Annotated in this window: 51 protein-coding genes, 1 rRNA gene and 1 pseudogene (1 of these 53 running past the window's edge); 16 read left to right on the top strand and 37 right to left on the bottom strand. The window is 56.8% G+C overall.

What is annotated here, in order from left to right:
- From FFS28_RS17490 to FFS28_RS17480, 3 genes are all read left to right on the top strand, one after another.
- A protein-coding gene (locus tag FFS28_RS17490; protein ID WP_137903562.1) for a sensor domain-containing diguanylate cyclase crosses the window boundary here: on the top strand, positions 1-63 show its 3' end. Its footprint begins 1386 nt before the window's first position; only the last 63 of its 1449 coding nucleotides appear in the window; the start codon falls outside the window, past its left edge; it ends in the stop codon at positions 61-63.
- A gap of 66 nt (positions 64-129) precedes the next feature.
- Positions 130-894: an EAL domain-containing protein gene (locus FFS28_RS17485; protein ID WP_137903561.1), complete on the top strand. Its 765-nt coding sequence runs from the start codon at positions 130-132 to the stop codon at positions 892-894.
- A gap of 11 nt (positions 895-905) precedes the next feature.
- Positions 906-2432 (top strand): EAL domain-containing protein, encoded by a 1527-nt coding sequence (locus tag FFS28_RS17480; protein WP_137903560.1) that lies wholly within the window; start codon positions 906-908, stop codon positions 2430-2432.
- A gap of 44 nt (positions 2433-2476) precedes the next feature.
- On the opposite strand, the gene ssb1 is transcribed toward FFS28_RS17480, so the two are convergent.
- Entirely contained in the window at positions 2477-3007 is a 531-nt protein-coding gene (gene ssb1 / locus FFS28_RS17475; protein ID WP_006177466.1) for a single-stranded DNA-binding protein SSB1, read from the bottom strand.
- 246 nt (positions 3008-3253) lie between these two features.
- Between ssb1 and uvrA the strand changes: the two genes are divergently transcribed.
- Entirely contained in the window at positions 3254-6079 is a 2826-nt protein-coding gene (gene uvrA, locus FFS28_RS17470; protein ID WP_006177467.1) for an excinuclease ABC subunit UvrA, read from the top strand.
- On the opposite strand, the gene FFS28_RS17465 is transcribed toward uvrA, so the two are convergent.
- The 6 genes from FFS28_RS17465 to dnaB all read right to left on the bottom strand — a co-directional run bounded on the left by FFS28_RS17465 (position 6080) and on the right by dnaB (position 12699).
- Positions 6080-6433: an MmcQ/YjbR family DNA-binding protein gene (locus tag FFS28_RS17465; protein WP_006177468.1), complete on the bottom strand. Its 354-nt coding sequence runs from the start codon at positions 6431-6433 to the stop codon at positions 6080-6082. It abuts the gene before it with no gap.
- A 2-nt stretch (positions 6434-6435) separates the two neighbouring features.
- Positions 6436-6852, bottom strand: a complete 417-nt coding sequence (locus tag FFS28_RS17460) for a secondary thiamine-phosphate synthase enzyme YjbQ (RefSeq protein WP_137903559.1) — start codon at positions 6850-6852, stop codon at positions 6436-6438.
- A 113-nt stretch (positions 6853-6965) separates the two neighbouring features.
- A complete protein-coding gene (aphA, locus tag FFS28_RS17455) occupies positions 6966-7679 on the bottom strand; it encodes an acid phosphatase AphA (protein WP_088209305.1) in 714 nt (237 codons plus the stop codon).
- A gap of 1206 nt (positions 7680-8885) precedes the next feature.
- A complete protein-coding gene (gene tyrB, locus FFS28_RS17450; protein ID WP_058610091.1) occupies positions 8886-10079 on the bottom strand; it encodes an aromatic amino acid transaminase in 1194 nt (397 codons plus the stop codon).
- A 118-nt stretch (positions 10080-10197) separates the two neighbouring features.
- On the bottom strand, positions 10198-11277 hold the full coding sequence (gene alr / locus FFS28_RS17445; protein WP_006177473.1) for an alanine racemase: 1080 nt from the start codon (positions 11275-11277) through the stop codon (positions 10198-10200).
- A 9-nt stretch (positions 11278-11286) separates the two neighbouring features.
- Positions 11287-12699, bottom strand: a complete 1413-nt coding sequence (gene dnaB, locus FFS28_RS17440) for a replicative DNA helicase (protein WP_006177474.1) — start codon at positions 12697-12699, stop codon at positions 11287-11289.
- A 66-nt stretch (positions 12700-12765) separates the two neighbouring features.
- Between dnaB and FFS28_RS17435 the strand changes: the two genes are divergently transcribed.
- Positions 12766-13749 (top strand): quinone oxidoreductase, encoded by a 984-nt coding sequence (locus FFS28_RS17435; RefSeq protein WP_137903558.1) that lies wholly within the window; start codon positions 12766-12768, stop codon positions 13747-13749.
- Positions 13750-13933: 184 nt separating this feature from the next.
- On the opposite strand, the gene pspG is transcribed toward FFS28_RS17435, so the two are convergent.
- A complete protein-coding gene (gene pspG / locus FFS28_RS17430) occupies positions 13934-14176 on the bottom strand; it encodes an envelope stress response protein PspG (RefSeq protein WP_042321165.1) in 243 nt (80 codons plus the stop codon).
- Between the two features lie 136 nt (positions 14177-14312).
- Positions 14313-15308 carry a tRNA dihydrouridine(20/20a) synthase DusA gene (gene dusA, locus FFS28_RS17425; RefSeq protein ID WP_137903557.1) on the bottom strand — a complete coding sequence of 332 codons (996 nt, stop codon included), beginning with the start codon at positions 15306-15308 and terminating at the stop codon, positions 14313-14315.
- A 145-nt stretch (positions 15309-15453) separates the two neighbouring features.
- Between dusA and FFS28_RS17420 the strand changes: the two genes are divergently transcribed.
- Positions 15454-15717 carry a type II toxin-antitoxin system HicA family toxin gene (locus FFS28_RS17420; protein WP_088209301.1) on the top strand — a complete coding sequence of 88 codons (264 nt, stop codon included), beginning with the start codon at positions 15454-15456 and terminating at the stop codon, positions 15715-15717.
- On the top strand, positions 15714-16049 hold the full coding sequence (locus FFS28_RS17415) for a type II toxin-antitoxin system HicB family antitoxin (RefSeq protein WP_199559832.1): 336 nt from the start codon (positions 15714-15716) through the stop codon (positions 16047-16049). The genes FFS28_RS17420 and FFS28_RS17415 overlap by 4 nt, the downstream gene beginning before the upstream one ends.
- 32 nt (positions 16050-16081) lie before the next feature.
- Here the strand turns inward: FFS28_RS17415 and FFS28_RS17410 are convergent, their stop codons facing one another.
- Together FFS28_RS17410 and FFS28_RS17405 are read right to left on the bottom strand one after the other, a co-directional pair.
- A complete protein-coding gene (locus FFS28_RS17410; protein ID WP_502704971.1) occupies positions 16082-17341 on the bottom strand; it encodes a conjugal transfer protein TraF in 1260 nt (419 codons plus the stop codon).
- Between the two features lie 225 nt (positions 17342-17566).
- Positions 17567-18055: a cupin domain-containing protein gene (locus FFS28_RS17405; RefSeq protein WP_006177479.1), complete on the bottom strand. Its 489-nt coding sequence runs from the start codon at positions 18053-18055 to the stop codon at positions 17567-17569.
- Positions 18056-18170: 115 nt separating this feature from the next.
- On the opposite strand from FFS28_RS17405, the gene zur reads away from it, so the two are divergent.
- On the top strand, positions 18171-18683 hold the full coding sequence (zur, locus tag FFS28_RS17400) for a zinc uptake transcriptional repressor Zur (RefSeq protein ID WP_058610089.1): 513 nt from the start codon (positions 18171-18173) through the stop codon (positions 18681-18683).
- Between the two features lie 68 nt (positions 18684-18751).
- Here zur and FFS28_RS17395 read toward each other — a convergent pair whose 3' ends face one another.
- The 5 genes and pseudogenes from FFS28_RS17395 to FFS28_RS17380 form a co-directional block, all read right to left on the bottom strand.
- Entirely contained in the window at positions 18752-18961 is a 210-nt protein-coding gene (locus tag FFS28_RS17395; protein WP_042321172.1) for a CsbD family protein, read from the bottom strand.
- Positions 18962-19009: 48 nt separating this feature from the next.
- Positions 19010-19084, bottom strand: a pseudogene (locus tag FFS28_RS21840) (hypothetical protein); the annotation flags it as partial.
- Positions 19081-20418 (bottom strand): MATE family efflux transporter DinF, encoded by a 1338-nt coding sequence (dinF, locus tag FFS28_RS17390; protein ID WP_137903555.1) that lies wholly within the window; start codon positions 20416-20418, stop codon positions 19081-19083. The pseudogene FFS28_RS21840 and the gene dinF, both read right to left, overlap by 4 nt.
- Before the next feature lie 65 nt (positions 20419-20483).
- Positions 20484-21092 carry a transcriptional repressor LexA gene (gene lexA, locus FFS28_RS17385; protein WP_006177483.1) on the bottom strand — a complete coding sequence of 203 codons (609 nt, stop codon included), beginning with the start codon at positions 21090-21092 and terminating at the stop codon, positions 20484-20486.
- 108 nt (positions 21093-21200) lie between these two features.
- Positions 21201-21569 (bottom strand): diacylglycerol kinase, encoded by a 369-nt coding sequence (locus FFS28_RS17380; protein WP_006177484.1) that lies wholly within the window; start codon positions 21567-21569, stop codon positions 21201-21203.
- A gap of 206 nt (positions 21570-21775) precedes the next feature.
- On the opposite strand from FFS28_RS17380, the gene plsB reads away from it, so the two are divergent.
- On the top strand, positions 21776-24196 hold the full coding sequence (plsB, locus tag FFS28_RS17375) for a glycerol-3-phosphate 1-O-acyltransferase PlsB (protein WP_042321176.1): 2421 nt from the start codon (positions 21776-21778) through the stop codon (positions 24194-24196).
- A gap of 89 nt (positions 24197-24285) precedes the next feature.
- Here plsB and ubiA read toward each other — a convergent pair whose 3' ends face one another.
- From ubiA to malK, 5 genes are all read right to left on the bottom strand, one after another.
- The gene (gene ubiA / locus FFS28_RS17370) at positions 24286-25155 is read right to left on the bottom strand and encodes a 4-hydroxybenzoate octaprenyltransferase (protein ID WP_006177486.1); all 870 of its coding nucleotides are present in this window, start codon (positions 25153-25155) and stop codon (positions 24286-24288) included.
- Between the two features lie 13 nt (positions 25156-25168).
- Positions 25169-25666 (bottom strand): chorismate lyase, encoded by a 498-nt coding sequence (ubiC, locus tag FFS28_RS17365; protein WP_088209296.1) that lies wholly within the window; start codon positions 25664-25666, stop codon positions 25169-25171.
- A 178-nt stretch (positions 25667-25844) separates the two neighbouring features.
- The gene (gene malM, locus FFS28_RS17360; protein ID WP_102891690.1) at positions 25845-26795 is read right to left on the bottom strand and encodes a maltose operon protein MalM; all 951 of its coding nucleotides are present in this window, start codon (positions 26793-26795) and stop codon (positions 25845-25847) included.
- 113 nt (positions 26796-26908) lie between these two features.
- Complete coding sequence (locus FFS28_RS17355; RefSeq protein ID WP_474204639.1) at positions 26909-28213, bottom strand: maltoporin; 1305 nt, start codon at positions 28211-28213, stop codon at positions 26909-26911.
- A 74-nt stretch (positions 28214-28287) separates the two neighbouring features.
- Positions 28288-29397 (bottom strand): maltose/maltodextrin ABC transporter ATP-binding protein MalK, encoded by a 1110-nt coding sequence (gene malK, locus FFS28_RS17350; protein WP_088209293.1) that lies wholly within the window; start codon positions 29395-29397, stop codon positions 28288-28290.
- A 371-nt stretch (positions 29398-29768) separates the two neighbouring features.
- Here malK and malE point away from each other — a divergent pair, with 371 nt between their 5' ends.
- The 3 genes from malE (at position 29769) to malG (ending at position 33534) form a co-directional block, all read left to right on the top strand.
- Positions 29769-30959 carry a maltose/maltodextrin ABC transporter substrate-binding protein MalE gene (malE, locus tag FFS28_RS17345; protein ID WP_042321183.1) on the top strand — a complete coding sequence of 397 codons (1191 nt, stop codon included), beginning with the start codon at positions 29769-29771 and terminating at the stop codon, positions 30957-30959.
- A gap of 125 nt (positions 30960-31084) precedes the next feature.
- Positions 31085-32629, top strand: coding sequence for a maltose ABC transporter permease MalF (malF, locus tag FFS28_RS17340; protein WP_137903554.1), 1545 nt, complete (start codon positions 31085-31087; stop codon positions 32627-32629).
- Between the two features lie 14 nt (positions 32630-32643).
- Entirely contained in the window at positions 32644-33534 is an 891-nt protein-coding gene (malG, locus tag FFS28_RS17335; protein ID WP_006177494.1) for a maltose ABC transporter permease MalG, read from the top strand.
- Between the two features lie 93 nt (positions 33535-33627).
- Here the strand turns inward: malG and psiE are convergent, their stop codons facing one another.
- The 6 genes from psiE to pgi all read right to left on the bottom strand — a co-directional run bounded on the left by psiE (position 33628) and on the right by pgi (position 40006).
- Complete coding sequence (psiE, locus tag FFS28_RS17330) at positions 33628-34038, bottom strand: phosphate-starvation-inducible protein PsiE (RefSeq protein ID WP_000202963.1); 411 nt, start codon at positions 34036-34038, stop codon at positions 33628-33630.
- Between the two features lie 177 nt (positions 34039-34215).
- Positions 34216-36312, bottom strand: coding sequence for a YjbH domain-containing protein (locus FFS28_RS17325; RefSeq protein WP_137903553.1), 2097 nt, complete (start codon positions 36310-36312; stop codon positions 34216-34218).
- Positions 36312-37052, bottom strand: coding sequence for a capsule biosynthesis GfcC family protein (locus tag FFS28_RS17320; RefSeq protein ID WP_137903552.1), 741 nt, complete (start codon positions 37050-37052; stop codon positions 36312-36314). The genes FFS28_RS17325 and FFS28_RS17320 overlap by 1 nt, the downstream gene beginning before the upstream one ends.
- On the bottom strand, positions 37049-37687 hold the full coding sequence (locus tag FFS28_RS17315) for a YjbF family lipoprotein (protein ID WP_058610084.1): 639 nt from the start codon (positions 37685-37687) through the stop codon (positions 37049-37051). The genes FFS28_RS17320 and FFS28_RS17315 overlap by 4 nt, the downstream gene beginning before the upstream one ends.
- A gap of 63 nt (positions 37688-37750) precedes the next feature.
- Positions 37751-37993 carry an exopolysaccharide production protein YjbE gene (gene yjbE / locus FFS28_RS17310; protein ID WP_006177501.1) on the bottom strand — a complete coding sequence of 81 codons (243 nt, stop codon included), beginning with the start codon at positions 37991-37993 and terminating at the stop codon, positions 37751-37753.
- 363 nt (positions 37994-38356) lie between these two features.
- Positions 38357-40006, bottom strand: coding sequence for a glucose-6-phosphate isomerase (gene pgi / locus FFS28_RS17305; RefSeq protein WP_088209289.1), 1650 nt, complete (start codon positions 40004-40006; stop codon positions 38357-38359).
- Between the two features lie 375 nt (positions 40007-40381).
- On the opposite strand from pgi, the gene lysC reads away from it, so the two are divergent.
- The 3 genes from lysC (at position 40382) to FFS28_RS17290 (ending at position 43092) form a co-directional block, all read left to right on the top strand.
- Complete coding sequence (gene lysC, locus FFS28_RS17300; protein ID WP_006177503.1) at positions 40382-41731, top strand: lysine-sensitive aspartokinase 3; 1350 nt, start codon at positions 40382-40384, stop codon at positions 41729-41731.
- A gap of 93 nt (positions 41732-41824) precedes the next feature.
- A complete protein-coding gene (gene panS / locus FFS28_RS17295) occupies positions 41825-42769 on the top strand; it encodes a ketopantoate/pantoate/pantothenate transporter PanS (RefSeq protein ID WP_058610082.1) in 945 nt (314 codons plus the stop codon).
- A gap of 50 nt (positions 42770-42819) precedes the next feature.
- Entirely contained in the window at positions 42820-43092 is a 273-nt protein-coding gene (locus FFS28_RS17290) for a YjbD family protein (RefSeq protein ID WP_006177505.1), read from the top strand.
- Here FFS28_RS17290 and rluF read toward each other — a convergent pair whose 3' ends face one another.
- From rluF to metH, 5 genes are all read right to left on the bottom strand, one after another.
- A complete protein-coding gene (gene rluF, locus FFS28_RS17285) occupies positions 43093-43965 on the bottom strand; it encodes a 23S rRNA pseudouridine(2604) synthase RluF (RefSeq protein WP_137903551.1) in 873 nt (290 codons plus the stop codon).
- A 52-nt stretch (positions 43966-44017) separates the two neighbouring features.
- Complete coding sequence (locus FFS28_RS17280) at positions 44018-44356, bottom strand: helix-turn-helix domain-containing protein (protein WP_088209287.1); 339 nt, start codon at positions 44354-44356, stop codon at positions 44018-44020.
- 2 nt (positions 44357-44358) lie between these two features.
- Positions 44359-44709: a type II toxin-antitoxin system RelE/ParE family toxin gene (locus FFS28_RS17275; RefSeq protein WP_137903550.1), complete on the bottom strand. Its 351-nt coding sequence runs from the start codon at positions 44707-44709 to the stop codon at positions 44359-44361.
- A gap of 145 nt (positions 44710-44854) precedes the next feature.
- A complete protein-coding gene (locus FFS28_RS17270; protein WP_006177529.1) occupies positions 44855-46486 on the bottom strand; it encodes a Na/Pi cotransporter family protein in 1632 nt (543 codons plus the stop codon).
- Positions 46487-46703: 217 nt separating this feature from the next.
- A complete protein-coding gene (metH, locus tag FFS28_RS17265) occupies positions 46704-50387 on the bottom strand; it encodes a methionine synthase (RefSeq protein ID WP_137903549.1) in 3684 nt (1227 codons plus the stop codon).
- Between the two features lie 192 nt (positions 50388-50579).
- On the opposite strand from metH, the gene iclR reads away from it, so the two are divergent.
- Positions 50580-51407, top strand: coding sequence for a glyoxylate bypass operon transcriptional repressor IclR (iclR, locus tag FFS28_RS17260; RefSeq protein WP_137903548.1), 828 nt, complete (start codon positions 50580-50582; stop codon positions 51405-51407).
- Here iclR and aceK read toward each other — a convergent pair.
- The 5 genes from aceK to rrf all read right to left on the bottom strand — a co-directional run.
- A complete protein-coding gene (aceK, locus tag FFS28_RS17255; RefSeq protein WP_137903547.1) occupies positions 51404-53188 on the bottom strand; it encodes a bifunctional isocitrate dehydrogenase kinase/phosphatase in 1785 nt (594 codons plus the stop codon). The two genes, iclR and aceK, sit on opposite strands and share 4 nt — an antisense overlap.
- 65 nt (positions 53189-53253) lie before the next feature.
- Entirely contained in the window at positions 53254-54558 is a 1305-nt protein-coding gene (aceA, locus tag FFS28_RS17250; protein ID WP_058610071.1) for an isocitrate lyase, read from the bottom strand.
- 31 nt (positions 54559-54589) lie between these two features.
- Positions 54590-56191: a malate synthase A gene (aceB, locus tag FFS28_RS17245; RefSeq protein ID WP_137903612.1), complete on the bottom strand. Its 1602-nt coding sequence runs from the start codon at positions 56189-56191 to the stop codon at positions 54590-54592.
- A 271-nt stretch (positions 56192-56462) separates the two neighbouring features.
- The gene (gene metA / locus FFS28_RS17240; protein WP_006177535.1) at positions 56463-57392 is read right to left on the bottom strand and encodes a homoserine O-acetyltransferase MetA; all 930 of its coding nucleotides are present in this window, start codon (positions 57390-57392) and stop codon (positions 56463-56465) included.
- 176 nt (positions 57393-57568) lie between these two features.
- Positions 57569-57671 (bottom strand): 5S ribosomal RNA (gene rrf / locus FFS28_RS17235); the annotation flags it as partial.

The raw sequence follows: 57671 nt of genomic DNA, 5'->3' as shown, positions 1-57671 counted from the left end.
CGTGCCGATAAGTTGCTCTATCAGGCCAAGAAAAGCGGTAAAAATAAAATCATCGCCAGCTGATCGCCCGGTTAAGTTGGGCGGCGTTTGTGTCGTTTAAGGCTGTATTGTTGTGGCTACGAGGCTGGCATGGAAAAGAGTACGCATTTTGTCGTGCAGTGTGTCGAAAAAAATAAACTCGATTCGGGTATCGATTTCGTTATCCAGCCGATTTTCGACCTCTCACGGTTTGTCTGCATCGGCGGCGAAGTGCTGGTGCGAGGCACGCACAGGCGCAATATTGTGCCGCCTCATCTGTTCATCAGCGAGCTGGAAAAAACCGGCGGTATTCTGCCGATGGGGGATTACATCCTGGCGCAGGCGTTTAAATTTCTTGCCGGCCAGCCGCGCGAGCATCTTGATAACCGGCTTTTTACGTTCAATATCTCCTGGGTGCAGCTTCAGGACAGCCACTTTGCTGCCCGCGTGCTTGCGCTGATTGCTGCGCACCCGCTCGCGCCACGCAATCTGGTGTTTGAGATCACCGATGGCGCTGACCAGCTTGATGAGACGGTAAAGCAGAACCTCGATACGCTGCACGATGCGGGGATCAACCTGGCCTGGGACGGGATTGATTGTCTGGAAAAGCTCCGGTCGCGGCTGGCGCTCTATTTGCCCGACTACATCAAGCTCGACAGAAGCTGTCTGGCCGCCAACCGCCTCGACAATACCTTCGCCATGCTGGCGTACGTGGAGGATGTCGACGTGGACGTGGTCATTGAAGGCATCGAAAACTACACCCATGTCTCCACCATGCTGCGCCACGGCGTGAAATACGGCCAGGGTTTCCTGTTCTCTCGCCCGGTGAGCAAAGAGGCCTTCCATCAGCAGTATATGCAGCCGGAACGCGCGTAAGGCGCACCACCATGTATCAGCAAAATTTTCTGCGTAAGACTAAAAACCGCGTACTGGCCGCCGGTATCGCGTTTTTGCTTACGCTGGTGGTCACCACTACGCTGGCGATGATTAACGGGCTGGATAACCATCAAAAGCGCATGGCGGAGCAGGCGCGCTACGTGCAGTCGATTCTGGACAGCATGCTGCGGGATGCGCATGAAGCCTCCCGCCAGGCGTCTGCGCTGCTGGGCAAAGTCTGCACTTTTAACGTCGAGAAAGCACTGAATATGCTGCCGGGCCGCTATATGCATATTTACTCGATAAACTTCGTTCACAATCAGCACATTAGCTGTTCTTCTCTGTTAGCGAATAAACACGCCAGCGTCACTTCCCGGCTTCCGCTGGATAAAACGGTGTGGATGTCGAACGCCCTTAGTGCCCCTGACATTAGCGTTATTTCACTGATAAGCCATTTTCCTCAGGGAACGCTTTACGTCGCGTCCGACCTGCGCTTCCTGCTGGAGGTGATGGGCAACGATCTGATTATTCAGGTATCAGGTAAAACGCTCAACGCCGCCGGGCTGCAAAAAGGGCCGCTCGCGGCAGCACAGTTTGCCGACTATGAACCGTTTCCGGCCCACTCCTCCCTGTACTCGCTGGCATGGAGAAGGCCGGAGATGGGCGAAATTATTGGGTTCGTGACCGACTCATGGCTCTCCCTCGCCTTTATTTTGTCGATGTCGACCATCATGGCGACCCTGACCTGGCTGCTGGCGATCCGCCGCCATTCTCTGTACGCGCAGCTGGCCAGCGCCATCAGACAGCATCAAATTCACCCGCACTATCAGCCGCTGATATGCGCCAGAACCAACACGGTGGCGGGAGCAGAGGTACTGGCAAGGTGGCATCACGCCGAGCTGGGCTTTATTCCTCCTGACGTTTTCATCCCGGTGGCGGAAAGCACCGGACTGATTATCGACCTGACGGAAAGTTTGCTGGAACAGGTGGTTCACGACCTGCGGCAGGGTGGCGCCACCTTTCAGCCGGGCTTTAAGCTCAACCTGAACATCAGCCATGCGCACGTGGTGGACAATTCCTTCGATCGGTTTATCGACGACTGGGCAGCCACGTTTGCGGAGCTTGGCATCACCCTGGTGTTTGAGATTACCGAGCGCGAAAACATTGATATCAGCGATGCGCTTGTGGCGAAGATTGCCCACATTAAGCGCAGCGGCATTAAGATCGCGCTGGATGATTTTGGCACGGGGTTTTCCAACCTGGCGTTTATCACCAACCTTAATCCTGACAGCATTAAGATTGACCGCATGTTTACCCGGCAGATTTCGCAGGACACCGCGACGCCGCTGATTGACTGCGTGATTGATATGGCAAAGCGGATGAATATCCTGACGACGGCGGAAGGCGTTGAGTATGACTATCAGGTAGCCTATCTCAAGGCGAATGAGATTGACTGTTTGCAGGGCTACTTTTTCTCGAAACCGCTCAGCTTCAGCGACTTCACCCGGTTTTTACAACGCTACGCGAGCCAGAAATAAAAAAGCCCCTTTCGGGGCTTTTTTTACGGCTAAGCGCGGAAGGCTTAGAACGGGATGTCGTCGTCAAAGTCCATTGGCGGTTCGTTAGACGGTGCCGGTGCGGACTGCTGCTGCGGACGAGACTGCGCGCCGCCGCTGAACTGGTTGCCGCCCTGTGGCTGCTGAGGTTGACCCCAACCGCCCTGCTGCTGGTTCTGGCCGCCACCTGCCGGTGCGCCACCGCCCTGACGGCCACCCAGCATCTGCATGGTGCCGCCAACGTTTACCACCACTTCAGTGGTGTACTTCTCAGCGCCGGACTGATCGGTCCATTTGCGGGTACGCAGTTGGCCTTCGATATAGACCTGAGAACCCTTACGCAGATATTCACCGGCCACTTCAGCCAGTTTGCCAAACAGCACAACGCGGTGCCATTCAGTCTGCTCTTTCATCTCACCGGTCGCTTTATCACGCCAGGATTCGGACGTAGCCAGCGTAATGTTGGCAACTGCGCCACCACTCGGCATGTAGCGTACTTCCGGGTCCTGGCCCAGATTACCGACGAGAATCACCTTGTTTACGCCTCTGCTGGCCATGTTCGTGTCTCCTGAATACGTTTCTTAATAGTGTAAACGCGCGAGTGTACCATTTCCATGCGCTACTTTGATAGTTGCGTAGCACGTTCCAGAGTTCTCCCGCGAACTCGACATTGTTACACAGTGAATCAGAAATTGCATTCCAATACTGTATATCCAGACAGGTTAAATTGTGTCATAATTAGCCGTTTCTGCCGGTTGTCCTTCAAACATACCAGGCATCCGAGTTTCTACCGGGAAAGGTGAATGGATAAGATCGAAGTACGGGGCGCTCGCACCCACAATCTCAAAAATATCAACCTCGTCATCCCTCGCGACAAACTCATCGTCGTGACCGGGCTTTCGGGGTCTGGCAAATCCTCACTGGCTTTCGACACCCTGTATGCCGAAGGGCAGCGTCGCTACGTTGAATCACTCTCCGCGTACGCGCGCCAGTTTCTGTCGCTGATGGAAAAACCGGACGTTGACCATATTGAAGGGTTATCACCGGCTATCTCTATCGAGCAAAAATCGACCTCGCATAACCCGCGTTCAACGGTCGGTACCATTACTGAAATTCATGACTACCTGCGTCTGCTGTATGCCCGCGTGGGTGAGCCGCGCTGTCCGGACCACGACGTGCCGCTGGCGGCGCAAACCGTCAGCCAGATGGTCGATAACGTGCTGTCTCAGCCGGAAGGCAAACGCCTGATGCTGCTTGCGCCCATCATCAAAGAGCGTAAGGGCGAGCACACCAAAACGCTGGAGAACCTGGCAAGCCAGGGCTATATCCGCGCCCGTATCGATGGCGAAGTGTGCGACCTGTCCGATCCACCGAAGCTGGAACTGCAGAAGAAACACACCATCGAAGTGGTGATTGACCGCTTTAAAGTGCGTGAAGATCTGGCAACACGTCTGGCGGAGTCGTTTGAAACCGCGCTGGAGCTTTCCGGCGGTACGGCGGTGGTCTCCGATATGGACGACACCAAAGCGGAAGAGCTGCTCTTCTCCGCCAACTTTGCCTGCCCAATCTGCGGCTACAGCATGCGCGAACTGGAACCGCGCCTGTTCTCCTTCAACAACCCGGCGGGCGCGTGCCCGACGTGTGACGGCCTGGGCGTGCAGCAGTATTTCGACCCGGACCGCGTGATCCAGAACCCGGAGCTGTCCCTGGCGGGCGGTGCGATTCGCGGCTGGGATAAGCGTAACTTTTACTACTTCCAGATGCTGAAATCGCTGGCAGAGCACTATAAGTTCGACGTTGAAGCCCCCTGGGCCAGCCTGAGCGCAAACGTGCACAAAGTGATCCTGTTCGGTTCCGCTAAAGAGAACATCGAGTTCAAGTATATGAACGATCGCGGTGATACCTCCGTGCGCCGCCATCCGTTCGAAGGGGTGCTGCACAACATGGAGCGCCGCTACAAAGAGACCGAATCCAGCGCGGTGCGCGAGGAGCTGGCGAAGTTCATCAGCAACCGCTCCTGTGCAACCTGTGAAGGCACTCGTCTGCGTCGCGAGGCGCGCCACGTGTTTGTCGAAAACACGGCGCTGCCGACCATCTCAGACATGAGCATCGGTCACGCAATGGACTTCTTCACCAACCTGAAACTCTCCGGCCAGCGGGCGAAAATCGCTGAAAAAGTGCTGAAAGAGATTGGCGATCGTCTGAAATTCCTGGTGAACGTGGGCCTGAACTACCTGACGCTTTCCCGCTCTGCGGAAACGCTCTCCGGTGGTGAAGCGCAGCGTATCCGTCTGGCAAGCCAGATTGGCGCGGGCCTGGTGGGCGTAATGTACGTGCTGGATGAGCCGTCCATCGGCCTGCACCAGCGCGACAACGAGCGACTGCTCGGCACGCTGGTTCACCTGCGCGACCTCGGCAACACGGTGATTGTGGTCGAGCACGACGAAGACGCTATCCGCGCCGCTGACCACGTTATCGATATTGGTCCGGGCGCGGGTGTGCACGGCGGCCAGGTCGTGGCTGAAGGGACGCTGAAAGACATTATGGCGGTACCGGACTCGCTGACCGGCCAGTACATGAGCGGCAAGCGCAAAATTGAAGTGCCGAAACAGCGCGTGCCAGCCAACCCGGAAAAAGTGCTGAAACTGACCGGCGCGCGCGGGAACAACCTGAAAGACGTGACCCTGACGCTGCCGGTCGGCCTGTTTACCTGTATTACCGGCGTGTCCGGTTCCGGGAAATCGACGCTTATCAACGATACGCTGTTCCCGATTGCGCAGACGCAGCTCAACGGCGCGACGCTCGCTGAGCCTGCACCGTATCGCGAGATTCACGGACTGGAGCATTTCGACAAGGTTATCGACATTGACCAGAGCCCGATTGGACGCACACCGCGTTCCAACCCGGCGACCTATACCGGCGTGTTCACGCCCGTACGTGAGCTGTTTGCCGGCGTGCCGGAATCACGCTCGCGCGGGTATACGCCAGGACGTTTCAGCTTTAACGTTCGCGGTGGTCGCTGTGAAGCCTGTCAGGGCGACGGCGTGATCAAGGTCGAGATGCACTTCCTGCCGGATATCTACGTGCCGTGCGACCAGTGCAAAGGCAAGCGCTATAACCGCGAAACGCTGGAGATTAAGTATAAGGGCAAAACCATCCACGAAGTGCTGGATATGACCATTGAAGAGGCGCGCGAGTTCTTTGACGCTGTCCCTGCGCTGGCGCGTAAGCTGCAAACGTTGATGGACGTAGGTTTGACCTATATTCGCCTTGGGCAGTCTGCCACCACGCTCTCCGGCGGTGAGGCGCAGCGCGTGAAGCTGGCGCGCGAGCTATCCAAGCGCGGCACCGGCCAGACGCTGTACATTCTCGACGAGCCAACCACCGGCCTGCATTTTGCGGATATTCAGCAACTGCTCGACGTTCTGCATCAGCTTCGCGATCAGGGCAACACCATCGTGGTGATTGAGCACAACCTGGACGTGATTAAGACGGCAGACTGGATCGTCGATCTGGGTCCGGAAGGCGGCAGCGGCGGCGGTGAAATCCTCGTCTCCGGCACGCCAGAGACCGTTGCTGAGTGCGAAGCCTCGCACACCGCGCGCTTCCTCAAGCCGTTATTGAAGTAATCATACCGACAGCTGCTGTCTGACCTGTTCAGGCAGCAGCTCTATTGCCTGCTGATAAGAGGCATCCACCAGGTAGTAAATCTGTGAATCGGGAATCGAACCGTCGAGATACACGGTGCTCCAGTGCGCCTTGTTGAGATGCTGACTCGGCCTCACATCATGATGCTGCTGACGTAGCAGATCGGCCAGTTCCGGGCTGGTTTTCAGCGCTGCCGCCGGGCGGCCTTCAACCTCTTTGACCATCGCAAAAAGCACGTCGCCGACCTTTATCTGCGTGGCTTTCCAGTCGTTGTGGACGCTTTGCTCCGCGCCCGATTTGTTCATGCAGTACTGAAGTATCTCCGAAATTGTCATCTTTATTCCCCTTGTAGCGTAGCGATAATTTTACGCGGACCACCGTGAATGCGATGCTCTCCCAGCCAGATCCCTTGCCACGTGCCCAGCATCAGCCGCCCCTGGTGTACCGGCAGCATCAGCGATACCCCCAGCAAAGAGGATTTGATATGCGAAGGCATGTCATCCGCCCCCTCATAGTCATGCTCATAGGCGGCGTTGTCGGGCACGGTTTTGAGAAAATGCCGTTCCATATCAGACCGGACGGTGGGATCGCAGTTTTCGTTTAACGTGAGAGAGGCGGACGTGTGCTGAAGCAGCAGGTACAGCAAACCCGTTTTGACGCGCGATAAATCGCGGATTTGCCCGACGACTTCGTCCGTCACCAGGTGAAATCCGCGCGATTTTGCGCTCAGGGTCAGGGTCTGTTGATACCACATTGGCTGCTCCGTTAAGAAAGATGAATCTTTCTAAGTGTGCAGCAAGAAGGCGAAAGGTAAAACCCGCGGCGGCAAGATTTGATTAAAAAAGGATCCGGCCCGCCGCGCGGCCATTAATACTCTGAGTTAACAATCACCTCTTCGCCAAACTTTCCGGCCATCGGCAGCGGGCGATAGGTTGAGTTCGAGGCGCGTAACACCCGAATCCCTCTGGCCCCCACGTCGTGCGCGGCGGTAATGTCGTTGTCAGAATCCCCGTAGAACACTTTGATATTTTTCTGCTCAAGCCACTGGGTTTTAGTGTTTTGCCCCTCTTTATCACCCGCAAAAATCACCGGGTTCATGCTGGCCGCCGGGATCAAAAAATCGTCCTGCAGGGTTTTAGAGACGGTCTCGGTTTTGGTCTGGCTACGACCGGTGACGAAGTAGATGCTGTCGCCGCGCTTAACGTGCATGGCGATCAGCGCCCGGGCAACCTCTTTCGGAATGCTGAACTCGTCCCAGCCGTTATTCATTTTTTCCCAGAACTCCGGGTTTTGCAGATAGGCTTCGCTGTCCGGCGAGAAGGTTTTCTTGCCGCGCCAGAAGCCGGGGCTGGAGAACAGCACGGTGTCGTCGATGTCGAAGCCGACGGCCATTGGTGCCCGGCCCATCAGGCTGTTTTCAATTTGTGCCACGGAGACCCAGTGAATGGGGGCTTGCTCGGCCAGGATGGCGGCGGTGGTGCCGGTGTAAAGCGGCGTCGGCGCAGATGCGCGTGCAACTACGGCACTGTTAAGCGAGAACAATAAGCAGGCGGCGCTGAGCGCCAGTGTGATCTTGCGCATATTTTCCCCTGAATATTCAGTTTGTTATCGTTTTATTTTGTGTGAGTGGTCAAAAAACTATCCGACCATAACCCCAGCGGCAGGGGAAGAAAAGGAGTTTTTGCTTATCAATCTGAAGAAAAAGAAGACGATCACAAAGCGAGACATCGACCTGAGCAGCCTGATGCCCTCACCCCAGCCCTCTCCCACAGGGAGAGGGAGAACACCCAGCCCGTAGGCCCGGTAAGCGGAGCGCCACCGGGCGATTAGACTGCACGGCGGCCTGATGCCCTCTCCCACAGGGAGAGGGAGAACACCCAGCCCGTAGGCCCGGTAAGCGAAGCGCCACGGGCGATTAGACTGCACGGCGGCCTGATGCCCTCTCCCACAGGGGGAGGGAGAACACCCAGCCCGTAGGCCCGGTAAGCGAAGCGCCACCGGGCGATTAGACTGCACGGCGGCCTGATGTCCTCCCCCACAGGGAGACGGAGAACACCCAGCCCGTAGGCCCGGTAAGCAGAGCGCCACCGGGCGATTAGGCTGCTCGGCGGCCTGATGCCCTCTCCCACAGGGAGAGGGAGAACACCCAGCCCGTAGGCCCGGTAAGCGGAGCGCCACCGGGCGATTAGGCTGCTCGGCGGCCTGATGCCCTCCCCCACAGGGAGACGGAGAACACCCAGCCCGTAGGCCCGGTAAGCGGAGCGCCACCGGGCGATTAGACTGCTCGGCGGCCTGATGCCCTCCCCCACAGGGAGAGGGAGAACACCCAGCCCGTAGGCCCGGTAAGCGGAGCGCCACCGGCCAATCAGGCTGCACGGCGGCCTGATGCCCTCTCCCACAGGGAGAGGGAGAACACCCAGCCCGTAGGCCCGGTAAGCGTAAGCGCCACCGGGCGATTAGACTGCACGGCGGCCTGATGCCCTCTCACGCAGGGAGAGGGAGAACACCCAGCCCGTAGGCCCGGTAAGCGAAGCGCCACCGGGCGATTAGACTGCACGGCGGCCTGATGCCCTCCCCCACAGGGAGAGGGAGAACACCCAGCCCGTAGGCCCGGTAAGCGAAGCGCCACGGGCGATTAGGCTGCTCGGCGGCCTGATGCCCTCTCCCACGGGGAGAGGGAGAACACCCAGCCCGTAGGCCCGGTAAGCGAAGCGCCACCGGGCGATTAGACTGCACGGCGGCCTGATGTCCTCCCCCACAGGGAGACGGAGAAACAATAGTGAGTGCTTACATTACAGCAGCAAACGCCTGCGCCACACGCTGGACGTTATTGGCGTTCAGGCCCGCCACGCACATGCGGCCACTGGCGATCAGGTAGACGCCGAACTCTTCGCGCAGACGATCGACCTGTGCGGCGCTCAGGCCGGTATAACTGAACATGCCGCGCTGTTTCAGCAGGTAGTCGAAATTATGCCCCGGCACCGCCTCTTTCAGCACGTTCACCAGCTCCTGGCGCATCGACAGGATACGCTTGCGCATCGCTTCCACTTCCGCAAGCCAGTTGGCTTTCAGCTGTTCGTCACCGAGCACCGTTGCGACGACCTGCGCCCCAAAGTTCGGCGGGCTGGAGTAGATGCGGCGCACCGTGGCTTTCAGTTGCCCAAGCACGCGCCCGGCCGCTTCGGCATCTTCACACACGACCGACAGGCCGCCCACGCGCTCGCCGTACAGGGAGAAGATTTTAGAGAAGGAGTTGCTGATAAGTGCAGGCAGCCCGGCGTGGGCCACGGCGCGAATGGCGTACGCATCGTCTTCCATCCCTGCGCCAAAGCCCTGATAGGCGATGTCGAGGAACGGGATGAGATCGCGCGCCTTCAGCACCTCAATGACCGCATCCCACTCAGAATGGGTCAGGTCCGCCCCCGTTGGGTTGTGGCAGCACGGATGCAGCAGAACAATGCTGCGCGCTGGCAGGGTGTTCAGTTTTTCAAGCAGGGCATTCACGCGCACGCCGTTGGTTTCGCTGTCGAACCACGGATAGGTCTCGACCTTAAAGCCTGCGCCTTCGAAAATGGCCACGTGGTTTTCCCACGTCGGGTCGCTGACCCATACGCCGGAATCCGGGAAGTATTTTTTCAGGAAGTCCGCCCCGACCTTCAGCGCGCCCGAGCCGCCCAGCGTCTGGATCGTCGCCACGCGCTTTTGCGCCAGCACCGGATGATCGTCGCCAAACAGCAGCGGAGCGACGGTGTTACGGTAGCTGTTCAGCCCTTCCATCGGCAGGTAAAGCGAGGCGCCATGCGGTGTCGCGTTAAGACGCGCTTCGGCGTCGGCTACCGCCTGCAGCTGAGGAATAATGCCCTCCTCGTTGTAATAAAGGCCAATGCTGAGGTTCACTTTATCGCTGCGGGGATCTTCTTTGAAACGCTCCATCAAGGAGAGAATGGGGTCGCCAGCGTAGGCGTCTACTTTCTGAAACACGCGATGGTTCTCCGGATTATTATCAGGCAGGGAATTCAACAATAAACCGGAAGCAGAATAAGATCGAGGGGATGTTATCGTTGCGGGGGAGGCGCGCCGGGCCTCCCCCCTGAGGGCGTCAGTCTATGTACTTCATCGCGACGCGTGACGTCAGGCGCGTAATAAGTTCGTAAGCACTTACTCCCGTCATTTCCGCGATGCGCTCGACGGGCAGACCCTCGCCCCACATCACCACGTCGTCGCCCGCTTTGTCCTGGGCATCTGGCCCAAGGTCAACGCAGATCATGTCCATCGCCACGCGGCCTACCAGCTTCACTTCGCGGCCATTAACCAGTACAGGCGTGCCGGACGGCGCGGCGCGCGGGTAGCCATCGCCGTAGCCCATCGCCACCACGCCCAGACGGGTATCGCGCTCGCTGGTCCAGGTGCCGCCATAGCCCACCGGCTCCCCGGCTTTGTGCTCGCGCACGGCGATCAGGTTAGAGACCAGCGACATCACCGGCTGGAAGCCAAAATCAGGCCCCCACGGCTTATGCTCCAGCGGCGATACGCCGTAAAGAATAATCCCCGGACGCGCCCAGTCGAAATGGGACTGCGGCCACAGCAGAATGCCGCCGGAAGCCGCAATAGAGCGCGCGCCGGGCTTGCCTTCGCAGAAGGTGTTGAAGATATCAAGCTGCTGCTCGGTTGCGCCGCATTCAGGTTCGTCGGCGCGGGCAAAGTGGCTGACGATGTTCACCGGCTGGCGGACGTTTTTGCACTGGCACAGGCGCTGGTAGAACGTTTCTGCATCTTCCGGGCGCACGCCGAGGCGGTGCATACCGGTATCAAGCTTCATCCACACGGTGACCGGCTCGCTCAGCTCGGCCGTTTCAAGCGCCACCAGCTGTTCTTCGTTATGAACCGAAGTATGCAGATGCTGTTCGGCAATGGTCGGCAGATCGGCGGCTTCAAAAAAGCCTTCGAGCAGTAAAATCGGCTGGGTAATCCCGCCCGCGCGCAGGCGGAGTGCTTCTTCGAGACGGGCAACGCCAAAAGCGTCGGCATCGGGGAGCGTTCGCGCGGTCTCCAGAAGACCGTGTCCGTAAGCGTTCGCTTTCACGACTGCAACGAGCTTGCTGGCAGGTGCCAGTTCACGCAGACGTTGCAGGTTGTGTCGCAGAGCGCGGCGGTTAATAACAACAGTTGCCGCTTGCATTTGAATTCCTTATTCGTCGTCGTACTGCGGTCCCGCATAGTTATCAAAGCGTGACCATTGTCCATTAAAGGTCAGACGTACCGTACCGATTGGGCCGTTACGTTGCTTACCAATAATAATTTCAGCGATCCCCTTCAGGTCGCTGTTCTCGTGATACACCTCATCACGATAGATAAACATGATTAAGTCGGCATCCTGCTCGATGGAGCCGGATTCACGCAGGTCGGAGTTGACCGGGCGTTTGTCGGCACGCTGCTCCAGAGAGCGGTTAAGCTGGGAAAGCGCCACCACCGGCACCTGCAACTCTTTGGCTAACGCCTTGAGCGAGCGGGAAATTTCAGCGATCTCCAGCGTACGGTTGTCGGAGAGCGACGGCACGCGCATCAGCTGGAGGTAGTCGATCATGATGAGGCCGATCCCGCCATGTTCACGCGCGATACGACGCGCGCGGGAGCGCACTTCCGTTGGCGTCAGGCCGGAGGAGTCATCGATATAGATGTTACGTTTTTCCAGCAGTATGCCCATGGTGCCGGAGATACGCGCCCAGTCCTCATCGTCAAGCTGGCCGGTACGGATGCGGGTCTGGTCCACGCGGGACAGCGATGCCAGGGAACGCATCATGATCTGTTCCGAGGGCATCTCAAGACTGAAGATAAGCACCGGTTTATCCTGCAACATCGCCGCGTTTTCGACGAGGTTCATCGCAAATGTCGTTTTACCCATCGACGGACGCGCGGCCACGATAATCAAATCCGACGGCTGCAGGCCAGCGGTTTTCTTATTGAGATCGTCATAGCCCGTGTTGACGCCGGTTACGCCATCGTGCGGTTGCTGGAAAAGCTGTTCAATACGCGCGACGGTGGCATCGAGCACCTCGGCGATGTTCTTCGGGCCTTCGTCTTTATTGGCGCGGCTTTCGGCGATTTTAAAGACGCGAGACTCGGCGAGATCGAGCAGGTCTTCGCTGGTGCGCCCCTGCGGATCGAAACCGGCCTCGGCGATTTCGTTCGCCACCGAGATCATCTCGCGCACGACCGCACGTTCGCGCACAATGTCTGCATATGCGCTGATGTTGGCCGCACTTGGCGTGTTTTTCGAGAGTTCTGCCAGATATGCAAAGCCGCCGACGCTGTCCAACTGCCCCAGGCGCTCCAGCGATTCCGCGAGCGTGATCAGGTCAATCGGGCTGCCGGACTCCTGCAGGCGCGCCATTTCGGTGAAGATATGGCGGTGCGGGCGGGTATAGAAATCCTCTGCGACGACGCGCTCGGCGACATCGTCCCAGCGCTCGTTATCCAGCATTAAACCGCCCAACACCGACTGTTCCGCTTCAATCGAGTGCGGCGGGACTTTTAACCCGGCTACCTGAAAATCACGGTCGCGGGGTTCAGTCTGTTTGTTGAAGGGTTTGTTTCCTGCCATAGTGAATGGAGTTACCGAGATAAAGAGTGGGTCGAAAGATTACCATATTTTTCTGACGGAGGGAGCATGGCAACGCGCATTGAATTCCAGAAACATGGCGGACCAGAGGTGCTTAAAGCGGTGGAGTTTACCCCCGGCGCGCCTGGCGAAAATGAAGTCCAGGTTGAAAACAAAGCTATCGGTATTAACTACATCGATACCTACATTCGCGGCGGTCTCTATCCGCCACCGTCCATGCCGAGCGGGCTGGGAACCGAGGCGGCGGGCGTGGTCATCGGCGTCGGCAGCGCCGTTAAGCATCTTAAAGAGGGCGATCGCGTGGTGTACGCCCAGTCGGCGCTCGGCGCGTACAGCTCTGTCCACAACGTTCCGGCGGATAAAGCCGCCCTGCTGCCGAATGCGATCTCCTTTGAACAGGCCGCGGCCTCATTCCTGAAAGGGCTGACGGTCTATTACCTGCTGCGCAAAACCTACGAAATCAAACCGGACGAGCAGTTCCTGTTCCACGCCGCCGCCGGGGGCGTAGGGTTAATCGCCTGTCAGTGGGCGAAGGCGTTAGGTGCGAAGCTGATTGGCACCGTAGGCAGTGCGCAAAAAGCCCAGCGCGCAAAAGAGGCGGGCGCGTGGCAGATCATTAACTATCGTGAAGAGAGCCTCGTCGAGCGTTTAAAAGAGATCACCGGCGGCAAAAAAGTGCGCGTGGTGTATGACTCGGTAGGCAAAGACACCTGGGAATCGTCGCTGGACTGCCTGCAGCGCCGCGGCCTGATGGTCAGCTTCGGTAACTCCTCCGGGGCCGTAACTGGCGTAAACCTTGGGATTTTGAACCAGAAAGGGTCGCTGTACGTGACGCGTCCTTCCCTGCAGGGCTACATCACCAACCGGGAGGAGCTGGAGGAAGCCAGCAACGAACTGTTCTCGCTGATCGCCAGCGGCGTGATTAAGGTGGATGTGGCAGAAGCGCAGAAATATCCGCTGGCCGATGCGCAGCGTGCGCACGAGGTGCTGGAGAGTCGGGCGACACAGGGGTCGAGTCTGCTTATTCCCTGATCCCTGAAAAGAAATTGGGCTTCCCGTGGGAAGCCCTTTCTTTTTTTAGTTCGGCTGTATGTAGGGTACAGCTCGATGAATTCTGTAGCGGCAGCCATAGTGACAGATTCGATAAGTAAATCCTATTCTGTTCTAAGCCCCGCCGCCGGAAAAGTTGCAGGTATGTGACGAACCCCTCAATACCTTAGTAACGGAACCGGTTATTACGCTGATAAGTGGGGAGTTTTGGCGATTTAATGGCCCGTATAGCCCACACGACGGCAACCGCCAGCAGCAGCCACGGCAGCAGCTTGATCGTCAGGGCAAACAACCCGCCGATAAACATCACCACCGTTGCGACGACCAGCGCCGCGAGAATGCCGAGTAACGAGACGCCCGTCACCATCAGCATGACAAAAAAGCCAATCACAAAAAGTAGTTCCAGCATGGTGCTCTCCCACGAGTTCCCGAATAATGCGTTAACCATTACAAGAAACGTGCCAACACTAACCCGTTGTTCTGAAAGCAAAACGCCCCGCAGGATTTTGCGAGGCGTAGTGAATTTGACTATCTTTTAGCGAAATTTATCGCTTATCGGCAACCAGACGCAGGGCGCGCTCAAGCACGTCAATATCGGCCCCCGCTTTGTGCGCATTTTCACTGAGATAGCGTCGCCACTGGCGCGCCCCCGGAATCCCCTGGAACAGGCCGAGCATGTGACGCGTAATGTGGCCGAGCCAGGTTCCGCTGCTCAGCTCGCGTTCAATGTAAGGGTACATTGCGCGTACGACGGATACGGGGTCAGTATCAGCACCCTCGACGCCAAAAATTTCGCGATCGACCGTCGCCAGGATGCCAGGGTTTTGATACGCCTCGCGACCAACCATCACGCCGTCCATATGGGCCAGATGCGTTTTGGCCTCTTCAAGCGATTTTATGCCGCCGTTAATCGACATCGTCAGATGCGGGAAGTCACGCTTCAACTGGTATACGCGCGGGTAGTCCAGCGGGGGAATTTCACGGTTCTCTTTCGGGCTAAGGCCGGAGAGCCAGGCTTTACGGGCGTGGATGATGAACATCTCGCACTCTCCTTTGCCTGAGACCGTGTCGATGAAATCGCACAGGAATTCGTAGCTGTCCTGGTCGTCGATGCCGATACGCGTTTTCACCGTAACCGGAATCGAAACCACGTCGCGCATGGCTTTGATGCTGTCGGCCACCAGCTGTGCGTTCCCCATCAGGCATGCGCCAAACATACCGTTTTGCACGCGATCGGACGGGCAGCCAACGTTGAGGTTGATCTCGTCGTAACCGCGCGCTTCGGCAAGCTTCGCGCACTGCGCCAGCGCCGCCGGATCGCTCCCGCCCAGCTGCAGCGCAACCGGATGCTCTTCATCGCTGTAGGCCAGATAGTCCCCTTTCCCGTGGATAATCGCCCCGGTGGTCACCATTTCGGTGTACAGCAGCGTATGGCGGGAGAGCTGGCGCAGGAAGTAGCGGCAGTGTCTGTCCGTCCAGTCGAGCATCGGCGCTATGGAGAAACGGTGAGCGGGGAAAGCGGTCTGTAATTCTGACGACATGGCGAAGTTTTAAGCATCTGGTGGAAAAGGGGCGCTACTATAACACAGGCTCAAAAAGGATACGATTCGGCTTGATGTGATATCAAATAGTGATATCATTTATTTTAACCTGGCGGGGAAGAAAACTACATGGAAGCTATCAAAAATGAAAACACTGAACGCCCGCCACCAAAAAACATTGCAGCTCATTTTTTCGTTACCGACACCCAGCTCGCTTGAATGGCGAAAAATCGAAGCGCTTTTTGTCGCGCTGGGCGCAAAAGTTTCTGAAGGGAATGGTTCAAGGGTCAGGTTTGAAATTAATGAGGTTGTGGCTTCGTTTCATCGCCCCCATCCGGATAAAGAAGCGAAGGTTTATCAGGTTCGCGACGCGATGGCGTTTCTCATCGCCGTAGGAGTATCACCATGATTAACACCATGACTTATAAAGGTTATGCCGCAAAAATCGACTATAGTGATGAAGATCTTTGCTTCGTGGGGCATGTAGCGGGCATAAGAGATGTTATCGGTTTTCATGCGGATAATGTCGCGGCTCTGCGCAAGGCATTTGAAGAAGCAGTGGATGACTATCTGGCTTATTGTGCGGAACAAGGCCGGGAGCCTCTGCGCCCGGCAAGCGGAAAAATCAGTTTGCGCATCTCTCCGGAAGTTCATTCTGCCATAAGCATCGCGGCTGAAGTTTCAGGTAAAAGCGTAAACCAATGGATAAGCGATACCCTTACTAAAGCAGCACACGGATAAGCAAAGGGCACCCTTGATAGTGCCCTGAAGAGTTAGAACGTCATGCTGAGCTGCGCGCCTGCGCCCCAGGTTTCATCTTCCCCATACAGTCCCATCAGGTCTACGTGGACCGTGTTGAACGGCGCAAAGCCCAGACCGCCGGTAAAGACATTGCTGTCGTTACCCTTCACGTCGGCACGGTAACCCGCACGCACCGCCAGCCAGCTCAGCGGCGTGACTTCAGCACCTACGCCGACGTACTGAGAGGTATCTTCACTCTTAAAGCCTTTGGTTTCGGTCAAGTCACCGTCGGCGGTCAGCGTCACCAGATCGTTATGCCAGGCAGCACCGGCGGTGACCAGCGGGCGGATCTGATAGGTATCTTTGTAGCTCACCACTTCATCCGTGCGGCCATTGCGGATGCGAACATCTTTGGTGTCGATATCGCGCGACATCAGGTTCTGCCCGCTCACGCCCACCGTCCAGTGTTCACCGAAATCGGCGGCAATACCTGCATCAACGTTAAAACCGGTGTCGTCCGTACGGTAGCGGCTATCATTCCACTTGTTGCTGTCGTAATCGTAAATCGATGTGGTGTAGTTATAGACCCAGGTTTTCTGCAGTTTTGGCGTCACGCCCACGGAGACCGGTACGCCGCCCAGGTCGAACTGACGGGCAACGGCGATACCGTAGTCGGAGACAATCGCCGCGCGGCCAGAGGCCGTGGAGTTGAGGTTTTTGGTGATTTGATCAGTACCGTTCAGCGCAGCATCCAGCGCCACGCCTGCAGCCACCGCATCACTTCGTTGGATCCCGCGCAGGTAATCAATATCCTGCTGATCGATAGAGGAGCTGACGCGCCCGTGGGCATAACCTTTGGCCATAAACGCCACGGAGAGCACGTCGTTAGGAATGCTGACGGCAATCCCTGCACCGGCTGAAGCGCGGGCGGTTTTGCCTTTAAGGTAATCCAGCTCGTCAGCGAGATCTTTCGCCGCGCCCTGGAACTGATTAATTGAGCCTAACGGATTGGTAATGATGTCGATGGGGGTGAGATTATCAATAACATCCTGATAGCGATTGATCTTATCGTTGATGTTATCAATTTCGTCCTGAAGGTTGTCTTTATCCGTAATTTGCGCACCAACGGACGGTAATATTACCGTAACATCGTCCTCGGGTTTTGCCTTTGCTAATAACGCCGGGTTGATTAACGCCCCGCTGCCATAGCTCCCCGCCGCGACGCCCGTTCCACCCATTGCGTCGCTTCTCGCCTCCGCCCAGGTATTGGCTGCTCCCGCCTGATTTGCCATAAACAGGGAGACAGCGATGCTAACCACCGAAAATTTAAAATGTTTTTTCACAGTATGCTCGTCTTATAGTCTGTTATGAAATAACTCCCGTCTGTTATCACCCAAACAGGAACGAACTATTGCTGTGAATAAGAACGAAAAGACCCGCTATTTCTTTCCCTAAATAAAATTCCGTGAGGGCCTGTTGTTATGTGTGACGGCCCTCAATATTTATAGAAGAGGAAATTATTTTCGCCCAACTTTTCCATCGTGCGGGCCAAAAAACTGCGGAGGATGGTCAACCCAGCGGTCTTCACGCGTGGCGGCATACACCGGGTTGAGCGGATAGTAGATGCGGTTGTGCTTTTTATTGGCCTCTCCCACCACCAGTAACCGTACCTCCTCCTCGGTATTGTTGATAAAGGTATGGCAAACGCCGGTTCCGGCAGGAAAACCCACGCTGTCGCCCGGTTCCAGCTTCCACAGATAACCGTTGATCCAGGCTTCCGGGTAGCCTTCCAGCACGTAGACAAACTCCTCTTCATCGCTTTCCGCATGCGGATAAGAGGTGCGTCGGCCCGGCGGTAAACGCTCATGATGAATACCCATGCGGCTCAGCCCAAGCCTGCGGGCCAGCGGTGCGCCGATGGAAAACAGTTCGTTGCTGTCGGGATAGGTTGCGTCGTCCGGGCCTTCAACGTCGCGCCAGTGTCGAATGCAGTCAGGTCTTTTCATGGTTAATGTCCGCTGTTGCAATGCGACAGGTATAGCACAGCCTGGGGAAACTCGGTGTTTTTAACAGAACATGATAAAGTGAGGGTTTTCCGCCCTATTACACCCGAGGTGCTTCATGGATAAGTCCACAACAGAGCTGTTAGTGCAGGCTGAAAAGCTGTGCGCGCAACGCAATGTGCGCCTGACTCCGCAGCGCCTTGAGGTACTGCGTCTGATGAGCCTGCAACAAGGTGCCATCAGCGCGTACGATCTGCTTGACCTGCTGCGTGAAAGCGAACCGCAGGCAAAACCGCCCACCGTCTATCGCGCGCTGGATTTTCTGCTTGAGCAGGGCTTTGTGCATAAGGTGGAATCGACCAACAGCTACGTGCTGTGTCACCTGTTCGATCAGCCCACCCATACGTCCGCAATGTTTATCTGCGATCGCTGTGGCGCGGTGAAAGAAGAAGGTGCGGAAGGGGTTGAAGACATCATGCATACGCTGGCGGCCAAAATGGGCTTCGCGCTGCGCCATAACGTCATTGAAGCACACGGGTTATGCTCAGTCTGCGTTGAAGTGGAATCCTGCAGCCATCAGGACGCATGTCAGCATGACCACTCCATCCTGGTGAAGAAAAAACCCCGCTAGCGGCAAAAGAAAAGGCGGCTCATGGCCGCCCTCAGGGGTACTTCCGTGTTCGCACGGGTGGTAATCAATTACCAGCGATAGTCGTTACGGGTTTCCCAGTCTTTGACTTCGGTTTCCGCCTGATCTTTCTCGTAACCGTAACGCTCCTGGATTTTACCTACCAACTGGTCACGTTTACCTTCGATAACGGTCATGTCGTCATCGGTGAGTTTACCCCACTGTTCTTTCGCTTTACCTTTGAATTGCTTCCAGTTGCCGCCGATTTCGTCTTTATTCATAATCGTGTCCTCGTATTAAGCGTAAATTCGTATCGTCCGGTACGTGCATTTCTGCTGGACGTGATAATTATTATAGTCAGGGATTCGGCAGCCCGATTTATATTCAGAATCTTTAACCGTCACGATATATCAGAACGGGCAGGAAACCAGGTGTTGTTTCGCCAGTGACGGTGCCAGATAAAGGCCAGCGAGAGGCCCCGCAGGGAGAGGAATACCGCGAGCGCCAGCCACAAACCATGGTTACCCAGGTACGGCAGCGTAAAGAGCGTCAGACCAAAACCGGCCGCCGCAACTGCCATGCTGTTGCGCATTTCCGCGCCTCGCGTCGCACCAATAAACATACCGTCCAGCAGATAACACCAGACCCCCACCACCGGCAGGATCACCTGCCAGATGAGGTAATGGCTGGCCAGTTCACGCAGCGCCGGGAGTGAGGTGAGCAGCGCAATGATATGCCCACCGAAACAGGCGTAGATCAGCGCAAACGCCAGCGCGACCATTCCCGACTGACGACATGCCGCCCGCCATACTTCGCGAAGCTGGCCGCTTTCACGTGCACCGTATGCCTGCCCGGAATGGGCTTCAACCGCATAGGCAAAACCATCCAGCGCGTAGGCGGTAAAGGTCAGGAGCGTCATTAACACCGCATTGACGGCAACTATTTCTGGCCCAAGGCGCGCCCCGAAGACCGTCAGCGCACCGAAGCAGAGCTGTAACAGCAGCGAGCGCAGCATGATATCCCGATTGAGCGCCAGCAGCTTACGCATATTGCCCCGCCAGGCGGTTTTGAGCAGCGCAACCGAGATCCCGCGCATCGCCAGAACGCGCCAGACCATCCACAAGCCAATCAAAAATGTCCCGTACTCGGCGATTGCGGTTGCCAGCGCCGCCCCCCGCACGTTCATATGCAGGCCCATGACCAGCCAGAGATCGAGCACAATGTTGAGCAGGTTACCGACCACCAGCAGGATCACCGGCGCGCGGGCGTACTGCACGCCCAGCAGCCAGCCAAGCAGAACCAGGTTTGCCAGCGAAGCGGGCGCACTCAGCCAGCGGATTTCGAGGAAACGCCGCGCCTGCTCCAGCACTGCTTCGCTGCCGCCCACGATATGCAGCGCCAGGTCTATCAGCGGCGTGCGCAGCAAAACGATCAGCGCGCCTGCACCGAGCGCCAGGAGTAAAGGTTGAACCAGCGCACGCGCCAGCCGCAGCGGATCTTTCGCGCCGTAGGCCTGGGCCGTTAGCCCTGTGGTGCTCATACGTAAAAAGAGCAGCAGCATAAAGAGGAAGCTGGTTGCCGTGGCACCAATCGCCACGCCGCCCAGATAGACGGGGGAATCCAGATGACCAATAACCGCCGTGTCCACCAGGCCGAGCAGAGGAACGGTAATATTGGAAAAAATCATCGGCAGCGCGAGACGCCAGAGTGCCTTATCAGAAGCAGTCAGCAGTGACATGGGAGAATACCGGGGACGATAAAACGAGACGGGCCACGGAGAAACCGCAGCCCGTCAGGAAGAGATTACAGCCATTCGCCGTTGCGGATAACGCCAACGGCCAGCCCTTCAATGGAGAAGTTGTGTTCGCGCAGGTCTACCACAATAGGCGTAAATTCGTTGTTTTCCGGCAGCAGCTGCACGGTATTGCCTTGTTTCTTCAGGCGCTTAACGGTCACTTCATCATCGATACGCGCAACCACAACCTGACCGTTGCGTACGTCCTGCGTTTTGTGAACCGCCAGCAGATCGCCATCGAGAATACCGATGTCTTTCATCGACATCCCGCTGACGCGCAGCAGGAAATCAGCGCTCGGCTTAAACATACCGGGGTCCACCTGATAGTGGCTTTCGATATGCTGCTGTGCCAGCAGCGGTTCACCCGCCGCAACACGGCCAATCAGCGGAATACCCGTCTCTTCTTCAACAAGCAGACGAATACCGCGTGATGCGCCAGAAACAATCTCAATGACGCCTTTACGCGCCAGCGCTTTGAGGTGTTCCTCAGCCGCGTTTGGAGAGCGGAAACCCAGACGCTGCGCGATTTCTGCACGCGTGGGTGGCATACCCGTCTGGCCGATATGATCCCGAATGAGATCAAACACCTCTTGCTGCCTGGTCGTTAACGCTTTCATTCCGCCCCCTGGGTGTATATACAGTTATGCTGTGAGTATATACAGTCAAAGGCGATTTTGGAACCAAAAACTGCACAAAAAACCAGGGACTTAATTATTCCTCGAGGCTCATCGGAAATGTGACCAAAGCAGCGTGACCCAGGTGATGGCTGCGATGATAATCGCCAGCAGCACGGCAGCCGATCCCATATCTTTAGCGCGACCCGAAAGCTCATGAAATTCTGAACCAATTCGGTCTACCACTGCCTCAATAGCGCTATTGATAATTTCCACTATCATCACCAGAAGTACGGAACCAATGAGGAGTACGCGGGTTATGGCATCAACATCAAGGAAACACGCGATGATAACCGCGACAATCGCGGCAACCGCTTCCTGGCGGAAAGCAGCTTCATTGATCCATGCGGCGCGGAAACCTTTCCATGAATAGCCTGCAGCTTTGATGATTCGGGTTAACCCAGTGGTATTATTGGCCATTAAAAGAACCTTATAGTGGAAATAGCGTCAGTAACTATACACAAAATCATTCATGCTGCCTCAGGCGAGCCTGAAGGATGCAGTGTATATAGCCGCAGCGCGTTTTGCTGCAGCCTGAAGTATGACGGGTAACAACAGAAATCTTGCGCGCTTTCTGTTATCCTTGCGCCGCAATTGCATTATTAACCAGAGGCTTTACATCGTTTATGTCCGGCTGGCCACGAATTTACTACAAGTTACTTAATTTACCATTAAGCGTCCTGGTAAAAAGTAAGTCTATCCCAGCAGAACCCGCGCTGGAATTAGGGCTCGATACGTCGCGCCCTATTATGTACGTTTTGCCTTATAACTCGAAGGCTGACCTACTGACGCTTCGCGCCCAGTGTCTGGCGCATGACCTTCCCGACCCGCTAGAACCGCTGGAAGTTGATGGCACATTGCTGCCACGCTATGTGTTTATCCACGGCGGGCCGCGCGTGTTCACCTATTACACGCCGAAAGAAGAGTCCATCAAGCTGTTCCATGACTATCTCGACCTGCACCGCAGCAATCCAGGCCTGGATGTGCAGATGGTGCCGGTCTCCGTGATGTTTGGTCGTCGTCCGGGCCGCGAAAAAGGCGAGGAGAACCCGCCGCTGCGCATGCTCAACGGCATCCAGAAATTCTTCGCCGTCTCCTGGCTGGGGCGCGACAGCTTTGTCCGTTTCTCCCCTTCCGTTTCGTTGCGCCGCATGGCAGACGAACACGGCACCGACAAAATCATTGCGCAAAAACTGGCGCGCGTGGCGCGTATGCACTTTGCGCGTCAGCGTCTGGCCGCGGTTGGCCCGCGTCTCCCGGCGCGTCAGGATCTGTTCAACAAGCTTCTGGCGTCAAAAGCCATTGCTCGCGCCGTCGAAGACGAAGCGCGCAGCAAGAAAATCTCGCATGAGAAAGCCCAGCAAAACGCCATTGCGCTGATGGAAGAGATCGCCGCGAACTTCTCTTACGAGATGATCCGGCTTTCTGACCGTATTCTCAGCTTCACGTGGAACCGCCTCTATCAGGGGATTAACGTCCACAACGCCGAGCGCGTGCGCCAGCTGGCACACGACGGACACGAGATTGTTTATGTGCCCTGCCACCGCAGCCACATGGACTACCTGCTGCTTTCCTACGTGCTTTATCATCAGGGCCTGGTGCCGCCGCACATCGCGGCCGGTATTAATCTGAACTTCTGGCCAGCAGGGCCGATCTTCCGCCGTCTGGGTGCGTTCTTTATTCGCCGTACCTTTAAGGGCAACAAGCTTTACTCCACCGTATTCCGTGAATATCTGGGCGAGTTGTTCAGCCGCGGTTATTCCGTTGAGTACTTTGTCGAAGGCGGACGCTCCCGAACCGGTCGCCTGCTCGATCCGAAGACCGGCACGCTGTCGATGACCATTCAGGCGATGCTGCGTGGCGGCACGCGTCCGATTACGCTGGTGCCTATCTACATCGGCTATGAGCACGTCATGGAAGTGGGCACCTACGCAAAAGAGCTGCGCGGTGCGACCAAAGAGAAAGAGAGCCTGCCGCAGATGCTGCGTGGGCTGAGCAAGCTGCGCAACCTCGGTCAGGGCTACGTGAACTTCGGCGAGCCAATGCCGCTGATGACCTACCTTAACCACCACGTTCCGGAGTGGCGCGAATCTATCGACCCCATCGAAGCGGTACGCCCGGCCTGGCTGACGCCAACGGTAAACGGCATCGCCTCGGAGTTGATGGTGCGCATTAACAACGCAGGTGCGGCGAACGCCATGAACCTGTGCTGTACGGCGCTTCTGGCCTCGCGCCAGCGTTCACTGACCCGTGAACAGCTGACCGAGCAGCTCGATTGCTACCTCGACATTATGCGTAATGTTCCGTACTCCACCGACTCTACCGTGCCTTCTGCCACCGCCAGCGAGCTTATCGACCATGCGCTGCAGATGAACAAGTTTGAAGTCGAAAAAGATACGATCGGCGATATCATCATTCTGCCGCGCGAGCAGGCCGTGCTGATGACCTACTATCGCAACAACATCACGCATATGCTGATGCTGCCGTCGCTGATGGCTGCCATCATTACCCAGCATCGTCGTATTTCTCGCCAGGAGCTGCTGCGCCATATTGCGGCCATCTACCCGATGCTGAAAGCGGAGCTGTTCCTGCGCTGGAGCAAAGATGAGCTGGCGGCAGAGCTGGATAAATTGACGGAAGAGATGCGTCGTCAGGGGCTGGTGACCGTCACCGAGGACGAGCTGAACATCAACCCATCACGTTCCCGGACGCTGCAACTGCTGGCGGCAGGCGCGCGTGAGACGCTTCAGCGCTACGCCATTACCTTCTGGCTGCTGAGCGCGAACCCGTCCATCAACCGCGGTACGCTGGAAAAAGAGAGCCGGACGCTGGCCCAGCGCCTGTCCGTTCTGCACGGCATTAACGCGCCGGAATTCTTCGACAAGGCCGTGTTCAGCTCTCTGGTGCTGACGCTGCGTGATGAAGGGTTTATCAGCGACACGGGCGATGCCGAGCCGGAAGAGACGATGAAGATCTACCAGATGCTGGCAGACCTGATTACCTCGGACGTGCGTTTAACGATCGAGAGTGCGACGCAGGGCGAATGATGCTAAAGCCGGGTGGCGCTAACGCTTACCCGGCCTACATGTTCCGCTAAATCGTAGGCCGGGTAAGGCGAAGCCGTCACCCGGCTTTTTTATGACCAGTAACTCATCGCCAGCCCGATAAACAGCACCAGGCCAACGTAGTTATTGTTTAAAAACGCCTTAAAGCAGGCTTCACGTTCACGCTTCGCAATCAGCTTTTGCTGGTACGCAAACAGCAGTCCGGCCACCAGCACGGACCAGTAAAACTCCCAGTTCAGCCCGTTCAGGCGACCAATGGCGACCATCAGGGCCACAACCGCGACCTGCATAATGCCGATGATCAGCTTGTCATGACGGCCAAACAGGATCGCCGTTGATTTGATGCCAATCTTAAGGTCATCGTCACGGTCGACCATCGCATATTGCGTATCGTACGCCACGGCCCAGAGAATATTGGCCAGGAACATGAGCCAGCAGCTGAGCGGTACGGATTCGCTCACCGCCGCAAACGCCATCGGGATCGACCAGCCAAACGCCGCGCCCAGCACCACCTGCGGAAGATGGGTATAGCGCTTCATAAACGGGTAGACCCACGCCAGTGCCAGCGCGGCCACGGAGAGCAGGATCGTCATGGTGTTCAGGGTTAACACCAGCAGGAAGGAGAGCGCAATCAGCACCACGAACAGCGTGCGGGCCTCTTTCTCGGTAACCTGACCACTCGGCAGCGGGCGGTTGGCCGTACGCTTAACGTGGCCGTCAAATTTTCTGTCGGCATAATCGTTGACCACGCAGCCTGCGGCGCGCATCAGCCAGACACCTGCCACAAACACCGCCAGGATCCACAGCGGCGGTAAGCCCGGGGTGGCTACCCACAGCGCCCATAACGTTGGCCACAGCAGCAGCAACGCGCCAATGGGCTTATCGGTACGCATCAAGCGGTGATAGGCCAGCAGCTTGTCCTGCGTCAGACTCCACTCCATTTTTTTCTTCCTCTTAGTACAACGGCGATGCGGGTAGAAACAGCTCCGTCAGTATTAACGGTTTACCACTCAGGCGAAGACGGGAACGGCGTCCCCACAGATCGGCATCGCGACCAATCTCAATAAAATCTCGGGTTAACTCGGACGAAGTAAAAAGATAGCGCCCCAGCGGCGTTTTTCCCAGTCGCTGCAGTGCAAGCTCTGGCCCGGAAAGCGTCGATTCAGGCACTACCGTCCGCCCGGCAAGCCACGGCTCGCCGTCGGCACACAGTAAAATTTCACGTAACCAGTAGCGTTCTTCACGCGGCAGCAGCGGCAGTTCATCGGCAATCTCATCAGTTGAGACAAACCCTTCCTGAATCAGCGTCACCGTGACCGTTTTTCCCTGTTGTTCAAAACGTTTTGTCATGGAATCTTCCAGCAGCAGCCAGTCAAGCTGCGCCGGGTCAAGCGCGGGTATGTGGTCTAAATAGCGCAGCGCACGCAGGTGCATAAGCGCAGGGTGTGACATGCCAGACTCTCCGATACATAACGTTATCGCATTGTATCGCAGAAAAGCAGATTGAGGGCGGCCAAACGATATTTAGCGATCACTATCGCAACAATGGCGCAACAGCACGGGCGGTACGAAAAAAAGTGCGCCCACTCAGGCGCACTAAAACGAACAAATCAGCACTGTGGGGAGACGGTCACCCCTTGCCTTTTACACTGCTGATAAAGGTGGAACGGGCAGTGGTCGACCCTAAACGCTCGGCTTCATCAAGCAGTTTCAGCGCTTTGTCGACGTCGCCGTTTTTCACCGCCTGCTTAATGGCGTTGTTGAAATAGGTTTCGGTATCGTTCAGTACTGGCTCAGCTTTTTTCGCCGGTGCCGGCGCTGGCGCAGCGGCCGCTGGTGCTGCCGCGACAGGCGCTGCGTATACCGGCGCCGCGGTGTTACCTACCGTCACCGGACCTGGTCCAGACGAGCCGAACAATGGGCCAACGAGCACGCTGGACGCGCTGTTCGTAGACACTTTCAGTTTGACCAGGCCATCGGTGGTGTGGCGGGCAAGCGGGTCCGGAATATCAGGAACCGCGTTTCCGGTACCTTTTGCATAGGCTTTTGCCGGGTCAACCAGCTTCGTGGTTTGCTGGAGATCGTTGTCGGTGGTAAAGACCAGCACGTAAATTTTTTGCTGCCCCAGCGCTGGCGTCAGGCGCATAACCCCTTCCAGGCGGTCCGCGCTCATTACGCCCGGTTCCTGATAGTTAAAGTAATTGCTTGGGAAGAACGCTGACGGCGTCATGTTTTGGTCGAGGATCAGCACGTTAGGGGCAAAAACGCTGGTCTGCTTGTTCACTTCGCTGGTCAGCGTCAGGGTTAATTCACCGATGTTGGCCGGCACGCTAAACGCGGCAACCGGGCCGCTGATGCCCGGCACGTTCAGTGACTGACCGCCAGCGGAAAGCTGTGTGGTTTGTACTTTCGATTGATCAACCGGCGTCCACACCAGCTGCTGAAGTGCCGCCGCCGGGATCGCTGGCGCAGCACTGGTATTCTGAGGAACGAAATTGACATCTGCAAAGGTGATGGCTGGCGCACTAGCCAGCAGGCCCGCAGAGAGGCACAGCGCGACGAGACTTTTCTTCATTTTCATTGTTATTACCTCTGATAGCGTGAACGCTGCGGTGGCCAGGCAATAGCGCGCAGCGCCCTAAGGAGAGAGGGGCTTGCGCCCCTCTTTTCGGTCATTACGTCAGGTCTTGCGAATTACCACCAGATTTCCATCTGGGCACCGAAGGTCCACTCGTCGTTATCACCACGACTGAAGGTCTTCGCGGAAGTATCGTTATACGCCACGCCAGAGGTGTAACCAGCGTCGTCGTTGGTTGCATAACCCCACTTCTCATCCCACTTCGCGTAGGTTGCGAAGACGCGGATTGCCGGACGAGACCAGATGCTGTCGCCTGCCTGCCACTGCTGGGCAAGGGTGATTTTGTACTGGCTGTTTCGGTCGTCGGTTTTCTGCGATTTAACGTTGTCGTAGCCCACTTCCAGCAAGGTGCTCATGATCGGCGTCCATTTGTACATTGGACGAACACCCACGGTCCACCACTCGGTACCGTTGTTATTGTCACGGTCGATATTCTGATACATACCGACGTACATCAGGTCCCAACGCTCAGCCAGGGTGATTGCACCGTGGTCCAGCACACGCCACATGGAACCATCGTTATCAATGCTTCCGCCTTGCGGGATGCCTTTACCGTTAGAGGTCATGGAGTCCGTACCGTACTGCAGAACGAACTTGTTGAAGCCTTTCATCATGCTCTGGGTATGTTCGGCGGTTAAGAGCCAACCATCTTTAGAAGCGCCAGGCTGCAGGTAGTAGTCATCAGGAATGTTGGTGTGACCGTAGTCAACGCCCAGCTCCAGCGTACCGCCTGGGTTGATTTCCATACCGGCTAAACGCACGTCGAACACGTCGTTTGGTACGACGTTGTCATAAATACGGTCACCGTTCGCGTCACGATCGGCGAAGGTTGCAGAACCGCCTGCTTCAGAAGAGCGGGTGGCTGCCAGAGAGAGTTTACCGAAGCCCAGATCGATGTTTTCGATACCCGCACCAGGACCTGAGATATCCCAGTAGTAGAAGTCGATCATGTGAACGTCATGACGCTGATAGAAGCGCTTACCGGCCCAGATGGTGGAGCCTGGCAGCCATTCAATCAGGTTTTTACCCTGCACGTTTGCTTCACGGAAGGCCGGACTGGTGGATTCCCAGTCGTTCTGCTGAGACACGGAATAGGCAACGTTAGTGTCGAAGTAGAAGCTCTTGTCGCCTTCTTTCCACACTTCCTGACCCAGTTTCAGTTCCGCATAGGTTTCACATTCGTTACCGAGACGGTATTTACTTTGAGCACCGGTTGCCTGGAAACACTGTTGTTCACCGCCACTTCCGGTCCAGCCAATGCCGGAACGAGCATAACCTTTAAAGTCTACGGCACCCGCCTGGGCAGACAGGATGCCTGCCGCAATGGCGACTGCCAGGGGGACTTTGCGCAGAGTAATCATCGTTCTATCTCCTGAGATCATTGCTTTTCTTTGAACACTTCACCTGTCGGTTTCGTGCTTATTATTGGGATTGCTTAGACGCCTGGCTCTTTATGCAGCCGACGACATGCGGTGCCATCTTCACGGAACAGATGACAGCGCTCTGGCGGCAAACCGATAGCGAATGTGGCACCCTCTTCTACCAACACCACGTCGTTCTGGCGGTAAACCAGGTTCTGACGGATGGCGGGGATCTGGATATGAATCTGTGTTTCGTGACCAAGTTGTTCGACGACCTGAACAATCCCTTCCAGCGTCACATCGGCGATGTGGCTTGGCAGCAGATGCTCAGGACGAATGCCGAGGGACATATTTGCCCCGACCTGTACGTTAGCGCTGTCGACCGGCAGCCACACTTGCTGACGGTTTGGCAGCTCCACCTGTACCTGTTCAATCGCCGTGGCGGTCACTTTAACGGGCAGGAAATTCATCTTCGGCGAGCCAATAAAGCCCGCGACGAAACGGTCTGCCGGGTAGTGATACAGCTCCAGCGGTTTGCCCACCTGCGCGACGCGACCGGCGTCCAGCACCACAATTTTGTCGGCCAGCGTCATCGCTTCGACCTGATCGTGGGTGACGTAAATCATCGTGCGGCCAAGGCGCTTGTGCAGACGGGAGATTTCGATACGCATCTGAACGCGCAGGGCGGCATCCAGGTTAGAAAGTGGTTCATCCAGCAGGAACACGCGCGGTTCCGCCACCAGCGTACGGCCAATTGCCACGCGCTGACGCTGACCACCGGAGAGCGCTTTTGGTTTACGCTCCAGCAGGTGCGCCAGCTGTAATACTTCGGCGACCTGGGTCACGCGCTGGTTGATGATCTCTTTTTTCGCCCCAGCCAGCTTCAGGCCAAAGGACATGTTTTCGGCAACGGACAGATGGGGATAAAGCGCATAGGACTGGAAGACCATGCCGACGCCACGTTCGGCGGGCGGGATGTCGTTCATCCGGCTTTCACCAATAAACAAATCACCGCTGGTGATGGTTTCAAGACCGGCAATCATACGCAGCAGAGTCGATTTACCACAGCCAGATGGACCGACGAACACCACGAACTCGCCCTCGTTGATGTCCAGATTGATGTCTTTTGACACCACTACGTCGCCCCAGGCTTTCGTTACATTACGCAGCTGTACGCTCGCCATGCCCTTCTCCCTTCGTTACAACCTGTCACCGACAGAAACATTCAAGATAAGTTCACTATGCGTCTTCCATTACTTTCGTGAATCCTCCACCCCCCACCTTTTTCATGGGGGAGGAGGCGGGAGGATGAGAGAGCAGGCTCTGCGACCAGCGCCGGTGGGCTTAGGCGAAAATCGTGAAGCAGCCTGCAAAAATCAGTGGGCTTTTGTGTGCGCCAGCACTCATAACTTAAATTTATGCAACGGAGATCACATTAACAGGGGGTGGGGCGTAGGGCTCAGGAGGATGGAAAGAGGATGTCAAATAAGGAGACTGAGTCACGTTGAACCACTGCAGACGTACCCTGAGCACATCACCAAAAAGGATGGCAGATATGAAGATCAAGACTGGCGCACGCGTTTTCGCATTGTCCGCCCTGGCAGCAATGATGATTTCCGCACCGGCTCTCGCCAAAATTGAAGAAGGTAAGCTGGTTATCTGGATTAACGGCGACAAAGGCTATAACGGCCTGGCCGAAGTGGGTAAAAAATTCGAGAAAGACACCGGCATCAAAGTGACCGTTGAACACCCGGACAAGCTGGAAGAGAAATTCCCGCAGGTTGCGGCGACCGGCGACGGCCCGGACATCATCTTCTGGGCGCATGACCGTTTCGGTGGTTACGCCCAATCAGGCCTGCTGGCTGAAGTGACGCCAGACAAAGCCTTCCAGGACAAACTGTTCCCGTTCACCTGGGACGCGGTTCGTTATAACGGCAAACTGATCGCCTACCCTGTTTCGGTTGAAGCGCTCTCGCTGATTTACAACAAAGACCTGGTGCCAAACCCACCGAAAACCTGGGAAGAGATCCCTGCCCTGGATAAAGAACTGAAGGCGAAAGGTAAGAGCGCCCTGATGTTCAACCTGCAAGAGCCGTACTTCACCTGGCCGCTGATTGCTGCCGACGGCGGTTACGCGTTCAAGTTTGAAAACGGCAAGTACGACGTGAAAGACGTGGGCGTGGACAACGCCGGCGCGAAAGCCGGTCTGGGCTTCCTGGTTGATCTGATCAAGAACAAACACATGAACGCGGATACCGACTACTCCATCGCGGAAGCGGCGTTCAACAAAGGCGAAACCGCGATGACCATCAACGGTCCGTGGGCCTGGAGCAACATCGACAAGAGCAAAATCAACTACGGCGTCACGCTGCTGCCAACCTTCAAAGGCAAGCCGTCTAAACCGTTCGTTGGCGTGCTGAGCGCGGGCATCAACGCCGCCAGCCCGAACAAAGAGCTGGCGAAAGAGTTCCTGGAAAACTACCTGCTGACCGATCAGGGTCTGGAGGAAGTGAACAAGGACAAACCGCTGGGCGCCGTAGCGCTGAAATCGTTCCAGGACACGCTGGCGAAGGATCCGCGTATCGCGGCAACGATGGATAACGCCCAGAAAGGCGAAATCATGCCGAACATCCCTCAGATGGCCGCATTCTGGTACGCCACCCGTACCGCGGTAATCAACGCCGCAAGCGGTCGCCAGACCGTCGACGCAGCACTGAAAGATGCGCAGGGTCGTATTACTAAGTAATGCCGTAGTTCCCTCTCCCTTTGGGAGAGGGTTAGGGTGAGGGTTGTCGCGATCCGCGCGCCCTCACCCCGGCCCTCTCCCCCAGGAGAGGGAGAAAAGATCACACGCTGTAGAGGAAGAACCCCATGGATGTCATTAAAAAGAAACGCTGGTGGCAAAGCGACGCGCTGAAGTGGTCAGTGATTGGTCTGCTCTGTCTGCTGGTGGGTTACCTTGTTGTTTTAATGTACGTACAAGGGGAGAACCTGTTCGCCATCATGACGCTGATTTTAAGCTCTGCTGGCCTGTATATTTTCGCCAACCGTAAAGCTTACGCCTGGCGCTATGTCTATCCGGGCGTGGCCGGGATGGGGCTGTTCGTACTGTTCCCGCTGATCTGCACCATCGCCATCGCCTTCACCAACTACAGTAGTACCAACCAGCTCGCGCAGGAACGCGCGGTGCAGGTGCTGATGGACCGTTCTTATCAGGCGGGTAAAACCTTTAACTTCGGCCTGTATCCTGAAGGCAATAAGTGGAAGTTAGCGCTCACTGACCAGGAAACCCAAAAGGTCTTTATCTCCGACGCGTTCACATTTGGCGGCGAACAAAAGCTGCCCCTGAAAGAGGCAGCAGCCCTGCCGGAAGGTGAACGTGCAAACCTGCGTATCATCACCCAGAATCGTCAGGCGCTGACCCAGCTCACCGCCGAACTGCCGGATGAAAGCAAAGTGACCATGAGCTCGCTGCGCCAGTTCTCCGGCACCCAGCCGCTTTACACCAAAGCGGATGACGGCACGCTGACCAACAACCAGAGCGGCGTGAAATACCGTCCGAACAACGATATCGGTTTTTATCAGTCGGTGAATGCCGACGGCAGCTGGGGCGACGACAAACTCAGCCCGGGCTACACCGTGACCATCGGCTGGGATAACTTCACCCGCGTCTTTACCGACGAAGGGATCCAGAAACCGTTCTTCGCCATCTTCGTCTGGACGGTGGTCTTCTCGGTGCTGACCGTGATCCTGACCGTCGCCGTGGGCATGGTACTGGCGTGCCTGGTCCAGTGGGAATCCCTGAAGGGCAAAGCGATTTACCGCGTGCTGCTGATCCTGCCCTACGCCGTGCCGTCGTTCATCTCAATTCTGATTTTCAAAGGGCTGTTTAACCAGAGCTTCGGTGAAATCAACATGATGCTGAGCGCGCTGTTTGGCATCAAACCGGCCTGGTTCAGCGACCCGACGACCGCCCGATCGATGATTATCATCGTCAACACCTGGCTGGGCTATCCGTACATGATGATCCTGTGCATGGGGCTGCTGAAGGCTATCCCGGACGACCTGTACGAAGCCTCGGCGATGGACGGCGCAGGCCCGTTCCAGAACTTCTTCAGAATTACGCTGCCGCTGCTCATCAAGCCGCTGACCCCGCTGATGATCGCCAGCTTTGCCTTTAACTTTAACAACTTCGTGCTGATTCAGCTGTTGACCAACGGTGGGCCGGACCGCCTGGGCACTACCACCCCGGCAGGCTATACCGACCTGCTGGTGAGCTACACCTACCGCATCGCCTTTGAGGGCGGCGGCGGTCAGGACTTCGGCCTGGCGGCGGCAATTGCCACGCTGATCTTCCTGCTGGTGGGCGCGCTGGCGATTGTGAACCTGAAAGCCACACGCATGAAATTCGACTAAGGAGGGCACAGAATATGTCTATGGTCCAACCCAAATCTCAAAAGCTGCGCCTCTTTGCAACTCACTTAGGCCTGCTAATATTTATCGCGGCAATTATGTTCCCGCTGCTGATGGTCATCGCGATTTCCCTGCGTTCGGGCAACTTCGCAACCGGCAGCCTGATCCCGGATGAAATCTCCTGGGAGCACTGGAAGCTCGCGCTGGGCTTTAGCGTCGAGCACGCGGATGGCCGCGTTACGCCGCCGCCGTTCCCGGTGCTGCTGTGGCTGTGGAACTCAGTGAAAGTGGCGACCATCACCGCAATTGGTATTGTGACGCTGTCCACCACCTGTGCTTACGCCTTTGCCCGCATGCGTTTCCCGGGCAAAGCAACGCTGCTGAAAGGGATGCTGATTTTCCAGATGTTCCCCGCGGTGCTTTCGCTGGTGGCGTTGTACGCCCTGTTTGACCGCCTGGGCCAGTACGTGCCGTTTATCGGTCTTAACACCCACGGCGGCGTGATCTTCGCCTATCTCGGCGGTATCGCCCTGCACGTGTGGACCATCAAAGGGTATTTCGAAACCATCGACGGCTCGCTGGAAGAAGCGGCGGCGCTGGATGGCGCAACTCCGTGGCAGGCGTTCCGCCTCGTGCTTCTGCCGCTGTCGGTGCCGATTCTGGCGGTGGTGTTTATTCTGTCGTTTATCGCCGCAATCACCGAAGTTCCGGTCGCTTCCCTGCTGCTGCGTGATGTTAACAGCTACACGCTGGCGGTCGGGATGCAGCAATACCTCAACCCGCAAAACTACCTGTGGGGCGACTTTGCCGCTGCGGCCGTCCTTTCCGCTATCCCGATTACCGTCGTGTTCCTGCTGGCACAGCGCTGGCTGGTTAACGGCCTGACGGCGGGCGGTGTGAAAGGTTAAGTTTCAATGTGTTATGCCACTGCAACCCTCAACTTTGACGTATTGTATTGAACCAACTTGTGACTGTTAGGCGCTCTCCGGAGCGCCCTTTTTTTATTCGCGTTTCAGCCGCTTCGAGTTGCACAGCCAGAGGGTGATCACCAGCAGCAGGATCGCCGCCGAGTAGATCAGCACATCGAGCGGGGATTTGTGATCGACGATGATCAGCCGCACTATCGCGGTGATCCCGATATAGACAAAGTAGCGCAGCGGGAAGTGAAAGCCGGACTGAAAATACTTCACAATCAGGGCGATAAATTCAAAGTAGAGAAAGTAGACCACCAGGCCTTCCACCAGCGCATATTTGCTGGTTTGCTCAGGGGCGAACAGCACATCCGCCAGATGCACCGTCTCTTTGCCGAGAAAGACGACCAGAATCAGACCAAGGCTCAGCAGACCGAGGTTCAGCACGGTCTGGAGGATGGTTGAGATAAACTCAACGCGTGGGCGAGTCAGGGATGTCATACAGCACCTCATTCTCCAGGACGAGGTTCCTGTATAACGCAAAAATGTGACGGGGATCTATATTTTTTGTTTATGTTTGGCTCGCAGCAGCATTCCTGCCGGGCGGCACTGCATTTGCCCGGCCTACAAAAAAACTATCGTAGGCCCGGTAAGCGCAGCGCCACCGGGCAAGCAGCATCAACGGAAGTTAATGTTCTTATCGCTGGTCATGTCATACAGCTGGAACTTACGTCCAAGCTTCTGGCCCCCGTCGCGCGTCAGCGGCGTCCAGCCCACGGCGGCACGGCTGCGGGTTGGGCCTGACGAGAAGAGGTCCAGCGGAATCGAGACATACACGCCTTTGGTGAAATCCCCTTCCCCGTATTCGTCCGGCGAAACGTTGGTGATGGTGGCATAGCCGCCCACGACCACGCCGCTGTCGAAGTGTTTCGAGATGTCCAGCGTGCCGCCCTTGTCGCCTGCAAGATACTGGCCGACGCTGGCTTTGACCAGCACATCCTGGGCGAACGACGGCGTCCAGTAGGCGGTGAGATGGCCCGTTTTGACGCTGTAGTCGGTGAACTTCATCATGTCCTGGGCGCTGCGCCAGTCACGTTGTTTCACATAGTTGGCGTCAATGCCGAACGCCCAGTTGCTGTCGACAGGGCGGTAAAGCACCTCCGCCCCCGCGCCGCCGTACATGGTTTCCAGATAGCCGCCGTACACCTGGCCGTAAAAACCGTTGCCGAAGTACTGGAAGTAGTTGGCCTGCAGGTTGTTCACGTAGGCGTTGTTCTGCACATATTCACGCACGCGGGTACGCACGCGCGGCAGCTTCGAGTCGTTCGGCGGGTTGGTGTAGTTGAACTTGTCGTAGTTGTTGGCAATGTTGCCGAACAGGCTGCCGGTGGTCAGCAGGTGGTCGGTAACCCACAGATCCGCGGTTGCCATCACGCCAAGCTGGTACATGTAGAAGTTTTCCGGCCCGCCGACGGACTGGTTCAGCACCGGGTCGATGTGGAAATCAAAGCGCGATTTATCAATGTACCAGCCCTGCTCGGTCGATTCCGGCACGACCGGCTCGATGCGTTTTTGCACCAGCTCGGTTTCATGCCCCAGCGGTTCGCCCTCAAGATGACGACGCAGGCTGGCGACGTCGGTTTCCGTGGTCACCTGCGGCAGGTTAAGGCGGTTTTCCGTTACGCGGATCGTGCGGATCCCCTCAGGCAGATCGTTCATAACGATCCGGTTAGCGCGTTCGATCCCTTCGCGCGAGTCGCGATATTTCACCTGCTCGCCGGTAACGTAGAGCGTATCGCCCTTAGTCTGGATCTTCGGATCGGCGAATCCGGCGTTGTACTTCAGCAACGTCAGTTGGTTAGCGACGACGGAGTGCTGGATGATGGCGTCCTGCGGCTCCGGCTGGTACGCAGGCCGGGCATTGTCGTTATAGTGCGGACGCATGTCGTTAAAGTTGGTGCGCAGCGTGAAGCCAAACATCACGGTATTGCCGCGCTCGTAGCTGAGGTTAACGTCGGCCCAGTCGGTGACGCGGTAAATGGCGCCGACGTTAAACTTGCTCTTCTGCTCAATCTTCCCGGCAAAATCTTCGCTGTAGTTATTCCCTTCATACTCCAGCTTCAGGCGCAGCGGTTGCCACGGCGTTTGGTATTCGATGCCGCCAAACAGCGAGGCCGGGCCGTGGAACATCTGGTCGCCGTTGATGGAGCCGGCTTTTTTATAGCTGTTATCCCGGTAGCAATATTTGTCGCTGTAGGAGCAGAACGGGTTTTTGACGTTGCCGCTGGTACCGAGGTAGCCCCAGCCGAGGCCGAGTGAGAAATCAAACGGTCCCCAGGCTTTGCTGGCCACAACGTATTCCGCATCAAACAGGCCGGTACCGCCGATATCTTTCGCGCCGACGGAGACCTGTGGCATCCAGTAGCTCTCTTCCCACAGGCGCAGCTTCACATCGAAGGCTTTGTCTTTATAGGTTTGATCGCCGGAGAATGCGTCGACGCTGCTGTACTGTTTCGTGCGCACGTCGGTATAGCGCAGCGTGGTTTCGAGCCACGGGAACAGCTGCACCGACGCAGAGTAGTAGCGATACTGATCGTTATCGCGGTAGTTAAGGCTGATTTCACCTTCACGCGCCATCCGCGCGGTAGGCGTTTGCAGTAAACCGACGCCACCAAAATCGGATTGCGACGGGCCGATAGGCGCGGGCCAGGTTTCTGCATGGCAGGCGGCGCTGACGCACAGCGCCAGCATGCTGTAGAGATAGGTTTTTTTCATTAATCCGGGATCCGCTGCGTCAGGGAATGAAGGATATCGGCATTCAGCCCGTCATACGCCTTCGTCCAGAAATGGTCGGCAAAACCGACAAAAATCACGCTGCCGGGCATGGGTTCGATATGGCGCTTATTCCAGTACGCCACGGGCGCTTTTTGGGTATGCCCGTCCGGATAGACGATCCAGACGTAGCTGTTATCCGCCCCGCTGAGCAGGCTTTGCTCGTCGAGATAGCTCGCCACGTCGCGGCCCGGCGTAAAAGGCTTTTTGCCCGGGCTGCTGATGAGCCCCATTACGGTGACGGTTGACGGCTGCGTCGGCAGCCAGAGCGTGTATTCCCCTTCCAGCGCCGGATTCCCCTTTTCCGCCACGCGCACGACATCGGGATCGAGGTTTATCGTCTGGCGTCCGGTGACCTTCAGCGCCTGAAGCTGCTGACGTACGCTGTTGATAGCGGCGGCGTCATCGCCATCTTCCTGACCAGCTAACCCGGTCAGTCGGGCGAGGAGCGCGTTATGCTTTTGTTCGGCCTCAACCGACGCCTGCCGCTCGCCGATCACCGCGCCGGGCCACCAGCTGTTGGCCAGCCTCGGTTGCCCGACGAGATCGAGCAGGTGTCCGGCGTTAGTTAAGGTTTTAGGCTGCGCGTTCTCCGGCGTGTATACCTTCACGGTGCCCGCAGACCAGGCCAGCGGCGCGGCAAAGCCGGCGAGCAGCACGATGGCGATAACGGTCTTTTTCATGATTTCGCCGCCTTGATCAGGGTGGTTTTCACCGGGAAGAAACCGGCGCCGAGGTACTGCAGGGACTGACGGATCTGCCCCTCTTCGTCCACCCAGTAGCGGTTGTGCCAGGTCGCCTGATCGGTTTTCACCTCTTCATCCAGCACGCGAACCTGCGTTTCGTCGCTGCCCACCTGCACGCTGTCCGTACCGTCCCAGCGGAAGGTCGAGCGGGCCGTGGCGTAGCGCACCTGCTTGTGCTCGGTCCAGCCCATCGTGCGCGTCCAGCTTGCGCCGTCGGTGACCTGGTCAGGCTTGATGAGCGGATCGGCTGCGAGATTATTCACCTCCAGCAGGTTGTCACCGCCGAGCAGCGTTTTCACAATCCGGCCATGCTGCGTCACGATGGTGGCCTGATCCTGCGTCACCCATTTCTGCTGCCCGTTTTCATCGAAAGCGAGCACCACAAACAGCTGCGGGCCATCGTTTAACTGCATGTACTGGCTGGCATAGGGCATGTTTTGCAGTTCGTCATCGGTCAGATGCACGCCCGGCGTGCCAAACATGCTGTCCCACAGGGAATGTCCCAGCCCTTTAGTGGTGGCCGAGCACGCCTGCAACAGCAGGCAAATCAGGATGATTGCAGGTCGCTTCACGACTCTTCTCCGAAGGGGCGAAATAACCACACCGAAGTGTGGTTATGATTAAAACACCCGGTATTACTGGGTGCTGGTCGTCGTAGTGGTCGTGGTTCCGGTATTGGAGCCATCACCGCCACCGGTTGCCGCCAGCGCGACACCCACGGCTGAACTTACGGTGCTCGTGCTGGATGCGGTAGAACTCCCCGCAGACGCAGACGTCGCTGCCGACCCTGCCGCTTCTCCGACCTGAACCGGAGCCGCATAGACAGATGTCGCCGCAAGCGCAGATATGGCAAAAATGCCATACAGTACTTTCTTCATAACAATTTCCCTTCAATGAATGAATGGAGATTTGCCCGAAAAGAAATTCAGGCGGAATCGAGTATACACAACTAAAGCAGAGGGATTACCGCATGAGGAAATAGCAGAAGGGTTTTCAGATTATTGGTTAAAACGGATGGTTAAGAATAATTAATATAATATAAAAATGTTTAAAAACATGCAGATATAATTAATGCAATAATAACGCACCTGCGTATATTCCTAAAATAAACCGCAGTAACTAAATGGTTTACAGCCTTTTTCAGATTAAACTCACAGCAGGAATTTGAGTTAACTAACAGACATGCGGAATTATCCGATAAAAAAGCCGGCATTACGCCGGCTTTTTTCATGACATATTAATTACGCACGCCATGCTTTATAACGGTTAATCAAACCATTCGTTGAGCTGTCGTGGCTGTCGACGTTTTTATCATCACCCAGCTCCGGCAGAATGCGGTTTGCCAGCTGTTTGCCCAGCTCTACGCCCCACTGGTCAAAGGTGAAGATGTTCAGGATCGCGCCCTGCGTGAAGATTTTGTGCTCATACAGCGCAATCAGCGCCCCCAGGCTGAACGGGGTGATTTCGCGCAGCAGGATGGAGTTGGTTGGGCGGTTGCCTTCGAACACCTTGAACGGCACAACGTGGTCCAGCGTCGCCGGATCTTTACCCTGATCGCGGTATTCCTGCTCTACCACCTCGCGTGATTTGCCGAACGCCAGCGCTTCAGTCTGCGCGAAGAAGTTAGACAGCAGCTTAGGATGGTGGTCGGACAGCGGGTTGTGTGTGATAGCCGGGGCGATGAAATCGCACGGTACCATTTTGGTGCCCTGGTGAATCAGCTGGTAGAACGCGTGCTGGCCGTTGGTGCCCGGTTCGCCCCAGATGATTGGGCCAGTCTGGTAATCCACCGCGTTGCCGTTACGGTCAACGTATTTACCGTTGGATTCCATGTTGCCCTGCTGGAAATAGGCCGCAAAGCGGTGCATATACTGATCGTAAGGCAGGATCGCTTCGGTTTCAGCGCCGAAGAAATTGTTGTACCAGATGCCAATCAGCGCCAGCAGCACTGGCAGGTTTTTCTCAGGTGCGGTGGTGGCGAAGTGTTGATCCATCGCGTGTGCGCCGGAGAGCAGCTCAACGAAGTTGTCGAAGCCAACGGACAGGATGATGGACAGGCCAATCGCGGACCACAGAGAGTAGCGGCCGCCAACCCAGTCCCAGAACTCAAACATATTCGCCGTGTCGATGCCGAACTCGCCCACCGCTTTACCGTTGGTAGAAAGCGCTGCGAAGTGTTTCGCCACGTGCTTGTTGTCACCTGCGGTTTTCAGGAACCAGTCGCGCGCGCTGTGGGCGTTGGTCATGGTTTCCTGGGTGGTGAAAGTTTTGGACGCCACCAGGAACAGCGTGGTTTCCGGGTTAACCGTCTTCAGCACTTCGGCAATATGGGTACCATCTACGTTCGAGACAAAGTGCATGTTGAGGTGGTTTTTGTACGGACGCAGCGCTTCGGTCACCATGAACGGACCGAGGTCAGAACCGCCGATACCGATGTTGACCACGTCGGTGATGGCTTTCCCGGTGTAGCCTTTCCAGCTTCCGGAGATGATGGATTCGGAGAAGGTTTTCATCTTCTCCAGTACCGCGTTGACTTCTGGCATCACGTCTTTGCCATCAACGATAATCGGCGTGTTGCTGCGGTTACGCAGCGCAACGTGCAGTACGGCGCGGTCTTCGGTACGGTTAATTTTCTCACCGGAGAACATGGATTTGATGGCGTCAGCCAGCTCAGTCTCTTTCGCCAGATCCTGCAGCTTTGCCAGCGTCTCTTCGGTGATGCGGTTTTTGGAGAAATCCACCAGCATCAGGTCATCGAAGGTCGCGGAGAACTTACTGAAACGATCGGCATCTTTCGCGAACAGATCCGCGATGGTGACGTCTTTCATTTCATCAAAATGTTTCTGTAATGCCTGCCAGGCAGAGGTCTGCGTTGGGTTGATGTTTTTCATTAGCAATACTCTTCTGATTTGAGAATTGTGACTGCGGTCGATTGTAGCGCCTGCAAATAAAAATTGTGATGGTTTTTATGCCATTGCCCTGGTCTGCATCAAACGCAGGTGAAAAGACCCGAAAAGTATAGCTGCTGGATGGCCCCTCTGGGGTGGGTAAATATGCCCCCCGTTGCGGCAAAACGAAGCATAAAATATGGCCCTGTTATTAGTCCTGTTACTGAGGGGTACCCCCCCATAAAAAATCCGCATAATCCCAGCATTGACAGGACCTCCCCCGCATTTTATTTATAGGGCCGTATTTTGCGCCTGCACCTGCTTTCGTTTCACTCTTGTGCCAAGGTCGCTTTATTCATTCCCTGACACGAGGTTGTTATGACGAGTTTTGTGGTCGCCAAGTTTGGCGGCACCAGTGTGGCGGATTACGACGCCATGAACCGCAGCGCCGATGTGGTGCTGGCCGATCCGAATACCCGCATGGTGGTGCTTTCTGCCTCCGCTGGCGTGACGAACCTGCTGGTTTCTCTGTCTGAAGGACTGGAAGCGACGGAACGATTCGTGAAGCTGGACGCGCTGCGCAAAATTCAGTTCGATATTCTTGAACGTCTGCAGAACCCGAACGTCATCCGCGAAGAAGTGGAACGCCTGCTGGAAAATATCACCACGCTGGCGGAAGCCGCCTCTCTGGCGACCTCAACCGCCCTGACCGATGAACTGGTCAGCCACGGCGAACTGATGTCGACTCTGCTGTTCGTTGAGATCATGCGCGAGCGCAATATCCAGGCGCAGTGGTTTGACGTGCGTAAAGTAATGCGCACCAGCGACCGTTTTGGCCGCGCCGAGCCGGATGTGGAAGCGCTGGCCGAACTGACCAGCCAGCAGCTTGCGCCGCGTCTGGAAGAGGGTATCGTCATCACTCAGGGGTTTATCGGCAGCGAGGCCAAAGGCCGCACCACGACTCTGGGCCGTGGCGGCAGCGACTACACCGCCGCCCTGCTCGGCGAAGCCCTGCATGCCACCCGCGTGGATATCTGGACGGACGTGCCGGGTATCTACACCACCGACCCGCGCGTGGTATCCGCTGCGAAACGCATTGACGTCATTGCCTTTGAAGAGGCCGCCGAAATGGCGACCTTCGGCGCGAAGGTGCTGCACCCGGCAACCCTACTGCCCGCGGTACGCAGCGATATTCCGGTGTTCGTGGGCTCCAGCAAAGATCCACAGGCGGGCGGAACGCTGGTCTGCAAAAAAACCGAAAACCCGCCGCTGTTCCGCGCCCTGGCCCTGCGTCGCCGCCAGACGCTGGTCACGCTGCACAGCCATAATATGCTGCACTCCCGTGGTTTCCTGGCGGAAGTGTTCGGCATCCTGGCGCGCCATAATATCTCCGTAGACCTGATCACCACTTCCGAAGTGAGCATCGCGCTGACGCTGGACACCACCGGCTCCACCTCCACCGGTGACACCCTGCTGACCCAGTCGCTGCTGATTGAGCTGTCGGAGCTGTGCCGCGTTGAAGTGGAAGAGGATCTGGCGCTGGTTGCCATCATCGGCAACAAACTGTCCCGCGCCTGCGGCGTAGGCAAAGAGGTCTTCGGCGTGCTCGACCCGTTCAGCATCCGCATGATTTGCTACGGCGCGTCCAGCTATAACCTTTGCTTCCTGGTGCCTGCGGATCAGGCGGAGCAGGTGGTGCAAAAACTTCATCAGAATTTGTTTGAATAAAATTCGTTAGCACGTTAAACAATATCGATAAGCCGGGCTCAGACCCGGCTTTTTTATAACTAAACAACACGACAATACTGCAAGGAATTCATTATGTTATCCGCCATCACCCGGCTGTTCCCGTTATGGGCGCTGCTGCTGTCTGTACTCGCATATTACACCCCTGGCACCTTCACTGGCATTGGCCCGTGGGTCACCACTTTGCTTATGCTGATTATGCTCGGCATGGGCGTGCACCTGAAAATTGACGATTTTAAGCGCGTGCTGTCGCGCCCCGCCCCTGTCGCCGCAGGGATTTTCCTGCACTATCTGGTGATGCCGCTCGCCGCGTGGCTGCTGGCCATGGCTTTTAAGATGCCGCCCGACCTCTCCGCCGGAATGGTGCTGGTGGGAAGCGTCGCCAGCGGTACGGCATCCAACGTGATGATCTATCTGGCAAAAGGTGACGTCGCACTCTCGGTAACCATTTCGTCCGTTTCCACGCTGGTAGGGGTGATTGCCACGCCGCTGCTCACCCGCCTGTACGTGGACGCGCACATTCAGGTTGACGTGATGGGCATGCTGCTAAGCATTCTGCAAATTGTGGTGATCCCGATTGCGCTGGGGCTGGTGATTCACCACCTGTTCCCCCGCGTAGTGAAAGCGATCGAGCCGTATCTTCCCGCCTTTTCGATGGTCTGCATTCTGGCGATCATCAGCGCTGTGGTGGCCGGTTCCGCCTCGCACATTGCGTCCGTGGGCTTTGTTGTCATCATCGCGGTGGTGCTGCATAACACCATCGGCCTGTTAGGCGGCTACTGGGGCGGTAAGCTGTTTGGCTTTGACGAGTCGACCTGCCGCACGCTGGCGATCGAGGTAGGGATGCAGAACTCCGGCCTGGCGGCGGCGCTCGGTAAGATTTACTTCTCGCCGCTGGCGGCCCTGCCGGGCGCGCTGTTCTCCGTCTGGCATAACCTCTCCGGCTCGCTGCTGGCGGGCTACTGGTCAGGCAAGCCGATTGATGAACCCGCGAAAAAAGATGTGGTGGAACAACGTTAATTGACGCCACATGCTTTACACTGGAGCCTCCCCATCAGGAGGTTCCAGCAATGGCGACACCACGACTGACCCAGAAAGACATGACGGAAGCCGAGCAGCGCGAACTCAAAACGCTTCTTGACCGCGCCCGCATCGCGCATGGCCGCACGCTGACCAACGCCGAAACCAATCAGGTTAAAAAAGAGTACATCGACAAGCTGATGGCGCAGCGCGACGCCGAAGCAAAAAAAGCCCGCAAACTGAAAAAAGAGCAGGCGTATAAACCCGATAAAGAGGCGACGTTTTCCTGGTCTGCCACAACCTCGACACGCGGAAGGCGCTAATTAGCGCCCTTTCTTTTTACGGCCCGGCTGCGCGAAGCGTTTCCCGTTCGCCGGCTTGCCTCGCCCTTTCTCTTCCGCTGGCGGAGCCTTTACCATCGGGCGTTTAATGGCCTGGGTTTTCGGTTTGGCTTTGGCCTTCGGCTTCGCTTCGGACGACGAATTTTCGATAAGCCTGAACAGCTCGATCAGCTCGTCATCCGTTAAATCACGCCACTCGCCCAGCGGAATGCCGGACAGGCTCACGTTCATGATGCGGGTGCGCTCCAGCTTCGTCACGTCATACCCAAAGTGCTCGCACATGCGGCGGATCTGACGGTTCAGACCCTGCACCAGGGTAATGCGAAACGCAAACGGCGCTTCTTTTTTTACTTTGCACTTCTTCGTTACGGTGCCCAGAATCGGCACCCCCGCGCCCATACCACGGATGAACTCGTCCGTGACCGGCTTGTTCACCGTCACGATGTACTCTTTCTCGTGATCGTTACCGGCGCGCAGAATTTTGTTCACCAGGTCGCCGTGGTTGGTGAGAAAAATCAGCCCCTGAGAGTCTTTATCCAGACGCCCAATCGGGAAGATGCGGCTGCTGTGGTTAACAAAATCCACAATATTGTCCCGCTCGCCATCTTCCGTGGTACTGACGATACCAACCGGTTTGTTCAACGCGATAAATACCAGGTCTTCTGCATCACGCGGTTCAATGAGCTGACCATTCACTTTGACCACATCGCCAGGAACAACCTGGTCGCCGATGGTGGCGCGTTTGCCGTTGAGGAACACGTTACCTTGTTCAATGTAACGGTCCGCCTCGCGACGTGAGCAGATCCCGCTCTCGCTAATGTATTTGTTTAATCGGGTTGATTGAGTTGGCAGCATAGTTTCTCCTGTGAAGGGCGAAATATACCTTAGGTTTGGGCTGGTAAAAAGATTAGCCCACGGTAACTGAGACAGGTTTTCCAAGTTTACTCAGCATCATGACCAGCGTATCAAGCGTAAACTTGCTCGTTTTAAGGTTCACAACATCGGAGACACGTGGGCGGGAGACGTTCAGTCTTGCCGCTGCGTCAGCCTGGCGCAGCTTGTTTTCAGCGATCCACGTGGAGATTTCCAGCATAAGCTGTCGCTTGATCGCCAGCAGTTGCTCCACTTCCTTGCCAGCTTTTTCCCGTAACCGTTCAGCCTCATCCCTGTCAAACCCCAGCTCGGCAAAAATGTTGGCGTCTGCCGCCGTCACATGGCGAATTTTAGTATCAATGTTCTTTCCCATCTTTAACCCCTCCGGGCATCAAGCACCGCATGCAAACGTACCTTTGCAATCTGTTTATCCTGGCCTGAAGTCCTCTGTGTTTTCTTGTTAAAGCAATGAAGTACATACACAGCGTCGTCAAAACGGGCCAGGTAAAGAATACGAAATGCCCCTGTATTTCCCCGAAGCCGAATTTCAGCAACGCCTTTGCCAATCTCTGACATGGGCTTCCAGTCTGCGGCCTCCAGACCAGACTGCAGGCGGTGCAGTTGATAACCCGCGTCTCTTCGAATCTCTTCCGGGAAGCCGAGCAAATCGTCGTACGCACTTCCCATCCATGCGATAGGCCGCATTGCCGACCTTTGTGAAAGCATACCACATCCTTGTATAAAATTTTATACACCCAAAAACATTAAAACGTCGCAGCGCGGATAAGTGCTTTACCCGCGATGCAACGTTACAGTTGGGAAAGGATGTCGTCACGCCTGACGAAAGCAAACTGCGAGGCGCTTTCAGAGATTAATACTCATCCCGCTCGTCATCTTCGTCCGGCTGCTCCATTACGCTGTAGGCCACCGCGCAGAACAGCGAGTTAAGACGTTTCATATCGCCCAGCAGCCCCAGGTGCAGGGAGCTGGTCTCAATGCTCTGCACGTTTTGCTGATGCAGACGCTCAACGTGGGCGTGCGAATAGCGGCGGTTGAGAATGCGGAAGCGGTGCTTGTTGCGCCGCAGCCGACGCGCGCTCGGTACGTCGCTGGAGAAGAAGACCGACAGCGCCAGCTTCAGGTTGCTGACCAGCTGCTCATGCAGCGCCTCCAGCTCCTTAAGCCCTTCAACGGAGAAGGCGCGACGCGCGGCAAGGGATTTATCCGCAATTTCACTGCCCATGCGCTCGACGATATCTGAGGCCTGCTCCAGGTTGAGGGACATTTCGATGATTTCCGCCCAGCGGCGGGACTCCTCTTCCGCCAGCTCGTCCTGCGGGATGCGCGCCAGATAGAGCTTGATCGCGGTATAGAGCACGTTGATGTCGTCGGCCAGCTTTCGCAGCTCTTTCTCCTCGCGCGGCTCGCCATGCATCACTTTTTGCAGCCCTTCGAGCATGGTTTCCATCGCATCGCCCATGCGCAGCGTTTCGCGGGCGGCGTTGGCAATAGCCAGCGCCGGGGTATCCAGCACGGAGGTATCAAGGTGCTTCGGTTTCAGGCGGGCGTCCAGCTCGGGTTCATCCCGAATGAGGCGCTCGCAGAAACGGGCCATCGGCGCGGCGAAGGGGACCATCGCCAGGCAACGCACCAGGTTGTAGAAGACGTGGAAATAGATCACCAGCTCGGCTTTCGGCAGCGGCAGGTTGTCCATCAGGTTCGCCAGCGGATGGACAAACGGCAGGATAATCAGGCTGCCCACCAGCTTAAACAGCAGGCTACCGAGCGCCACGCGGCGTGCGGCGGCGTTGGCGGCGCTGTTGTTGAGCATCGCCAGCAGGCCCGAACCAAGGTTGGCACCGATCACCAGACAGAGCGCCACCGGGAAGGAAATGACCCCTGCGGCGGTAAGCGTCGCGGTCAGCAGCACGGCTGCCAGGCTCGAGTAGCTGACGATGGCGAACACCGCGCCGATGAGCGCATCCAGCATGATATCGCCGGTCAGGGAGGCAAAGATGACCTGCACCCCGTTGGCCTGGGTGATCGGCGTGACCGCCTGCACAATCAGTTCCAGTGCCAGCAGGATCAGCCCAAGGCCAATGCCCACGCGGCCAAGCTGCCCGGCACGGCTCTGCTTACGACTCAGGAAGAAAATCACGCCGATAAATATCAGCAGCGGCGACAGCCAGGAGAGATCGAAGGTCAGCACGCGCGCCATTAGCGCGGTCCCGACGTCGGCACCGAGAACAATCACCAGCGCCGGGGCGAGCGCCACCAGATCCTGCGCCACAAACGAGGTGACGAGCATGGTGGTCGCATTACTGCTTTGCACCAGCGCCGTTACGCCGATGCCCGCGCAAAAGGCGAGCGGCTTCTTCTCAACGCTGCCGCTGAGAACGGTGCGTAAACGCGCGCCAAACACGCGCATCACGCCGGTGCGGACAATATGAGTGCCCCACACCAGCAGTGCGACTGCAGAGAGCAGATGTAACAACGTCAGCACGGAAAGTGTTCCTCCTTATCGTTATCTGTTTTCCTGAGGTTTACTGCGCGCTGTCTTGCCGGATGGCGGTTACGCCTTATCCGGCCTACGCACAGGACCGGTAAGCGCAGCGCCACCGGGCAGTATGGCCAGAACCTTCTTCCAGTATAAGGGTTTAAATGTAAGAAAGAGACAGGACACCCTGGAGGTGCCCTGTTTGTTGTAAGGAAAGGTGACGTCAGTCTGCGTCGTAGCCCAGATTAGGGGCTAACCAGCGCTCCACTTCCGACACGCTCATCCCTTTGCGCAGGGCGTAGTCTTCTACCTGATCGCGCTGAAGCTGTGCCACCGCAAAGTATTTGCTGTCCGGATGGCTGAAGTACCAGCCGGAGACAGACGCGCCCGGCCACATGGCGAAGGACTCGGTGAGCTTCATCCCGGTATGCGCCTCCACGTCCAGCAGTTTCCAGATCGTCCCCTTCTCGGTGTGCTCCGGGCAGGCAGGATAGCCCGGTGCCGGACGAATGCCCTGATAGTTTTCGCGGATCAGCTCTTCGTTGCTGAGGTTTTCATTCGCCGCGTAGCCCCAGTGCACCTTGCGCACGCGCTCGTGCAGATATTCGGCGAAGGCTTCCGCCAGACGGTCGGCAATCGCTTTGATCATGATTTTATTGTAATCATCATGCTGCGCGTCGAACGCCTCTGCCAGCGCGTCCTCTTCCAGCCCACCGGTCACGGCAAACGCGCCGATATAGTCGGCTTTACCGCTTAACTTCGGTGCGACGAAATCCGCCAGGCAGTAGTTGGCAAAGCCCACTTTCTCCGTTTGCTGGCGCAGGTGATGGCTCACTGCCAGCACGTGGGTGCGGGTTTCATCGCGATAAATTTCGATATCGTCCCCCACGCGGTTCGCCGGGAACAGGCCCACCACGCCGCGCGGGTTGAGCGTTTTCTCCGCGCTCAGCCTGTCGAGCATGTCGTTGGCATCGTTAAACAGTCGTTTTGCCTCTTCGCCCACCACCTCATCTTCCAGGATGCGCGGGTATTTGCCTGCCAGCGACCAGGTCATAAAGAACGGCGTCCAGTCGATGTAGTTGCGCAGCGTTTCAATGCTGGCAGTGACGTCCTGCACGCCCAGACGATGCGCCACCGGCGGCGTATAGGCTGACCAGTCGAATGCCAGATCGTTTTCACGCGCCGCCTGAAGCGAGACCGGTGGGGTGCGCGGTTTCTTGCGCCCGTGCTGGATGCGCACGGTTTCGTACTCTTTTCGGGTACGCGCCACGAACTCATCGCGCTGGGTGTCGGACAGCAGCGCGGACACCACGCCCACGGTGCGCGAGGCGTTCTGCACATACACCGTCGGCCCGCTGTAGTTCTGTTCGATTTTCACCGCCGTGTGCGCTTTTGAGGTGGTCGCCCCGCCGATCAGCAGCGGAATAGTAAAGCCCTGACGCTCCATCTCTTTGGCAACGAAGACCATCTCGTCCAGCGACGGGGTAATCAGCCCGGAGAGGCCAATCAGGTCGGCGTTCACTTCCCGCGCGGTTTTGAGGATTTTATCCGCCGGGACCATCACGCCGAGATCGATAATCTCGTAGTTGTTACACTGCAAAACCACGCCGACGATATTCTTGCCGATGTCGTGCACGTCGCCCTTGACGGTGGCGATCACCATCTTGCCGTTGCTGGAGCCTTTCTCTTTGCTGGCTTCGATGTACGGCTCAAGGTAGGCCACCGCCTGTTTCATCACGCGTGCGGACTTCACCACCTGCGGCAGGAACATTTTGCCTTCGCCAAACAGGTCGCCGACCACGTTCATGCCGTCCATCAGCGGGCCTTCAATCACTTCTATCGGGCGCGTTGCCTGCTGGCGGGCCTCTTCGGTGTCGAATTCAATAAATTCGGTGATGCCTTTAACCAGCGAATACTCCAGACGCTTTTTCACGTCCCAGGCGCGCCACTCGGCCTGCTGAACGTTTACCGCCTCATCGGATTTACTGCCGCGGTATTTCTCGGCCAGATCCAGCATGCGTTCGGTAGCGTCGTCGCGACGGTTAAGGATCACATCCTCCACCGCGTCGCGCAGTTCGGCGGGCAGGTCGTCATAAATGGCCAGTTGCCCGGCGTTGACGATGCCCATGTCCATCCCGTTACGGATGGCGTAGTAAAGGAACACGGCGTGGATCGCCTCGCGTACCGGGTCGTTACCGCGAAACGAGAACGAGACGTTGGAGACGCCGCCGGAGATCAGCGCGTGCGGCAGCTCGCGTTTGATGTCTTCGCACGCGCCGATAAAGTCCTGCGCGTAGTTATTGTGTTCTTCAATGCCGGTTGCCACGGCGAAGATGTTCGGGTCGAAGATGATGTCTTCCGGCGGGAAGCCCACCTCTTCGGTCAAAATTTTATACGCGCGGCGGCAGATCTCAATTTTGCGCTCGCGGGTATCGGCCTGGCCGACTTCGTCAAAGGCCATCACCACCACGGCGGCGCCGTAGCGACGTACCTGCTTCGCATGATGGATAAAACTCTCGACGCCCTCTTTCATCGAAATCGAGTTAACGATGCCTTTGCCCTGAATACACTTCAGCCCTTTTTCGATGACGTCCCATTTGGAGGAGTCGATCATGATCGGCACGCGGGCGATGTCCGGCTCACCGGCGATCAGGTTCAGGAAACGCACCATCGCCGCTTCGGCGTCGAGCATCCCCTCATCCATGTTGATATCGATAATCTGCGCGCCGCTCTCCACCTGCTGACGCGCCACGTCCAGCGCTTCACTGTATTTCTCTTCTTTAATCAGTCGCTTGAACTTTGCAGAACCGGTCACGTTAGTACGCTCGCCCACGTTCACAAACAGGCTGTCGTCGCCGATGGTTAACGGCTCAAGACCGGAGAGACGGCAGGCAACCGGAAGCTCAGGCAGCTTACGCGGCGGTAGCCCTGCCACCGCGTTACTCATGGCGGCGATGTGCTCCGGCGTGGTGCCGCAGCAGCCGCCAACGATGTTCAGGAAGCCAGACTCGGCCCACTCGCGGATTTGCGCCGCCATGGTGTCCGCATCCAGATCGTATTCGCCAAAGGCGTTTGGCAGCCCGGCGTTCGGGTGCGCGGTGACGTAGCACTCCGCGATGCGGGACAACTCCTGCACATACTGGCGCAGTTCGTCTGGCCCCAGCGCGCAGTTCAGGCCGAAGGTTAGCGCGTCGGCATGGCGCAAAGAGTTGTAAAACGCCTCCGTCGTCTGGCCGGAGAGCGTGCGCCCGGAGGCGTCGGTGATGGTGCCGGAAATCATGATCGGCAGGTCCACGCCCAGCGCCTCGAACTCCGCTTTCACCGCGTAGATGGCGGCCTTAGCGTTAAGGGTGTCGAATACCGTTTCAATCAGGATCAGGTCGGACCCGCCTTCCACCAGCGCTTTGGTCGATTCCCGGTAGGCGACCACCAGCTGGTCAAAAGTGATATTACGAAACGCCGGATCGTTCACGTCCGGTGAGATCGACGCGGTGCGGTTCGTCGGGCCAAGCACACCGGCAACGTAGCGCGGTTTGTCCGGCGTGCGGGCGGTCCATTCATCGGCGCAGGCGCGCGCCAGCTTTGCCGCCTCGAAGTTAATCTCCGCCGACAGGGATTCCATGTGGTAATCCGCCATGGCGATGGTTGTCGAGTTAAAGGTGTTGGTTTCAACGATATCGGCACCCGCCTCAAAGTAGGCGTTGTGGATATCGGCAATCACCTGCGGTTTACTTAACACCAGCAGGTCATTGTTGCCTTTGAGATCGCATGGCCAGTCGGCAAAGCGTTCGCCGCGGAAATCGTCTTCACTGAGGCGATAGCCCTGGATCATGGTGCCCATGCCACCGTCCAGCACCAGAATTCGTTCATTTAACTGCGCACGCAGTTGCTCTACTTTGCTGCTCACACTTGCTCCCGACAACGCTCAACATGGCCAAAAGGCTGCGGTCCATACTGGCATATTCTCGCAGGGCGGAAAAGTCACTCAGCGGTAACATGAGACATGTTCACCATCACTCCTCCGATCAGTCAGGATACGGTTGCAAATTCACCAAATAAAACGAAAATGATTTCCACGATACAGAAAAAGGAGTTGCCCATGGTCGCGACCGTTCCCGCTAAACGCGGCAGAAAACCTGCTGCCACCCCCTCAGCGCAACCCGGCGGGCAGGTTCAATCGCTGACACGGGGTTTGAAGCTGCTGGAATGGATAGCCGAATCGCACAGCAGCGTGGCCCTGACGGAACTGGCGCAGCAGGCCGGACTTCCCAACTCCACCACACACCGCCTGCTGACCACCATGCAGCAGCTGGGCTTCGTCCGCCAGGTCGGCGAGCTGGGGCACTGGGCGGTGGGCGCACATGCGTTTATCGTGGGGAGCAGCTTCCTGCAGAGCCGTAATCTGCTGGCGATTGTCCACCCTATTCTGCGCAAGCTGATGGAGGACTCCGGCGAGACGGTGAACCTGGCCGTGCTGGACCAGAGCGATCATCAGGCGGTCATTATCGACCAGGTCCAATGTACGCAGCTGATGCGCATGTCCGCCCCGATTGGCGGCAAGCTGCCGATGCACGCCTCCGGCGCGGGAAAAGCGTTTTTGTCGCAGCTCAGCGAAGAGCAGGTGACGGGGTTGCTGCACCGCAAAGGACTACACGCCTACACCCACGCCACCCTGGTTTCGCCGGTGCACCTGAAAGAAGATTTAGCCCTGACACGTAAGCGCGGCTATTCGTTTGATGACGAAGAGCACGCCCTGGGTCTGCGCTGCCTGGCGGCCTGTATTTTTGACGAGCATCGCGAGCCGTTCGCCGCCATTTCGATTTCCGGGCCGATCTCACGCATGACCGACGACCGCGTAACGGAGCTGGGCGCGCTGGTGATTAAGGCGGCGAAAGAGGTGACGCTGGCGTACGGTGGGATCCGTTAAGATGGGTTTGCCGGGAGGCGGCTACGCCTTACCCGGCCTACATTCGACCCTTCTGCTGGAGAAAACCGGATGCTAAACCGCTGCTTGCGGCGGTAGGCGTAAACGTCTTCAACGTGCCCGTTCTTGATCCGCGTTTGCAGTTCGCGCCAGTAGTCGGCGCGGAACAGGTCGTCGTGCATCTCCTCAAATAATGGCCTGATACGCGGGTCAGCGCACAGCCAGTGGCGAAACTCCTCGGGAAACACATCGCCCGGCGAGACGCTGTACCACGGCTCACCGGACAGCTCATCCTCCGGGTGGCGCGGCGGCGGAATATCGCGGAAATTCACCTCAGTCATATAGCAAATTTCATCGTAATCGTAGAACACCACCCTACCGTGGCGCGTCACGCCAAAGTTTTTAAACAGCATATCGCCAGGGAAAATATTGGCGGCGGCAAGCTGACGGATGGCGTTACCGTACTCTTCAATCGCATCGCGTAGCGCCTGGCCTTCTGACTGCTCAAGCCAGATATTGAGCGGCACCATGCGGCGCTCAATATAAAGGTGGCCAATCACGATTTTATCCCCCAGATCGGTGATCTTCCCCGGCGCTTCCTGCATTAACAGCGCCATCAGCGCCGGATCGATCTGCTGTTTATCCAGCACGAAATTTTCGAACTCCTGGGTATCGGCCATGCGTCCGACGCGGTCGTGCTCTTTCACCAGCTGATAGCAGGCGCGGACATGGGCGGCGGTCATCTCTTTCTGCGGGGCGAATGTGTCTTTGATGATCTTAAACACGCGGTCAAAGCCCGGCAGGGTGAAAACCAGCATCACCATCCCGCGGATGCCGGGGGCTTCGATAAATTGCTCATCCGCGCTGGCGATATAGTGAAGGTATTCCCGGTAACTTTCGGTTTTGGCGTGTTTCTGACAGCCAATCGCCATGTACAGCTCGGCGGTGGTTTTACCCGGCAGGATCTCGCGCAGCCATTCAACCAGCGCCGCAGGCAGCGGAGCGTATACCATGAAATAGGACCGGGCAAAGCCGAACACAATGCTGGCCTCTGCGCTGGTGGTCAGGCAGGTATCGATAAACAGTTCACCTTCATCGGTGCGGTGAATGGGCAGCAGAAACGGCACGGTGGCGGAGGGCGTAACCAGCTTGCCGACCAGCCAGGCCGCTTTATTGCGGTAGAAAAGTTCGTTGGCCACCTGTAAATGGCTGTTCCTGAACACCTCTGCGCCAAAGGTTTCGATGAGATGCGCGATGATATAGCCGATATCCCGGGTTTTATTTTCCCAGGGCAAACGCAGGGGCAGGTCCGTTAACACGCGATGGAGCAGGGGTTCCCAGCCGCGATCGGGAAAAAAATCTTTCGCCAGCGGGCGCGGGATAGTACGAAATCGGCGCTCCGGCTGGGAGCTGAAAATAAATAGCCGCTCGGGAGATAACGAGCGGTGGTCAAATAACCGGCAATAAACAGAGTTAAAAAAGCTCTCTGCAATCTCGAAGCGAGGGTAATCGGGCAACAATTGGGTGTATTGCTCTTTCACGCGCAGCAGAAATGCCGCGTCCGGACTTTTGCCGTCGGTGATACAGCGCAACTGCTCCACCACAAGCCCTACATGATGATCGTAGAGATGAATACGCTGCTTCATGGCCTGCTGAACCGCATGCCAGTCGGCCTGCTCGAAGCGCTGCTGCGCGCCCGAGGTGACCTCCAGAAAACGACCATACTGGGCGTCGAAGCCCTGCAAAATAGTCTGTGCTATCAGTAATTCCAGGCCACGCGGCATATTTTCCTCCAGTACCCCTCACCCTAACCCTCTCGCCCGGAGAGGGCCGGGATGAAGGGGAAATATCAGAACTGGGCTTCTTCAGTTGAACCCGTTAACGCGGTGACGGAGGAGGTTCCGCCCTGGATAATGGTGGTGACGTTATCGAAGTAGCCGGTTCCCACCTCCTGCTGGTGCGACACAAAGGTATAGCCGTCTTTGCCGGCGGCGAACTCTGGCTGCTGAACCTTCTCAACATAGTGCTTCATGCCCTCGCCCTGCGCGTAAGCGTGCGCCAGGTCGAACATGTTGAACCACATGCTGTGGATCCCCGCCAAGGTGATGAACTGGTATTTGTAGCCCATATCCGAGAGCTGCTGCTGGAAGCTGGCGATCGTCTCGTCGTCCAGTTTCTTCTGCCAGTTGAAGGACGGCGAGCAGTTGTAGGCCAGCAGTTTGCCCGGATATTTGGCATGGATGGCATCGGCAAAACGTTTAGCCAGCGCCAGGTCCGGCGTGGAGGTTTCACACCAGACCAGGTCAGCGTAAGGCGCATAGGCCAGGCCGCGGCTGATGGCCTGCTCTATACCCGCATGGGTGCGATAGAACCCTTCGCTGGTGCGCTCGCCGGTAATAAATTCGCTGTCGTACGGATCACAGTCAGAGGTGATCAGATCAGCCGCGTCCGCATCGGTACGGGCGATCACCAGCGTGGGCACGCCAAGCACGTCGGCTGCCAGACGCGCTGCAACCAGCTTCTGAATCGCTTCCTGTGTCGGAACCAGCACCTTGCCGCCCATGTGCCCACACTTCTTCACCGACGCCAGCTGGTCCTCGAAGTGAACGGCCGCTGCACCGGCTTCAATCATCGATTTCATCAGCTCGAATGCGTTGAGCACGCCGCCAAAACCGGCTTCTGCATCCGCAACGATCGGCAGGAAGTAGTCAACAAAGCGCGGATCGTTTGGCTCGATACCTGCCGCCCACTGGATCTGATCCGCACGGCGGAAGGTGTTGTTGATCCGATCCACCACCGACGGCACGGAGTTCGCCGGGTAGAGCGACTGATCCGGATACATACTGGAGGCCAGGTTGGCATCTGCTGCAACCTGCCAGCCTGAAAGATAGATGGCTTCAATCCCGGCCTTCGCCTGCTGTAGCGCCTGCCCCCCGGTCAGCGCGCCCAGGCTGTTGATGTAGCCTTTTTTGGCACCACCGTGCAGCAATGTCCACATTTTTGCCGCACCATGCTGTGCGAGCGTGCATTCCGGGTTGACCGAGCCGCGTAATTTCACCACTTCCTCTGCGCTGTAGGGGCGACGGATGCCTTCCCAGCGCGGTTGTGTCCACTCTTTCTGTAACTCTTCGATCTGTTGGGTACGGGTTTTCATGTGCAGATGCTCCATATTGTTATGTGGTGAATTACGCCAGGAAGCGGTAGCCCGGCAGGGTAAGGAAGTCGATTAAGTCATCTGAAGTAGTGATTTGCTCCATCAGGCGGGCAGCCTCGTTAAAGCGTCCGCTGCTGAAGCGGTGCTCACCCAACTCGTCCTGGATCACCCGCATCTCCTCAGCCAGCATCTGACGGAACAATTCTTTAGTGACGGGCTTACCGTTGCTGAGCGTTTTTTGGTGATGGATCCACTGCCAGATAGAGGTGCGTGAGATCTCCGCCGTAGCCGCATCTTCCATCAGGCCGTAGATTGGGACGCAGCCGTTACCGGAGATCCACGCCTCGATGTACTGCACGGCAACGCGAATATTGGCGCGCATGCCCTCTTCGGTGCGTTCGCCCTCGCATGGGGCGAGCAGCTGTTCTTCAGCCGTGAGAGCATCGTCTTCGCGAGTGACAAACAGCTGATTTTTGTTGTCGCCGAGCACGCGGTTAAATACCTCCATCGCCGTATCGGCCAGGCCCGGGTGGGCAATCCACGTACCGTCGTGACCATTGAGGGCTTCCAGCTCTTTATCGGCTTTTACCTTGTTGAGTACCTGATTGTTGCGCTCAGGGTCTTTGCTCGGGATAAACGCCGCCATACCGCCCATTGCAAAGGCGCCGCGCTTGTGGCAGGTCTTGATCAGCAGGCGCGAGTAGGCGCTCAGGAAGGGTTTATCCATGGTGACGACCTGACGATCCGGTAACACGCGGTCGGGATGGTTCTTCAGGGTTTTGATATAGCTGAAGATATAGTCCCAGCGCCCGCAGTTCAGGCCAACAATATGGTCACGCAGCGCGTGCAGGATTTCATTCATCTGGAATACGGCAGGCAGCGTTTCGATCAGCAGCGTGGCTTTGATGGTGCCGCGCGGCAGGTCGAAGCGATCCTCCGCATAGCTGAACACCTCACTCCACCAGGCAGCCTCCTGCCAGGCCTGCGTTTTCGGCAAATAGAAATAGGGGCCGCTGCCTTTCGCCAGCAGCTTTTTATGGTTGTGGAAGAAATAGAGTGCAAAATCAAACAGGCTGCCCGGGATGGCTTCTCCGCGCCAGGTAACATGCTTTTCAGGCAGGTGTAAACCGCGTACACGGCAGATCAGCACGGCCGGATCGGGTTTAAGCTGGTAGATTTTCCCGGCTTCGGTGGTGTAACTGATGGTGCCATTCACGGCGTCGCGCAGGTTAATCTGCCCCTCGATCACCTTACGCCAGTCGGGAGCCAGCGAGTCTTCAAAATCGGCCATAAACACTTTAACGTTGGCGTTCATGGCATTGATCACCATCTTGCGCTCGACCGGGCCGGTGATCTCGACGCGACGATCCTGTAAGTCTTCAGGGATACCGCGGATCGTCCACTCGCCGCGACGAATGGAAGCAGTTTCCGAAATAAAACCAGGCAGCTTCCCGTTATCAATTTCCTGCTGCTGGTGAACGCGTGCCGCCAGCAGTTTATTACGCTGCGGCGCAAAGCGTGTCACCAGCTCGGTCAGGAACTCGACGGCCTCCGGGGTCAATATCTGCTGTTCCTGCTCACCCTGCGGCTGGTTAAAGGCCAGTTCATCGGCTGTGGTTGCCTGCTCAGTCATCATTCTGCTCCTCATTAAAGATCCAAAAAACACACCCCCAATGCGAACGAAAGATCGTTGTGCGGTTTTCGCTCAGCAGAATTAAGACTATCTGTAATTTTTCTAAAATCAAAAACAATTTCCATTTTTAATTTTAAAGTTACTTAACCACTTGATTAAATTGATATTAAAGTTTTATTCATAGATGGTTTGGATTTCGGAAATAAAAAAGGCACCCGAAGGTGCCTGATATGGACAGCTGAAACGCTTTAGGATCGTTTCAGGTAGCGGATTACTCTAACGTTGGATTCATATGACGCAGATCGTATGGCGTGATCTGGTAGACGTAATAGTTGAGCCAGTTGGTGAACAGCAGATTTCCGTGGCTGCGCCAGGTCGCCCGGGGCGTGTTCTGCGGATCGTTTTTTGGGAAGTAGTTGTACGGGACATCCGGGTTAAGGCCCGCCTCGAGATCGCGGAAAAATTCGGATGCGAGGGTATCGGGATCGTATTCAGGATGGCCCGTGACAAAGGCGATACGTTTGTCTTTACTGGCGAACAGGTACGCATCCCCGTCTTCCGTTTCAGCGAGGATCTCAAGATCGGTATAATCGCGGATCAGCTGCGCCGGGAAGTCTGCGTAACGGGAGTGCGGCGCGAGGAAAGAATCGTCAAAACCGCGCGTCAGCAGCGCATGAGGGTGCAGGATATGGTGTTCGTATACGCCAGAGAGTTTTTCGGTGCGGGTTTGTTTAGGAATACCGTAGAGGATATTCAGTGCAGCCTGAACCGCCCAACAGACGAAAAGCGTGGAGGTGACGTGATCTTTTGCCCACTCCAGCACCTGTTTGATCTGCGGCCAATAGGCAACGTCATTGAACTCCACCAGACCCAGCGGCGCGCCGGTGACAATCAGCCCATCGAAGTTTTCATCGCGGATATCATCAAAGTTGCAGTAGAAGTTATTCAGATGCTCAGAAGGCGTGTTGCGCGACTCGCGGGCATCGATACGCAGCAGCTGGATATCAACCTGTAACGGAGAGTTGGAGAGCAGGCGCAGGAACTGGTTTTCTGTTTCAATCTTCTTTGGCATCAGATTGAGAATGAGCACCTTCAGCGGGCGAATTTCCTGACCTGTCGCGCGTGAAGCCGTCATGACAAAGACGTTCTCTTCACGTAAGAAATTGACGGCTGGTAGCTCGTCCTGCACCCGTATCGGCATATCGTTGAATCCTCAAAGCATACGTATAAACGTTTAGACATCCAGACAGCTAACGATACCGAGATCTGGCCTCAATGTCGAGTCTGCAAGAGGAAGGTGAGAAAGTTTCACGGAGGGAAATAAAGCCAAAAGCAAAAAACCCCGCACCTTACGGTACGGGGTTCTTCTTGTTTGATGCCTGGCAGTTCCCTACTCTCACATGGGGAGACCCCACACTACCATCGGCGCTACGGCGTTTCACTTCTGAGTTCGGCATGGGGTCAGGTGGGACCACCGCGC

The sequence above is a fragment of the Enterobacter sp. 2VL genome, assembly GCF_005503595.1.
GTDB lineage: Bacteria > Pseudomonadota > Gammaproteobacteria > Enterobacterales > Enterobacteriaceae > Enterobacter > Enterobacter cancerogenus.
This window is presented reverse-complemented; position numbering and strand designations above follow the sequence as displayed.

Bases quoted from the DNA above. Each gene is read 5' to 3' on its own strand.
- FFS28_RS17410 (WP_502704971.1), bottom strand. From the start codon at position 17,341: ATGGCAAATCAGGCGGGAGCAGCCAATACCTGGGCGGAGGCGAGAAGC.
- FFS28_RS17395 (WP_042321172.1), bottom strand. From the start codon at position 18,961: ATGAATAAAGACGAAATCGGCGGCAACTGGAAGCAATTCAAAGGTAAA.
- FFS28_RS17420 (WP_088209301.1), top strand. From the start codon at position 15,454: ATGAAAACACTGAACGCCCGCCACCAAAAAACATTGCAGCTCATTTTT.
- iclR (WP_137903548.1), top strand. From the start codon at position 50,580: ATGGTCGCGACCGTTCCCGCTAAACGCGGCAGAAAACCTGCTGCCACC.
- yjbE (WP_006177501.1), bottom strand. From the start codon at position 37,993: ATGAAGAAAGTACTGTATGGCATTTTTGCCATATCTGCGCTTGCGGCG.
- plsB (WP_042321176.1), top strand. From the start codon at position 21,776: ATGTCCGGCTGGCCACGAATTTACTACAAGTTACTTAATTTACCATTA.
- aceA (WP_058610071.1), bottom strand. From the start codon at position 54,558: ATGAAAACCCGTACCCAACAGATCGAAGAGTTACAGAAAGAGTGGACA.
- aceB (WP_137903612.1), bottom strand. From the start codon at position 56,191: ATGACTGAGCAGGCAACCACAGCCGATGAACTGGCCTTTAACCAGCCG.
- FFS28_RS17290 (WP_006177505.1), top strand. From the start codon at position 42,820: ATGGCGACACCACGACTGACCCAGAAAGACATGACGGAAGCCGAGCAG.
- FFS28_RS17480 (WP_137903560.1), top strand. From the start codon at position 906: ATGTATCAGCAAAATTTTCTGCGTAAGACTAAAAACCGCGTACTGGCC.
- uvrA (WP_006177467.1), top strand. From the start codon at position 3,254: ATGGATAAGATCGAAGTACGGGGCGCTCGCACCCACAATCTCAAAAAT.
- FFS28_RS17355 (WP_474204639.1), bottom strand. From the start codon at position 28,213: ATGATTACTCTGCGCAAAGTCCCCCTGGCAGTCGCCATTGCGGCAGGC.
- malF (WP_137903554.1), top strand. From the start codon at position 31,085: ATGGATGTCATTAAAAAGAAACGCTGGTGGCAAAGCGACGCGCTGAAG.
- panS (WP_058610082.1), top strand. From the start codon at position 41,825: ATGTTATCCGCCATCACCCGGCTGTTCCCGTTATGGGCGCTGCTGCTG.
- FFS28_RS17380 (WP_006177484.1), bottom strand. From the start codon at position 21,569: ATGGCCAATAATACCACTGGGTTAACCCGAATCATCAAAGCTGCAGGC.
- pgi (WP_088209289.1), bottom strand. From the start codon at position 40,006: ATGAAAAACATCAACCCAACGCAGACCTCTGCCTGGCAGGCATTACAG.
- ubiA (WP_006177486.1), bottom strand. From the start codon at position 25,155: ATGGAGTGGAGTCTGACGCAGGACAAGCTGCTGGCCTATCACCGCTTG.
- dnaB (WP_006177474.1), bottom strand. From the start codon at position 12,699: ATGGCAGGAAACAAACCCTTCAACAAACAGACTGAACCCCGCGACCGT.
- FFS28_RS17405 (WP_006177479.1), bottom strand. From the start codon at position 18,055: ATGAAAAGACCTGACTGCATTCGACACTGGCGCGACGTTGAAGGCCCG.
- FFS28_RS17275 (WP_137903550.1), bottom strand. From the start codon at position 44,709: ATGCTTTCACAAAGGTCGGCAATGCGGCCTATCGCATGGATGGGAAGT.
- ssb1 (WP_006177466.1), bottom strand. From the start codon at position 3,007: ATGGCCAGCAGAGGCGTAAACAAGGTGATTCTCGTCGGTAATCTGGGC.
- aceK (WP_137903547.1), bottom strand. From the start codon at position 53,188: ATGCCGCGTGGCCTGGAATTACTGATAGCACAGACTATTTTGCAGGGC.
- psiE (WP_000202963.1), bottom strand. From the start codon at position 34,038: ATGACATCCCTGACTCGCCCACGCGTTGAGTTTATCTCAACCATCCTC.
- zur (WP_058610089.1), top strand. From the start codon at position 18,171: ATGGATAAGTCCACAACAGAGCTGTTAGTGCAGGCTGAAAAGCTGTGC.
- dinF (WP_137903555.1), bottom strand. From the start codon at position 20,418: ATGTCACTGCTGACTGCTTCTGATAAGGCACTCTGGCGTCTCGCGCTG.
- lysC (WP_006177503.1), top strand. From the start codon at position 40,382: ATGACGAGTTTTGTGGTCGCCAAGTTTGGCGGCACCAGTGTGGCGGAT.
- alr (WP_006177473.1), bottom strand. From the start codon at position 11,277: ATGCAAGCGGCAACTGTTGTTATTAACCGCCGCGCTCTGCGACACAAC.
- FFS28_RS17460 (WP_137903559.1), bottom strand. From the start codon at position 6,852: ATGTGGTATCAACAGACCCTGACCCTGAGCGCAAAATCGCGCGGATTT.
- malK (WP_088209293.1), bottom strand. From the start codon at position 29,397: ATGGCGAGCGTACAGCTGCGTAATGTAACGAAAGCCTGGGGCGACGTA.
- pspG (WP_042321165.1), bottom strand. From the start codon at position 14,176: ATGCTGGAACTACTTTTTGTGATTGGCTTTTTTGTCATGCTGATGGTG.
- rluF (WP_137903551.1), bottom strand. From the start codon at position 43,965: ATGCTGCCAACTCAATCAACCCGATTAAACAAATACATTAGCGAGAGC.
- aphA (WP_088209305.1), bottom strand. From the start codon at position 7,679: ATGCGCAAGATCACACTGGCGCTCAGCGCCGCCTGCTTATTGTTCTCG.
- FFS28_RS17280 (WP_088209287.1), bottom strand. From the start codon at position 44,356: ATGGGAAAGAACATTGATACTAAAATTCGCCATGTGACGGCGGCAGAC.
- FFS28_RS17485 (WP_137903561.1), top strand. From the start codon at position 130: ATGGAAAAGAGTACGCATTTTGTCGTGCAGTGTGTCGAAAAAAATAAA.
- FFS28_RS17325 (WP_137903553.1), bottom strand. From the start codon at position 36,312: ATGAAAAAAACCTATCTCTACAGCATGCTGGCGCTGTGCGTCAGCGCC.
- malM (WP_102891690.1), bottom strand. From the start codon at position 26,795: ATGAAAATGAAGAAAAGTCTCGTCGCGCTGTGCCTCTCTGCGGGCCTG.
- metA (WP_006177535.1), bottom strand. From the start codon at position 57,392: ATGCCGATACGGGTGCAGGACGAGCTACCAGCCGTCAATTTCTTACGT.
- malE (WP_042321183.1), top strand. From the start codon at position 29,769: ATGAAGATCAAGACTGGCGCACGCGTTTTCGCATTGTCCGCCCTGGCA.
- FFS28_RS17415 (WP_199559832.1), top strand. From the start codon at position 15,714: ATGATTAACACCATGACTTATAAAGGTTATGCCGCAAAAATCGACTAT.
- lexA (WP_006177483.1), bottom strand. From the start codon at position 21,092: ATGAAAGCGTTAACGACCAGGCAGCAAGAGGTGTTTGATCTCATTCGG.
- dusA (WP_137903557.1), bottom strand. From the start codon at position 15,308: ATGTCGTCAGAATTACAGACCGCTTTCCCCGCTCACCGTTTCTCCATA.
- malG (WP_006177494.1), top strand. From the start codon at position 32,644: ATGTCTATGGTCCAACCCAAATCTCAAAAGCTGCGCCTCTTTGCAACT.
- FFS28_RS17435 (WP_137903558.1), top strand. From the start codon at position 12,766: ATGGCAACGCGCATTGAATTCCAGAAACATGGCGGACCAGAGGTGCTT.
- ubiC (WP_088209296.1), bottom strand. From the start codon at position 25,666: ATGTCACACCCTGCGCTTATGCACCTGCGTGCGCTGCGCTATTTAGAC.
- FFS28_RS17320 (WP_137903552.1), bottom strand. From the start codon at position 37,052: ATGAAAAAGACCGTTATCGCCATCGTGCTGCTCGCCGGCTTTGCCGCG.
- FFS28_RS17465 (WP_006177468.1), bottom strand. From the start codon at position 6,433: ATGACAATTTCGGAGATACTTCAGTACTGCATGAACAAATCGGGCGCG.